The following is a 57,671-nucleotide window of genomic DNA, read 5'->3' on the forward strand; positions in this document are numbered from 1 at the left end:
TGTATTATAGCTATCATCTTTAATTTTAATTAACTGCACCTGTGAATAAAAGCTTAGCAAGCTGGGTTGCTGAGCCAGCGATAACAACACCGATTGCCCATCGTATAAATGTATCCTTTTCGATGTAACGCCCTGCATAGAGAATGGCTAGGCATAAAAGTATAACAGCAGCAGCAACAGGAATAATATTAGTAGTAAGATCTGTTTGTAGAGCTGTTAAAGCTTTGTTTGCATGTTCTATTGCTGCACATGCAGGATTTCTCATAAAAAATATAGTTACAGCAGCAGAAATTGCTGCAACTTTGTTATTACTTTTTGGCTGGAGGTTAATTAATTTTCGCATATTTCTCTCATTAAGATTTTAAATAACATTTTGTATTATAGCTGTCATCTTTAATTTTAACTAACTACACCTTTGAATAACAGTTGAGCAAGCTGGGTTGCTGAGCCAGCGACAACAACGCCGATTGCCCATCGTATAAATGTATCTTTTCCGATGTAGCGTCCAGCATAGAGAATGGCTAGGCATAAAAGTATAACAGCAGCAGCAACAGGAATAATATTTTTAACAAGATCATCTTGCAAAGTGTCTAGAGCTTGTTTTGCATTTTTTAATTGCACTGCATATGCAGGATTGCTAATAAAAAGTACAGTTAAAGCTGCAGAAATTATTATAATTTCATTATTATTTTTCTGGAAATTAGTTAATTTTCTCATATTTAGCTTCATTGATTTATCATAAATATTTTTTCTACGAAATAAGAAACAATTTCATTGATGCATAATGAAAGCATTGAAATCCAAAGTTTCTTTTACAAAAAATATTTCTTATTCCAAAAGATTTATCAGTTAGGTTTAAATAATAAACCGGCAAGTTCAGCTGCTGAGCCCGCGATAACGACACCAATTGCCCACCGTACGAATGTGTCTTTTCCGATGTAGCGTCCTGCATAACCAATTGCTAAGCATAATAGTATAACAGCAGCAGCGAGAGGGATAAGCAACTTTAAGTCATCACGGAGTTTTTCTAAAGCACCTTTTGCAGTTGTTAATTGTTGAGCATACACAGGATTGGACATAAAAAATACAGTTAAAGCTGCAGAGGTTTTAGTAGCTTTATTCCGAATTATTGTTTGAAGAACTTTTGATTTTTTCATATTGTTTATCTCAATTTAGATTTCGCTTTAGGATAAAAAGATATTTTATACAGCATGACTTTTTTATTACGCGCTTTTGAATAACATATTTGCAAGTTCAGCTGCTGAACCAGCGATAACGACACCAATTGCCCACCGTACGAATGTATCTTTTCCGATGTAGCGCCCTGCATAACCAATTGCTAAGCACAAAAGTATCACGGCAGCAGCAATGGGGATAATCGTTTTTAAGTCTGTTTGGAGTGCAGTTAAAGCTTTGTTTGCAGGCTCTAAAACTACTGCTTGGGCTAACACAGGATTAGCGATAAAAAATACAGCTGAAACTGCAAAGTTTTTAATAGTTTTATTATGAATTATTCTTTGAAGGATATTTAATTGTTTCATATTTTTATCTCAATTTATATCACATTGGTATGAGTAATCTCTTTTCTTCAATATGTTTTTTATTGAATACAATGAAAATACTGAAATCTAAATTTTCTTTCATGAAAATTTATGCAGTTTTAAATAATAAACCGGCAAGTTCAGCTGCTGAACCAGCGATAACGACACCAATTGCCCACCGTACGAATGTATCTTTTTCGATGTAGCGCCCTGCATAACCAATTGCTAAGCACAAAAGTATCACGGCAGCAGCAATGGGGATAATCGTTTTTAAGTCTGTTTGGAGTCCCTCTAAAGCAGTTTTTGCATTTGTTAATTTTGCTTGAGCATACGCAGAATTGCTCATAAAAAATACAGTTAAAGCTGCAGAGGCTTTAGTAGCTTTATTCCAAATTATTGTTTGAAGAATTTTTGATTGTTTCATATTGTTCAACCTTATCAAATTGTATTTGGCGCAAGTAGTTTTTCCATGAAATAGGGATAATTTCATTGAATTGATGTGGAATAAAAGTATTAAAGTCTAAAATTCTTTTTTCATGAAAGAAATACTTCGTGTTTAATAGGATTTATCAGGTGTTTTTAAATAACAAATTAGCAAGCTCAGCTGCTGAACCAGCGATAACGACACCGATTGCCCACCGTACAAATGTATCTTTTCCGATATAGCGCCCTGCATAACCAATTGCTAAGCACAAAAGTATAACGGCAGCAGCAATGGGGATAATGTCTTTCAAGTCTTTTTGGAGCGCTTTTAAAGCGTTGTCTGCAGGAGTTAAAACTACTGCTTGGGCTAACACAGGATTGGCCATATAAAATACAGTTAAAGCTGCAGAGGCTTTAGTAGTTTTATTCCAAATTATTGTTTGAAGAGTTTTTAATTGTTTCATATTGCTTATTCCAATTTAGATTACAGTTAGTATAAATAAACTCTTTTTTCGATATAGTTTTTATTGTGCTAAATAAAAATACAGAAATCTAAGTTTCTTATTTCATGAAAGAAACATTTTATGTTTAAATAGATTTATCAGTTGGATTTAAATAATAAATTGGCAAGTTCAGCTGCTGAACCAGCGATAACAACACCGATTGCCCACCGTACAAATGTGTCTTTTCCGATGTAGCGCCCTGCATAACCAATTGCTAAGCACAAAAGTATCACGGCAGCAGCAATAGGGATAATCGTTTTTAAATCTGTTTGGAGTCCCTCTAAAGCTTTTTTTGCAGGAGCTAAACCCGCTGTTTGGGCGGATACAGGATTGGTCATAAAAAATACAGTTAAAGCTGCAGAAAACGCAGCAATTTTATTACGAGCTGTTGTGTGAAGAATATTTAATTGTTTCATGTTCTTTATCCTGATTAAGATTAAAACTCCCACAAATGACCCCTCTTTCATGAAGAAACTTAAAGAGATATTTTGGATCAGCCCAAGTTCTTAGTTTTCCTCTTTGTGTAAGTAATGTATATTTATTTGGCTTTCCGGTAATTGGATCATCAGAAATAAATGTGAAATACCATTCTCTTTCTGAAAGCATCACGACTGTAATCTCACGTGCTGCTTTTTGACTAAATGCCATATCAACGCTGTTTTGTTCTATCATTTTCATTATCTTTGCCCTCAATTAGAAGAGATTTTGTTCAATCTTACTAATTAGAGCTTTAACATTTTCTTATCTACCTTTCATTATAATATCCTATCAAAATTCTAGGTTTTCGTGAAAATATCAGTCATCACTCAGTGATCTTCTCGATGAAGAAAAATCTTCAGCTGAAAAAGCATCTCTGGCGCTACTTTCTTTATGTGTAAATGCATCTTCTTCTCCTTTTGAAGAGAGAGAAAGAGAATCTACTTTAGTTGTCTGTTCTGGTTCTTCTTTTTTAAGCTTTACAGGCTCCTGCAAGTCTTCATTTCCTCGTACAGCAGCTTTTACTCCAATATATGAAGTAACTTTTTGCATACGGGTGTGGCTTGAGTTTTCTGTATTGTAAAAATTCAGCACAGACTGCAAAGTCGCTTTTTCAAAGACGCACTTTGATGTTGTTTGTTCATAGCAGTAAGTTAAAGCGCTTTGTGCAGCTGTAAGATTTCTGCAAAAATCAAATGCATCAAAAAGAGAAAACAATTTCACATTTCCAACACCAATTTGCCCTAAAATTATGTTAAAATTATGTTCACTCTGTTCAGCTGTTGCGATTGTTTCCTTAAGCTGAGATGATTGATAGAAGAAGTTATCTTTATCATCTGTTACATAGACATTGTCCCGCGCTTCTTGTTTGGCGATAACTGAAAATGCTATGGGGGGCGTATTGGATATGTATGCAGCAGCAAAAAATGTGAAATCTGGAACAATCATTAGCAATACACCTTATTACGAAGAATTTTATTAATACAAATGCTAATTCTGTGTTGTGCTTTTTCTCGTTGTCTTTTGATTTTATAAATTTGCAGAATGAGATTGTTTAGCTTAGAATATTCCTTGTGATTATTGCTTTGTTTTCTTCTAAGAATATTTCTAATATATGCGAATATCCAACCAACAAGATAAAAGTGTGGAATAAAATAGAGCACATTACGCCAACCAATATTATTCGAATCACGAAGAAAGGCGCTGCTTTTAAAAAATAATAATCTTTGATACTGTATTGAAGCTGCTTGTTTTATATAATCCTCTAGTTGCAAAAATCTTTTCAAAAAAAATTTATACGAAGTAAAAAGCCGTTGTGTATGAGGGGAGGTTTTCTTGTCATAATGAACTACACTATCATTATACAGAGAGGGCTTGTTCTTTGTTGCATATTGCCATAACTTATAGAGTGACGATTTATATTTACTTTTGACTACTGATTCATAAGATTCAGAGAGGTGTGATGGCGCTTGAGCACTGCATTTAGTAGTTTCAGCAATTGAACTGAAAAAAGATGCAGTGGTGGTAACTGATATACCAATAAACAGCTCTTTGTGGTCCAAAGCACATCTCCGTCAAAGTGATATATGTATCGTAATTTTAATTTCGATAATAAATAGACAAAAATTGTCTATAATTGTGTTTAAAATATGGCAAGAAAAGATTCTTTTTTGCAAGGGGAGTAATTAAGGTGAATGATCTCAAAAATATGAATTTTGATGAGCTACAAGAGATGCGTACACAAATCGATGTGGAATTAAAAAAACGGCAAGCAAAGGAAAAGCAAAATGCGCGACGAAAAATTCTTGAAATTGCTAATGCCCATGGAATTGATATCGCTGATCTTGTGAGCAAAGAGCGCCATTATAGAAATCCCAATAACCAATGGGAATTATGGAATGGGCGTGGACGTAGACCTAAGTGGATTAAAGAGTGGTTGGAGAATGGGTATACACTTGATGAACTCGAAGTAACGTAACACGTGTGCGATCTTTACAAGATAAGGGAATACCAAGGAATGTAAATGCAAGAAGTATGCTCTTTTGGGTAATTTAATTGTATAAATATACTGAACGAATATATTAAAGTATTGAGTTACCAAATACAATGATAGGGAGCGTGAACAATTTATTTAAATGCAAAAGGTCTTGTTGTCATAATCTGGCAAGCATAATGATGATGCCAGATTGGAATATTGTAATTGCTTTTGGCATGTGAGAGAGGGGGGATATTTTACTTCTTTTTATCGTTTCATTAACGTTGCTCTTTTTAGTCTATGTAAATAAATAGTTTTATTGATTATTTACAAAAATGGTCGAAATGAGAATAATTTATTGCATAGGGATTTTAACTCAATATGTAAAATGATAATTTTATCAATTAATATGTTAATAAATTAGCATACTTATATTTTTGAAATACTGTTCTGTAGAACAAGCCTGATGTTATAGATTTTGTTTGGTCTTTTTTCTGTAAGATTATATATGAGGCATTTACTTTATTTATCGTTCGTTTAGTTGAGATGAGTGAGTGTGTAGAAAAATGGAAAATTTCTATGGCTGTTATGGGTTTTATAGAATTTATGACATATTTCTGAGCGTTTGTGATTAAAATTCATTTATGAGCGTTTATGAATAATGAATAAAGAGTGTATTTGAAAATAAAAGGATTGGATCATTTCTATTGCGGTTTATCTTCTTTTATGGTGTGAAATAGGGGGTATGCAGGTTTACAATTGTGTGTGATGGTATAGAGTGCGGAACACTTTGTTATATATCGGAATATTTTTTCTAAAATTGTGTGGTATTCCACAATAAGTTAAAGAGTTTGTCTGAGAAGCAGAATGCCCCAAACGGAATACATTTATGTTTCCAATTTACGCGCTTTTTTAAAAGAAAATTTTTCAATGCAACTAAGCTTATTTTATGGCGCTTCTCATGAATAGTATAACGTAAAAGCCCCTATGATCATATAAAATTCATTGTACACCACCATTTTTACTTCAATAAAAAGTATAAGCCGGCGTCCTTATACACTTTACTCGCCTCCAATATTGCTAAAGTCCTTAGTTCTTGAGAGAGGGAGGCTTTTGTCGCTTTGTTTAATTGTTTTATTTATACGACACTTTCGCTTGTGATGTGCAAGCGAATGATTTTGATTGCTTCAACATGAGAGAGATTTGAAATAAGGGTATTTTATGATCTTTAGATTTCTCACTCAATATGAGAACAATGAACTTATTATTATAAATAAAAGTGTTGTGTGCTAAAAAGTCTTGTTTATTTTATTATGCCGTGAAATGGCTTCTTTTAAGGTGTGGTGATATAAAGCAACAACCTCTTTGAGATATTAAACGTTTTTTTCAGTGCGTAGTGAATACTCTCATAATGTAGCTTGCTTGTCGAGTTTTATGTTAAGTGAAATATGGGAGGAGGAAGTCAAGAAAAAATTACTCGACAGGAATCCGGTTTGTAAACAGATTGGATGAGATAGGAATTTTTTGTTCTTTGAAGGAGGAAGGCAAAGGTTGTAAAAAAGTGAAATAATATGAATTTTTGCTTAAAGTGGGAAGCCGCGTAGAAGACGTGGGGCATTTGGAGAGAGTCCGGCAGCTTCTTGAATGAAGTATTTTTTTATTTTTGGTGCTTGATTAATGATTCCAAGGCCGGTATCGCGGAGCATCCGTAAAAGAAGGCTATCATTAGAAAAGAGTTTATTAAGCCAATCATTGCTTAAAGCCATACGGACAATTTCAAAACGTCTCCAGCTTTGATAGCGCTCTAAAGCCGTGAGGGAGCCAATGTCAAGACCTAGTCGTGCTGTTTCAATAATCACTTCAGCCAGCGCAGCGCTATCGCGTAATCCTAAATTGAGTCCTTGTCCTGCAATGGGGTGGATGGTATGGGCGGCATCGCCAACGAGAGCAAAACGTGGTTTAACGCATTGACGTGTTAAAGAAAGACTCAAAGGAAAAGCTTGACGTTCGCCATCCCAAGAGAGTTTGCCTAATCGATGGCCAATGCGTCTTTCGAGTTCTGTTTCAAAAATAAGTGCATCAGCTTTGAGATAATATTGCGCAGTTTTATGATCTTCATTCCACACAATGGCGGATCGGTTGCCTTTAAGAGGGAGAAGAGCAAAAGGACCGGCAGGTAAAAAATGTTGAATTGCTTGACCATTATGGGTTTTTTCATGTTCAACTGTGCAGATGATTGCTGTTTGTTTATAGGGATGAGAAAAGTTTTTAAGATCTGCTTTTTGGCGTAATTTCGAATGGGCTCCGTCAGCTGCAATAAGCAATTTTGTTTGCCAAACCTCTTCATTATTTAAAGTGACGGTTGTATGTTGGTCTTCTTGATGAAAATCAATGACACGGGTGTTTGTAATAACAGGGATATTGAGATCTTTGACACGTTTTTTTAAAGTGTTGATGAGTTCTCTATGCTCTACCATAGCAGCAAAGGGCTCGCCGGGATTAATGTCGCCTTCAAAGGTTAAAAGAGTGGGTTTGACAGGATCATTTGTGCTTGTATCTGTGATGATCATTGAATGAATGGGTTGCGCATAGGGTTTTATAGATTCCCAACATTGTAATTGTTTTAACATACGAATAGAAGCAGCAGCAAGGGCAATGGTTCGTATGTTAGAAGCAGGGGTATCTCCTTGTGGAGCAGCATCAACGATTTTTATTTTCAGATTAGGGGCTGTTTGCTTGAGTGCTATCGCTAGGGTTAAACCGACAGCCGCTCCTCCTGCAATGAGCAGATCACATTGTTTAGTTTTATGAGATTTAATTTTTTTATTGGGTTGTACGTTTTTATTGCGATTAGAACACACAATACTTCTTCCATTGTTTATAGTTTGCTTTCTTTTAAAAAGAATATCTTTTTACATTGCTAAAATATCTTAACCTTTACTTTTCTCTCTGCTTTACAAAAACGAGGTTTCTTTTTAGCGCCAATCTGATGACAGATTGGTTTTTCAGAGTTTTTCTGCTTAATCATTTATGTGATTCATCTTACAGATTTATCGGATAAGCTTTTTTAAATATCTTCTTCAATTCTTTTTACACTTGGTTGATAAAAAAGAAAACTAAAAATAAACAAAGATGGTTGTGTATTTTTTTAGTTGTGTGAGTTGCTTCAGTATGCTTGTCCTGAAAGGGGCCATTTCGTTAGTATGATAGATAAAAATAGATAAAAAATTGTGGTCATTCGTGATGGTTAAAACAGTATTCATATTTCGCCGTTATCATGATGTAGCGTAAAAAATATTATTTGTTTAAGAAGGTGCCTATAGCACCCATGTAACACTTTACACATAAGGTGTTTTTTGGTTGATCGTGTGATAAATATTCAGGGAGAGCTTTTTGTGCGCCTTATGAAGGATTATCTCTTAGGGTGGTGGTATATGAATGATATGAAGTGGTTAGAAGGTAGAACGCGCTAGATAAGAAGTCGGATTGTTTACAGGCTATTTGTTTACAAATTGGTACAGAGTTTAAGCTTCATCCTTTTTTAAGAGAGAGAGGGAGTTATAACTCTTTAAAATATAAAATTTTTGTATTTGGAATTGATAGATGCACCGAAGTTCTTCTCCTTATGATTCATTAGAAGTGCGAAATTCTCAAGGTTCGCGTCTTATTGAGATGTTTTTACGTCAGATAGGAGTATTTATTGGGCTCGGGCTTTTGGGCTTTATTATTTTTTGTGTGTTTGCTTTGGCGACGTGGAATGTTGCGGACCCATCTTTAACTCATGCAAGTACAAATGAGGTTACAAACCTTATGGGGTGGATGGGGGCAATTTTTTCAGATTTTATTATGCAGTTTTTTGGCTTGGCAAGTCTTTCTGTTTTGTTGCCACCGTTATTTTGGTCTTTTCTCTTGTTGGCGCAAAAGAATATCTACAATTTGACTTTACGCTTTTTTTATGGGTGCTATCAACGATTTGTTTTTTAATTGCTTTTGCTCTTATGTCACCTATTGCTTCTTTTACTTATTGGCCATTGCCAATGGGATTGGGAGGGGTTTTAGGAGATAAAGTTTTAAGTGTTGCTTCTTCAGTCTTTCCTCTTTTTCTTTCTCCTCCTTACACGGTGTTTTTCAGTGTTGTTTTTATTCTTTTAGGTTTTTTCACCGCTGCTTTTGCTGGTAATGTGATATGGCGGCGTCGAACAAAGAAAAGAAAAGAAAAAAGCATTCCAAAAGACGAAATCGTTAATCCAGTCTTTGAGTTGGAAGAAGATGCGGAATATGCCGCAGAGGAGGATCGTGAAAATCATGGTTTTTTTGCGACAACTTGTGGCGCTCTTTTGCATCTTTTTTATTTTTTACAAGCGCGTTTTTTTCGTTTATTCTGTTTCAAAAGGCGTTTTCAGAGTAAAGGGCAAGGAAAGCCATTTGATCGGATTGAGCCAACTTTTTTAGGTGAAAAAGTAAAGTGTGAGGAAAATCAAAATAAAGCCTATGTTTCTCCTGTTAAAAATCGAAAGTCTTTAACAGCTTCTTCAAAGGGTGGTTTTGTTCTTCCTCTTGTAGATTATCTTTCGGTTCCACCACCGTCTGTTAAGGATGCAAAACTTTCTCCTGCTGTTTTAAGAGCAAATTCTCAGGAGCTTGAAGGGGTTTTGTTAGATTTTGGAGTCAAAGGAAAAATTATAGATGCTTGTCCTGGACCGGTGGTAACTTTGTACGAATTTGAACCGGCTGCAGGCATTAAGTCTTCCCGTATCATTGGTTTGGCAGATGATATTGCACGCTCGATGCGTGCGATTTCGGCGCGTGTTGCGGTGGTTCCAGGACGTAATGTTATTGGAATAGAATTGCCTAATGCAAAGCGTGAGATGGTTTATTTACGAGAAATGTTGCAGGCGCAAGAATTTATTGACAGCAAAGCCAAGCTAGGACTTGCTTTGGGTAAGACAATCGGGGGGGAAGCTGTTGTTGCAGATTTAGCAAAAATGCCCCATCTTTTGGTTGCTGGTACAACAGGATCGGGAAAGTCTGTTGCTATCAATACAATGATTTTATCATTGCTTTATCGTATGACACCTGAACAATGTCGTCTCATTATGGTGGACCCGAAAATGCTTGAGCTTTCGGTTTATGATGGCATTCCCCATTTATTAACACCCGTGGTGACAGATCCTAAAAAAGCCGTGATTGCTTTAAAGTGGGCTGTTCGTGAAATGGAAGAACGCTATAGTAAAATGTCAAAACTAGGCGTTCGTAATATTGATGGGTTTAATGCACGTCTTAGGGAAGCTGCAAGTCAGGGAGAGACAATGGTGCGGACAATTCAAGTTGGATTTGATCGTGAGACTGGTGAGCCTCTTTATGAAACGGAAACACTTGATTTTAGTCCTATGCCCTATATTGTTGTCATTATTGATGAAATGGCTGATTTGATGATGGTTGCTGGTAAAGATATTGAAGGAGCGGTTCAACGTTTAGCACAAATGGCACGTGCTGCCGGTATCCATGTAATTATGGCGACACAGCGTCCTTCTGTCGATGTTATTACTGGGACGATCAAAGCCAATTTTCCTACACGTATTTCTTTTTCTGTGAGTTCAAAAATTGATAGCCGAACAATTTTAGGCGAACAGGGGGCCGAGCAATTATTGGGACAAGGAGATATGCTCTTTATGATGGGAGGAGGACGTATTCAGCGTGTGCATGGGCCTTTTGTTGCGGATGATGAAGTGGAGCAGGTTGTTGCGCATCTCAAAGCGCAAGCACGACCGGATTATTTAGAAACAATTACGCAAGAAGTTGAAGAGGATGGTGCTGATGTTTCTTTGTCTTCTCCTTCAGAAGATGATCCCTATAGTCAAGCTGTTGCTATTGTGCTTCGTGATCGTAAGGCTTCGACCTCTTATATTCAACGCCGTTTAGGCATTGGTTATAACCGCGCTGCGACATTGATTGAGAGGATGGAAGAAGAAGGTATTATTAGTCCAGCAAATCACGCAGGGAAACGAGAAATTTTAGTGCCTGCTGAAGAAGAGCGCTTTTGAAAAATCTTTATAGTTGTTTTTTATAATACCTTATAAAATAAGTGTTTATCCTATTGTATCGTAGAAAGTCTGCATTTTCATATACCAGCTCTCAATTTGCGATAGCTCCTTGGTACTTGAGACTCCTTATAAGGGGATTCTTTATCTTATATAACTTTTATCCATACACCAACCTTGTTTGTAACGTGCAAGCAAATGATTTGAATTGATTCAATATGAGAGAGTATGTGATGAGAGAATCTTATTGTCTTTGGCGTTATGATTTAAGTTAAAAAGATAAATTATTATAAATCAATATCTTGGTATAAAATAATGTTATTGCGAGTATAGGGGTGTAAAAGCATGTAAGACTTGATATTTTAGTGTCTTTTTAAGTGCGTTCTAAATATTTAGGGCAAGGCTGATCTGTCGAGTCTTAATATAAAAGAATTATATGGAGTGGGAAGCTAAGTGAAATTTGCTAAACTCCAAACTGTTTACAGAGTGGTTCGGATGAAGATTTTTATTCTTTTGGGTGGGAAGGAAGTCAAAAAAGCATTTTTGACACTTAAAAGAGCTTTCAGGTTCGCGAGTAATATGTTTAGTCCTTAATCCATTATGTATTGACTATAATTTATGTTGCTTCATAGATTAGGGGTGGGAAAGAATATATTATGCGTTTAGAAAATCAGCAGAAAATCAGGAAAATTTGATGATTTCGGAAACATAAACGCAGACTGGTTATTTGGAAACGATACCGCAAGAAATAAAAAAGGATGTTTCTTTAGCTTTTTCTTTAGTAGATGATTCCTATTGTCAAGCTGTTGCTATTATGCTTCGTGATCGTAAGGCTTCAACTCCTTATATTCAATGTTGTTTAGGCATTGGTTATAATCGTGCCGCCACATTGATCGAAAGGATGGAAGAAGAAGGCACCATTAGTCCAGCTAATGATATGGGTAAGCGAAAAGTTTTGGAGACTGTCGAAGAAGAATACTTTTAAAAATCTTTTGATATTTTTTTCAAACAATATCTTTATCTTATAAAGAAGGGTATTTATTCGTCGTTGATCACTTAAGTTATGAATTATAAAGTCAATTAAGTATTGCTTGGGAGCATTTTTTATGAAAACGTCTTTTTTACTGCAAAGAAGAGTCTTTGGGTTGGTGGGAATTATTATCTTTTGGTGTTTAACTGTTCCTGTTTTTTCGCAAGCATCTAATAAAGTGATAAAGGCGCAAAATGTTGTGAATCACTTTGCGGCAATCAAAACAATGACAGGTGATTTTATTCAGTTTAGTCCAAAGGGAAAAATGTCTCAGGGGACATTTTATTTAGAGCGCCCAGGGAAAATTCGTTTCATTTACAAAAAAATGCCTTTACAGATTATTTCAGATGGCCAATTTGTGGGTATTAACAATCGGGCTTTGAATACTTGGAACTTTTCACAACTTTCGCAAACGCCAATGAAATTTTTGTTGGATGATAAAATTGATGTATCTTCTGGGCGCTTGTTCGCATTTCGCGAAGATCCAGGGGCTGTAACGATTGTTCTGCGTGATAAAACGATTGGGGCAGGGCAAATAAGGATGGTTTTTGATTCTAAAGGCTCTGCTTTGCGGCAGTGGACAATTGTTGACCAACAAAATTTGGAAACTACTGTGCAGGTTATGAATGTGCGGACAGACGTCCGGTTCGCTAATGGGATGTTTGCACTTCCTTCGAATAAATGAAGAAAGAGTGTTACGTCATTGGGATTAAAACAAATGTTCTTTCGTATTGCGACTTGGAATATTAATTCTATTCGTTTGCGTCTTGCACAGGTTTTTCAGTATTTGGAACTCTTTTCCACAGATGTTTTGTGTCTACAGGAAACAAAATGTCCAGATGCTTTATTTCCAGTGGAGGCTTTTGAAGCAGCGGGTTATAAGCATATCGCATTGAGTGGACAAAAATCTTATAACGGGGTGGCTATTGTTTCTCGTTTGCCTTTTAAAAAGGTAGAAAAGCGTTTTTTTTGCCAAAACCAAGATTGCCGTTATATCTCAGTTATTGTGGAAGCCCATGGGAGAAGCTTGCGGATTCATAATTTTTATGTTCCTGCTGGGGGAGATATCCCTGATGCTGATGTGAATGAAAAGTTTCGTCATAAGCTTGATTTTTTAGAAGAAATGTCCTCCATTCGTGCGGATCAAGGCGATGGTCTTTCTTCTCTTTTGGTGGGAGATTTAAATATTGCTCCTTTGGCAGAGGATGTTTGGTCTCATCAGCAATTGTTGAAGGTTGTAAGCCATACTCCCATTGAAACCGAGCGTTTACAGGATTTGTGTTGTCAAGGTGGATGGGTTGATCTGATGCGGTTGCATATTCCTGTTCCTACCAAGCTTTACACATGGTGGAGTTATCGTGCTCGCGATTGGGCATTTACTGATTATGGGCGGCGGCTTGACCATGTTTGGTCTTCTCAAGATTTAGCCCCTTTTGTTGTAGATCTTTCGATTTTTCGTGATGCGCGCGGATGGGAACGTCCTTCAGATCATATTCCTGTGCAAACTGTATTTGATTTTTCACGTCAAGTTTGAAATAAGAGGTAAATAAAGTATTAATATTAAATAATGATTCTGAAAGAATGCGGGAGACTGGATGTATATCAGAAATCTCAAATGGGGCGCTTCTCGTGGATTATTTTTTAGTGTCTTGTTGTGTTTGCTTTTGTCAGGATGTATGGTTGGTCCTAATTACCAGAAAACATCTTTTCGTGTTCCAGCAGTTTGGGGAGAAAAATCTGCACAGACTGCACGGCAGCCCGTTGCGCTTGCCGGATGGTGGCGGCATTTGAATGATCCTGTTCTAGATGCGTTAATGGATTACGCGATTTCTGGAAATAATAATGTTGCTGTTGCCAAAGCTCGGGTACGTGAGGCGCGTGCGGGTTTAGGACAGGTTGTGGGAACTCTTTTGCCAAATGTGTCCAATTCAATTTCAGGAACCCGTAGTCGTTCTGGACAGTCTGATGCATTGTTAAACCAGTATAGTAGTGGTTTTGATGCAAGCTGGGAGCTTGATTTTTTTGGTGGGCATAAACGTGCGGTTGAAGCAGCGCGTTATGGCCTTGATGCGGCTGTGGAAGATATGCGCGCTACCATGGTGACATTACTAGGAGATGTGGCAACAAATTATGTGCAAATGCGTGGCTGGCAACAAAAGTTGTTTATTGTGCGGCAAATTGCTGTATCACAACGTAAAACTTATGAACTGATGCGCGCTAGATTAACAGCTGGTGATGTTTCTGAGCTTGATGTTTCAAATGCGCAAGCACAAATGGCAAATACAGAAGCAGATATATCACAGATGGAAGCGAATTTAGCAATGAGCGTTCATCGCCTTTCTGTCTTAACTGGTCGTGTGCCTACGGCATTGAAGGATCTTTTACAAAAAAATGCTAAGCATGCAAAGATTCCACAACCACGCTGGCCGATACCAGCAGGAATTCCAGCCGATATTTTGTTAACACGTCCAGATTTGCGACGGGCAGAGCGTCAATATGCGCAAGCGACAGCACGGATTGGTCAACGTGAAGCAGATCGTTATCCATCACTTACTTTAACAGGTAATATTTCGACAGCAGCAACGGCAATTGATCAATTATGGAAAAATTCAACGATTGGCTGGTCTTTTGGACCTGGTCTTCGTTTTCCTCTTTTTAATGGAGGTCAGGTCGAGGCTTCTATTGCGGTAGCGCGCGCGCAGCGTGATCAAGCTTTTATTACTTATCGAGCTGCTGTGTTGGAAGCTTTAGAAGATGTAGAAAATGCGCTTGTAAGATTAACGAAGGAACATCAACGCTTAGAAAAGCTAATCGTTGCGAATAAAGCTTCTCTTCATTCCTTAAAACTTTCACGGAACCTTTTTGAGAATGGAAATACTAGTTTTCTTGAATTGTTAAATGCTGATCGCTCTTATTATTCTGCACAAATGGCGCTTAAAGATAGCCGTGTTTCTTTGGTTACGCAATATATCACGTTGATGAAAGCATTGGGGAGGGGCTGGGATGGCGTTGTTGATGTATCGCGTCCAGAAGTCGTTGATAATGCACCTCGTTCGCGTGCAAAGGTAGGGAAATGAAAAAAAACTTACTCAAAAATTTCATTACAAAACACAAAAAACTTTCCTTCTTTTTAACTGCTATATTTCTCATTCTCTTGTTGTTATGGTTACGTTCTGTTTTTTTTTGGAACATCTACTCCAACTTATATAACAGCGGTGGTGAAACGTGGGGATATTGAGGAAAGTGTTTTAGCTTCTGGTCTTGTACGTCCTTACCGGTTGGTGGCTGTTGGTGCGCGAGCAACAGGGCGTGTGGTGTCAATGCATGTTTCCCCTGGGAGTGTTGTGAAAGAAGGCGATCTCTTGGCAGAAATTGATCCTACAGATCAGGAAAATGATTTAAAAAGAAAAAAAGCAGCATTATCGCATTATTATGCGAGTTTGATAGAACAAGAAGCCTATCTTTCTCTTGCACAGAAAAATTTAGAGCGTCAGAAAAAAATGATTGAAACACGTGCGGTTTCACGTGCGAACCTCGATGAGGCTACGACACAGGTGAAAATACGCGAGGCGCAAATTGAACAACTTCGTCAGCAGATTGTGCAAGCACAAATTGATGTGGAGAGTGCAGAGGTTAATTTAGGTTATACACGCATCACTGCCCCTTCAGCGGGAACGGTTTTGGCAACAGTTGTGGAAGAAGGGCAGAATGTGAATGCGGTTCAGTCGGCGCCAACGATTGTTATTTTGGGTGATTTATCAAAGATGACGATCAAGGCGCAAATCTCAGAAGCAGATGTTCTTAAAGTCCGAGCTGGACAACCACTTTATTTTACAGTTCTAGGTAATTCACAGCGTCGTTATGAAGGCGTTTTAGAAAAAGTAGAGCCGGCTCCTGAAGCAATTCGTGCTGATGTGAGTATTAATCCTGGTATGGTGAGTGGTTCTAGTGCTTTAATATCATCGGCTATCTATTACAATGGAATTCTACATGTTGATAATGCGGACAATTTTTTGCGAACCTATATGACTGCTCAAGTTCATATTATCTTAGGGCGCGCGCAGAATGTCTTGTTGGTTCCAAGTGATGCTTTACGCGATGAGACAAGAGAGCGTAAAGCATGGGTTTCTGTTTTGGTGGGGGAAAATAAGGTGGTTACTAAACAGGTGAGCGTTGGGTTGAATAATAAGGTTATGGCAGAGATTGTTTCAGGACTTAACGAGGGTGATGTCGTCGTCACTAGTTCGTCTGATGGAGTGATGCCAGAGTCTTCTCACATGCACAGCGAAGACGAGAGTTAAAGCATGAGCACAAATCAAGCAGATGCTGTCTTCGTCTTGGAAAATATTGTGCGCAAATTTCCTGCGGGCGAAGCGTTTGTTACCGTTTTGAAAAACATCAATCTTACCATTAAACGTGGTGAAATGGTGGCAATTGTAGGTGCTTCCGGTTCAGGTAAATCGACCTTGATGAATATTTTAGGCTGTCTTGATCGTCCAACTTCTGGTCGTTATTGGATCTCTGGTAAAGAAACAGCTTCCCTTTCTGCGGATGAATTGTCGGCTTTGCGACGTAATCATTTTGGTTTTATTTTTCAGCGTTACCATTTGTTGAATGAATTGACAGCTCTTGGTAATGTTGAAATTCCGGCTATTTATGCGGGATGTGCCGTGGAAGCAAGGAAACAGCGGGCACAGGATCTTTTAACGCGTTTGGGCATGGGTGATCGGATAAATCATCGTCCAAATCAGCTTTCTGGTGGTCAGCAACAACGTGTTTCTATTGCTCGGGCGCTCATGAATAATGCGGAGGTCATTCTTGCAGATGAACCAACTGGTGCATTGGACAAAAAGAGTGGGCAAGAAGTATTGCATATTTTGGATGAACTTCATCAAGAGGGGCGTACCATTATCATTGTAACCCATGATATGCAGGTGGCTGAAAGAGCAGAGCGTATTATCGAAATCAGTGATGGGGAAATTATTGCTGATAAGCAGTCAAGGGTTGCAAAAACAAAAGTTGGTGGAAAATCTCTTCAGGAACAACAAAATCTAAAAGGCCAACAAAAACTGGGCTTTTTTCGTTCTTTTGTTGAGCGATTCCGTGAGGCGTTTGTGATGGCTCTGTTGGCAATGAATGCACATCGCATGCGGACTTTTCTAACAATGCTTGGGGTGATTATCGGTATTGGGGCGATTATTGCTATGGTGGCTTTAGGGAATGGTACACGAGAGAAAATTCTGGAAAATTTTAAAAGTTTGGGTACTAATACATTAACCATTTTTCCTGGTAAAAGTTTTTCTGATCCACAAGCAGAAAAAATAACCAGTTTGGTTGAAGCTGATGCAGAAGCCTTGTCTGGATTACCTTATGTTTCTGGTGTGACACCACAGATTTCAGCAAGCTCGAAAGTGCGTTTTGGTGCAGTTGAAGTCAATGCCATTATTGCGGGGGTGGGAGAACAATTTTTTCAGACACAGGGGCTCAAAGTTTTCAAAGGACAGTTTTTTGATCAAAAAAGTGTCCATGATCGGGCGGTTGATCTCGTGATCGAGAAAGAAGCATTGTCTGTTCTTTTCCCCCATAGCCATGAAAGCCCCCTTGGAAAGGTGGTGAATGTGGGTAATGTTCCTGCGCGTATTATTGGTGTTGTTGATTCGCAAAATAATGCAAGTGGAGATACATCAAATACTTTACAGCTTTATTTACCCTATACAACAGTGCAGACGCGTTTTCTTGGTACAACAGAAGTTCGTGCAATTATTGTTAGGATTGCTGATGATATTGATTCATATTTAGCGGAGACCATGATAAAACGTTTTCTCATTATGCGGCATGGCGGGGAGGATTTTTTCATTAGAAATTCTGAATTTTTCCGTGAACGTGTTATGGAGAGTACAAATATTTTAACACTTTTAATTTCTTCAATTGCAGCTATTTCCCTGGTTGTGGGGGGTATAGGGGTGATGAATATTATGTTGGTCACTGTTTCTGAGCGGATCAATGAAATCGGCGTGCGTATGGCAGTTGGTGCACGGCAAAGTGATATTTTACAGCAATTTCTCATTGAAGCGATTTTGGTTTGTGTGATTGGTGGTGGTTTGGGAATCTTGCTTGGACTTTCTATCGGTGGCTTGTTTCTTCTGTTTAAGGCACCTATTCATTTGGTTTATACTATTGAATCGATCATTATGTCTCTTACTTTTTCAACCCTCATAGGAATATGTTTTGGCTTTTCTCCAGCGCGGCAAGCTTCACGGCTTGACCCTGTTGTCGCCCTTTCACGCGATTAAGCTTTATCAATTGGGGCATGTTTGTTCGTGATGCTTTCCACTTGGATGAAGCATTTATGAAGCGAAACATGAATGGAAAAAGTTTAGCATTATTTGCTGCTCTATTTTAGAAAACGCTTTGTTCATTAAGTGGAGCGTACCACTAGAGGTGAACGTTTTATAGGGCACCCCATCATGTGAGATATGGTAGGCATATAAGCCTTCTTGAGGCATTAAATGTTTTGAGAATGCATGATGAATATTTTAAATCTTTCTTGTCGAGTCTTATGGAAGTAAATCCTATTAAGGAGAAATTAAATAGAACCCGTTAGAATGAGATTGCTTGCAGACTGAATTTTGTTAAAAATTCTCGTCTTCTGAGATGTGAAGAGGAGGACAAATAAAATATACTGCGCGACGATTTTTAAGATTTAACCTAAAAAGAGGCGGGGGAAGTGAATAGTATATCTGCTAACAAACAAAAGAACAAAAAAGAAGGTTGATGCCAAAAACAGCTTAAACCTCCGTTCTTCCAAAAAAATGAACTGGTATCGAGATAGCTGAGCAGTTTAAGAGGTTTCGTTTAGTATTTTTAAGATTTTCGGAAAAGAGGTTATGAGGATTTCTCACTTTTAGTTTTGCAGAGGGTGGTGCAAATTATAGGTGTTTAGGTTTATGCAAATAAATTATGATCGTGCTTAAGTTTTAAAATGTGACCTAAGACACAGCCATTTTCTGTTCCTTTATACGAGTAGCTTAGCTTCTTTAGAATATTTTGTTTAAGGCATCGCTTTTTTCTGCCTTATCTCATGATTTTGGAGCTGAAGGATAAACAAGCCATTTGAGTTTCTAGGGTAAGGATGCCGTCAGATACTCGGTAGGGGGCGTGATCTTAAGAACTAATACCGTGAGATGCGGGTTTGATTTCATGAGTTTGGTGAGGACGACAAAAAGTTTGAGAGGCGGATGGCTTCTTATGTTGAATGATGTATGAATGAAAGGGGCTTTCATTTATTGAAAAAGAATAAGCTCATATTCAGCAGATGTGAGATGAAGTAAGAGCATCGTAATACCAAGCTGCAGTTATGCTGCTAAAGAACATAATGGCGCTAGTGATGAGCAATGGTATGTCTAGTTGGTATGGTATTCTTCCTCCTGCTACCAGTTCGATACAGAGCGCCATTGTGTTGCACATTAACACTCTTGTTTTAAAGAAACATTTCTCAAGGTATCCAAGCCTATTTTGCGACGCTGTTCATGGTAAATCTATTGAGCACCTCCATCTTTACGCTTATGAAGTAATAAGCCGGCACCATCATTATATTTGCCAGCTCGTGGGTGTTGCGATAGACCTTGCATTAAGGCGGCGGTTCATAAGAGCCATTTTTAGTCATTTCTTGTACAGTTTTTCTCCACACACTCATCCCGCTTGTGATGTGCAAGCAGGTGGTTTTGATTGATTCAAGATAAACAGATTTGAAATGAGAAAATCTTACGTTATTCAGAGTTCTAATTTAATATGAATGACGCTATATTATCATTATAAATCAATATATTGTACATATAAAAAAGAATTCTAAAACCACCCGCTATAAAGTATAAGAAGCGAATAATTAGTCTACGAAAGAACAAAAGAAAAAGAAATATTTCAAAAATCAATATTTTGAATATCACGACTAATATTTTGCGTATTATAGTGAAATTATATGCATGATCGTTCGTAAAATGCGCTGTTTTGTGTGTGGAGTTTCTTCCTTGGTGTCTTGTGTGTTCGCAGGTGTCCTATCCATTTCCTCCTCTCATTCTTAAGCTAAATCCTAAAATTATTGCGCACTTTATTGTGTATTCTTAACAAAAGGCAAAAAATATTTTCAAAATCATCACGCCTTACCGTTTATTTCCATAGGGATATAGACATCAATAAATGCATCATATGATTTGGGGGATACTCAAAAAGATCAAAAGATTCTCTCTTGTTGATTTAATTAAGCATAGAAGAAATATCTTAAAATCAAGCAATTTTAAGCTTTTTTTAAGTTTTTTGGGTAGAACAAGAGGCATTAATGAATAGGTCTAGATTCGATAATTGAAGATGTTTTTAATAGAGAGAAAAGCATGACGACGCTGCAATCGCTTTTACAGAGCTATCGTGATGAAGCGCGTACCGAACGAGATAAAGGTACATATTTTGAGCGTTTTGCTCTTGCTTATCTGACACATGATCCTCTTCAGTCTGGGTGTTATGAGAAGGTTCAAACCTTTAAAGATTGGGCTCATGAAAATGATTGGGATGGTCGTGATACTGGTATCGATCTTGTGGCAAAGCTTCGTGATGGAGGGGGTTTTGCGGCAATCCAATGTAAATTTTATGATGCAGCCTATCGAATTAAAAAAGCAGATATTGATAGTTTTATTTCGGCATCAGGGAAAGCTCCATTCAAGCGGCGTGTTATTATAGATAGTACTGAAAGTACTTGGAGTGATAACGCTGAAACAATGATACGGGGGCAGGATATTCCTGTTATACGGATTAATCTTTCCGATATACAACAAAGTCCGATCCGTTGGGAAACTTTTGCAGCCCAGGGCAAAGTTGTTTTGGAGGATAAAAAGAAAATCCGTCCACATCAATTGGAAGCATTGCGTGATGTGCGTGCTGGGCTTGCTCAAGCAGATCGGGGGAAGCTTATTATGGCTTGTGGTACTGGTAAGACATTTACCAGTCTTAAAATTGCTGAGGATTTGGCGGGTGAAGGCAAGTTTGTTTTGTTTCTTGTTCCTTCCTTGGCACTGATGTCACAGACGGTTCGTGAATGGACAACGGATGCAGGAATCGGATTGAGATCTTTTGCTGTTTGTTCCGATACACAAGTGGGAAAGCGTCGTAAAAATAGTGATGATGTTGCTGAAATTGATGTGTTTGATCTTGCTTTTCCGGCGACAACCGATGCTGCTAAACTTGCAGATCAGGTGGGGAAGAGTGTTGCAGATAAGATGACCGTTGTGTTTGCAACCTATCAATCCATTCAGGTGATTGCTGATGCTCAGAAAAACTATGGTTTGCCAACATTTGATCTTATCATTTGTGATGAAGCGCACCGTACAACAGGGGCAACGCTGGTGGGAGAGGATGAATCCAATTTTGTTAAGGTGCATTCCAATGATGTTATTCGCGCCAAGAAGCGCCTTTATATGACAGCGACACCACGTATTTTTGGTGATAACGCAAAAAGTCGCGCGAATGAAGTTAATGCTGTTCTTGCTTCGATGGATGATGAAAAGCTTTTTGGTAAAACACTTTTTTATCGGGGTTTTTCATGGGCAGTACAAAATGATCTTTTAACAGATTATAAGGTTATTGTCTTAGCAATGGACGAAAAATTGGTCAGTTCCGCTGTTCAGAAGCGCCTTAGTGATAGCGATTCTGAGCTTATTCTTGATGATGCAACGAAGATTATTGGCTGTTATAAGGCTTTGACAAAACAAAATATGAAGGCTGATGTTGGTACGGATTCATATCCTATGCATCGTGCTTTAGCGTTTTGTAAAACTATTCAAAGTTCTAAACTCGTTCGTGATGAGTTTTCTGCGGTTGTTAGAGAATATCTTGATTATACGAAAGAGGATACAGAAAATGAACATTTTCTGAAGTGTGAAATTGAGCATGTTGATGGCACTTTCAATGCAAAGGATCGTGGTGCATTACTTGATTGGCTGAAAGCTGATAGTGGGGATGATATTTGTCGTATTTTAACCAATGCAAGGTGTTTGTCTGAGGGGGTGGATGTTCCGGCTCTTGATGCGATCATGTTTTTAAATCCACGCAAGAGCCAGATTGATGTTGTGCAAGCGGTTGGGCGGGTGATGCGTCGCTCTGAGGGTAAAAAGATGGGATATGTCATTTTGCCAATTGGTATTCCTCTTGATACTCCAGCGGAACAGGCTTTGAACAACAATGATAAATATCGGGTTATCTGGCAAATTTTAAATGCTTTGCGTGCACATGATGATCGTTTTGATGCAACGATTAATAAGGCATCCCTCGGGCAAGATATTAGCAATGTGATTGAGATTATTGGTGTCACACAGAGCACTGAATTAAAGGCTATTACGGCTATTGTAGACAATCTTCCACTACGCGCACAACCAGCACGATTGGGTATTGGTACAGCGGAGCGTGATGTCCTTTTTACAGATGAACAAGGGGAGCTTGCTTTCCCTGTGGATGAGATTTCGCGTGCCATCATGGCAAAGATTGTCAAAAAGTGTGGGACACGAGATTATTGGGAGGATTGGGCGAGCAATATTGCGGAAATTGCTAAGAATCATATTGCACGCTTAACAGGCATTCTGGCAGAGCCAAATACTGAGGCGCGTCAAGCCTTTGACAGGTTTGTGGCAGAACTGCGTGATGACTTAAATGATGCTGTTACAGAAGCTGATGCGATTGAGATGTTGGCACAGCATATTATCACGCGTCCTGTCTTTCAGGTGTTGTTTGAAGGCTATCAGTTCACACGTGAGAATCCTGTCTCGCGTGCTATGCAGCGTATGCTTGATGTGCTTGATGAGGCAAATCTTGATAAGGAATCCAAAGATCTGGAAAAATTTTACGCAAGTGTAAAATTACGAGCCAGTGGCATTACGGATCCAAAAGCAAAACAGAGGTTGATTGTAGAGCTTTATGATAAGTTTTTTCGTTATGCTTTTCCACGCACTGTAGAAAAATTAGGCATTGTTTATACCCCCGTCGAGGTTGTGGATTTTATTTTGCACTCTGTCAATGATGTATTAGAGCAAGAATTTGGGCAAACGCTTGGCTCATCGGGTGTGCACATCATGGATCCCTTTACTGGAACGGGGACTTTTATCACACGGCTTTTACAATCGGGTTTGATAAAACCAGAGGAGATGAAACACAAATTTTGTCGTGAAATTCATGCCAATGAAATCGTGCTTTTAGCCTATTATATTGCAGCCATTAATATTGAGACGACCTATCATGGTCTGATGGGGGGCGATTATGTTCCGTTTGAGGGAATTTGTTTGACCGATACATTCCAGCTTTATGAGCAAGAAAAAGACCTGATCAGTGATTTGCTGGTGGATAACAGTACACGTCGGGCGCACCAGAAGGAACTGGATATTCGTGTTATTGTTGGCAACCCCCCTTATTCTTCTGGACAAAAAAGTGAAAACGACAATGCGCAGAATATTGGCTATCCTAAATTGGATCGTCGCATTCGTGAAACTTATGCTGCTCAATCCAAAGCAAGCAATGTTAATGGACTTTATGACAGTTATATTCGTGCCATTCGTTGGGCAAGTGATCGCATAAAAGACTGTGGTGTTATTGGTTTTGTGACAAATTCAGGTTTTATCAATGGATATTCTACGAGTGGATTACGAAAAGAATTGAATGAAGAATTTTCGAGCATTTATGTTTTCAATTTGCGTGGTGATATTCGCAAAAATATGATGAGCAAAGGAGCTGCTCGAGAAGGGCAAAATGTTTTCGGAAGTGGAAGTATGGCAGGAATCGCTGTGACACTATTTATTAAAAATCCAAATGTCACGGAGCATTGCAAAATTCACTATTACAATATTGGTGATAATCTCACGACAAAGGAGAAATTATCTCAACTTCAGCGGTTGGGTAGTGTTGGCGGTATCAAGCGTAAACACGGCTGGCAGATGATTACGCCAGATGAATATGGCGATTGGCTGAATCAGCGCAACAGTGATTTTAAAAAATTTCTGGCCTTAGGTGATAAGAAAGGCAGTGATAAAAAGCTCTTTGAAACGTTTTCTCGTGGGATTATAACTACTCGCGATGCCTGGGCATATAATTCAAGCCGTGAAAATCTAGCGAAGAATATGCGTAACACGATAACTTTCTATAACAATGAAGTGGAACGTTTTAATAATGTTTATGCGCATTCTGACCGCAAAGCACGTGCAAATGCTGTGAACGATTTTGTTGATACAGATACCCAAAAAATCAGTTGGAGCAGTAGTCTTAAAGAGGAATTGGTAAGAGGAAAGTTTTCTGAATTTGAAAGTAATTGCTTAGTTCAAAGTCTTTATCGTCCTTTTACACAACAATGGCTTTATTATAACCGTACTTTTAACGAAAGAGTATATCAAATGCCGCGTATATTCCCTATGAAGCAAGCGGTTGAAAACAGAGTAATACAAGTTACGGGAGTTGGAGCAAGCAGTGGATTTTCTGTTCTGATGACTAAGAATTTATCTAATCTTCATGCAATGGATACTGGTCAATGTTTTCCACGGTATGTTTATGAAGATGCTGTGTCCTTGAAAAATAAGGAGGGGGATCAGGTTCATTTGTTTGCAAATTTTGCAGAGGAAAGCAAAGAAACTGGTTTAGAGCGGCGTGATGCTCTTACGGATGAAGGGTTGGCTTATTTTAAGGCAGCTTATCCTGGCGAAATGATAACAAAGGATGATTTGTTTTATTATGTTTACGGGATTTTGCATTCTGAAGATTATCGTGCTCGTTATGCGCATAATTTATCTAAACAATTGCCGCGTATTCCAACAGTTAAAAAGGTAGAGGATTTTTGGGCTTTTGTTACAGCGGGGCGCAAGCTTGGTGATTTGCATATGAATTATGAAGAGATTGAACCCTATCCCGTTACCTATAAACAGGGAGATCCAAGAACTTGGGTGATTTCTGATGAGAAGAGTTTTTATCGTGTTGAGGCGATGAAATTTGCTGGTAAGCGTGGTGCTATTGATAAAAGCACAGTGATTTATAATGCGCATATCACGATGCAGAATATTCCTCTTGAAGCTTATGAGTATGTGATCAATGGCAGGCCTGCTCTTGAATGGGTTATGGAGCGGCAGGTTGTCAAAACGGATAAAGCGAGTGGGATTGTGAATGATGCCAATCGCTATGCTGTTGAAACGGTGGGTAATCCAGCTTATCCATTGGAATTGTTTCAGCGGGTTATTACTGTAAGCTTGGAAACAATGAAAATTGTGCGCAACCTGCCAAAATTGGAAGTGAGAGAAACTGAAAAGGTTAAATTATCCATTGTGCGGTAAAAAAGTGTTGAGTCGTAACAAACTGGCACTATCATACACCTTGCCAGCTCGTGGGTATTGCGACAGCCCTTGGCACTTGAGACAAGTCCATAAGAGGCATGTCTTTCTTGTACAGTTTTACGCTGCGCAGGCTCTCTTCCTTTGTGATGTGCAAGTCCTATGTGATGTGCAAGAAAATGGTTTTGATTGATTCAATAGAGAACAGATTTGAAATGAGAGAATCTGGTGATATTGAGAGCTCTCATTCAAGTTGTAGCGTAATAAATTTTCATTATAAATCAATATATTGTATGTGATAAAGCACCTTAGGCAGTGAGGTCGCTAAAATTATGACGCATGAGCTTTAGCGGCAGTGATGAATATTCTCAGGCAGGGTTTTCTTATCGAGCTTTATGTGAGTAAACCATATAAATGGAGAAGCTGAGTGGAACCTGTCCAGAGAAAGTGGATTGTTTACAAATCGTTGCTAATAAGAATCGTCGCCTTTTGAGATGTTGAGAGGAAATGACAATTCTCATGAAATCTGTCTTTTGAGGTGTTCTGATATTGAAGTGAGCAGGTGGAACGCGTTAGACAAGAAGCTGAGTTATTATTGTTTACAGATCAATAGAGTTTAAAAGTTTTCGTTCTTTTTGGGAGAGGAAACCAGACAAAAGGTGATCTTAGAGAGCGAAATGATTTCAAAAAAGATTGCGATAAAAAACGTAGGGTATTTGTCGCGGTGTGCGTTTTGAGCTTATTCCTATCTGTGATCTAAAATGCTCTTATGAAGATGCTTTTTAGAATAAGAGATTGTTACTAATATATTGACTTATAATGATAGTTTAATGTTCTCTCTGTTAAATGAGAAATCTAAGTATTATAAATTTTCTTATTTTAAATCTATTAAAATTACTTCTTTGCATGTCATATGAGGTTGGTATGTTCGTGTTTAAGAAAGGCGTAATGCATGCCTCTTACCAATCATCCCAAGAGGTTTAAGAGCTATCGTAATACTTGGGGGGTGGCAAAATATAGGGTGGGGCGGTTTGCATTTTTTATGAAGGGTAAGACAGTGGTGTAAATAGATTTTTATGACAAGTCTGGAGATCTTATGGCTGTCTGGGGGCTCTATTTACAAGAGCTTATATATTGGGATGGTATGTACAGATCCGCGCTGTGAGATATGTTTGGGATGTAAGAGATGTTTTGGGTGAACGTGCAAATACAGTGACACGTGCATTGGGATGTTCTGCGTTGTATGAGGATAAGCTCTGTCGAGCTTTTATAGAGGCAACTCGTGTGGAAGGGTATGAAAGAAAGGTATGAAGAGGTTCGTGGGTGGCAAGGTTTTTAAAAAGTCAGAAGGATAAAGATTAGAATGCGGTTCTGATATAGACTTGGAGCGTTTTAATATATTGGAATATAAGAATGCGGATTTGATTGATCTGTTGTATTGCGCTTTCAGCATTGTTCTTTTTAACAGGATAGGCAATGAAATGGATATCAGGCATTAAATATTTAAGTTCTCGCATTGAGCGCCACACATGGTAATCATGGGTGACGATATAAAGGGTTTTATAGTGGTGTTTTTTGATCCAATCGGCGCTTTCTTTAGCATTTCCTCTGGTGTTAATCGCTTGATGCCCGATGTCAATACAACAGGAGATAAGCCGTGGGGTAATATGCATGTTGTGCATGAGACTTTTCAGATTGGTTGTGGTGTTTACGCCACTGATGAGGAGACGTGAACCAAGCCCCCTTTGTAAGAGATTAAGTCCTGTCTCTATTCGGTTTTCTCCGCCTGTAAGCACGATAATGGCATCCGCTTTGGGGAGAGGTGTTGGGGGAGAGAGTCGTTCAGTTTTTTCAGAAAAAATAATAAAACCGCCCCAGAAAATTAAAACAATGATTGAAAGAGTAAGGGTTGTCGGTGGAAAATAGCGAAATAAAAAGCAGGGAGACCAATTATTATAGTGGGTCCGTTTTGGAAGAGGACGTTCTAAATTGTTTTGCGTCAATGAGTTGAAAGTATTGTAAGTCATAAAATTAAAATAAACCGTTTTCACATTGATCAATTTTTTTCAGTTGCGCTAAAATAGTCATGCGGTTTGTAAGGGTGGTGAGAAAAGAAACGAAAATAATAAGAAAAATGATTTTTCCGTAGGGGATGGAACTTATGGAAAGATGTCCAAACAAAGCTGTTACTTGGCTAGCTTCTACTCTTCCCAAGTTATAATTCGTCCAGAGACAAAAGGCTGAAAATAGAAATATGCTTGTGAGACCACCATATAAAGCACCACGCAGCGCAGTTTTAAAAAAATGCCAGTCAAATTGGCGAGCAATGAAAAGAGTTTCAGTACCAAGGAAATATAAGACATTGATAATATGTGTATTTTCTGCCAATGCATTGCGGGTGGCAAAAATGATGGTGAGGATAAGAGAGCCTAAAACCAATGCTAAAATTGAAAAACCAATGAAAACAGTGGTGTGTGCCATGGTCGCAAAACGATGAACCCAAACACGGTGATCATCAAATTGACCTCCTGGAATTTGGGTTTTAATGGCGTGATTAATGGCTGCAAAATTGATTTTTTCATCTCTCTTCAGGGTCACAATGATGAGGCGGGGAAGGGGTAGTTCATTGACATTGAAGCCTGTTCCAAGCCATGGCTCCAGTAACTTTTCTGTAGCTTTTTGGTCAACAATTTTTGCATCTTGTACACCAGAAAATGTTTTAACCAATTGTACGGCATCACGGAGTGCTTTGTTGATATCAACATTGTCAATGGGGCGTATTTGTATTGTTGCTTCATAGCTAATCTGATTACTCCAATTTTGGGCGGCACGTTGGACCAAATCAACACCGATTAAGGTGAGGCTTGAAAGAAATGTCATAATAGCAATCACGGCAACTAATGCTTTTCCAGAAATATTACCACTGGGAATAATCGCTGTTGTATTTTTTTTATTGCTTGTAAAAATGGGGAAAGACTTATTCATGAATCGTCATCCGTCCGTTATGGAGAAGCATACGCCGTGCTGCAACTTGTTCCATTAAGGCAATATCATGGGTGGCAATGATAACAGCCGTTCCAAAACGGTTTAATTCAATAAACAAACGGAGGAGGCGTTTTGCCAAGGGCGGATCGACATTTCCGGTGGGTTCATCGGCAAGTAGAATTTCAGGTTGATCAATGAGTGCGCGTGCAATGGCTACCCTTTGTTTTTCCCCACCGGAAAGAACCGGTGGTAAAACATGAATATGATCTCCAAGACCTACCCAACAGAGAAGATCTTCCACTTCACTGCGATAGGTTGCTTCTTCTTGTCCTTTAATGCGTAAAGGTAAGGAGACATTTTCATAAGTGGTCATGTGGTCGAGTAAACGAAAATCTTGAAAAACCACCCCGATACGTTGTCGCAGCGCAGGGAGCTCTTGTCGTTTGAGTAATGCTGTGTCTGTTCCAAAGAGATCAATATGACCGCGGGTGGGTTTGAGTGCTAAAAACATAAGACGCATCAGCGACGTTTTCCCTGCTCCAGAGGCACCTGTGAGAAATTGAAATGATCCAGGAGGAATATGAAAGCTAATATCACGAAGGACCTCAGGGCCCATTCCATAGCGTAGGCCGACATTTTCAAAATGAATCACTTTTTATTATTACTCCTGATTTTATATTGCATCATTTATTCTAAAAACTCTTACTTTCATTGCTTTAGATTTTTGTTGTAAGCTTGTTTATTTTAGATTTCATGGTTTTCAATATTTTTTATACACCCTCGTTATAGATAAATATTTTTGCTCAAGAATATTATCACTTATACTTTCTTTTTTTAGCCTTATTTATGATTTTAGCAGGAATTTCAAAGGGATTCTAGCATAAACATCAGAACTATTTTTCCTTCTTACTCAGAGGCTTTTTTTGCATTGAGTGGACATTAGGTGATTTTAAAAAGCTATGTTGCTCTTTTTATCTTACTTTCTTATTCTTGTTCGCATCCCAATCCTGAGGTTTTTGCTTAAATTATTTCTTACCTGTTATGAAAAAAAGCGTTTGTTGTTAGAATGATTGAGCTTCTCGTGAATTGTTTTATTTTTTATTCTCCTCGGTGGTTTTCGTAATAATGCTGAGATAATTTTAGCAAAAAAAACAAAAACCACCGTATGTTGTATTGCGTCGTGTTTTTTAGTTTTGTCGGTTGGCAATCAGATCTTCAACAACTTGTGGTTCGGCAAGGGTTGAAATATCTCCGAGAGTATCAAAATCGTTTTCAGCGATTTTTCGTAAAATACGTCTCATAATTTTCCCTGATCGCGTTTTGGGAAGCTGCGGAGCAAACTGAATTTTATCCAATATGGCAATAGAGCCTATTTCTTGTCTCACATGCTTGATAAGGTCTTTTTGCAATTCTTCACTTGGCGCTGTTCCTTCCATGAGGGTCACAAAACTATAAATTCCTTGTCCTTTAATGGGATGCGGGTAACCCACAATAGCTGCTTCTGATACAGAGGGATGAGAAACAAGAGCTGATTCAATTTCAGCGGTTCCTAATCTGTGCCCCGAGACATTGAGAATGTCATCAACTCGTCCTGTGATCCAATAATAACCGTCGCTATCGCGCCTACAGCTATCGCCTGAAAAATATTTTCCTTTATAGGAGGAAAAATAAGTTTGAATAAAGCGTTCATGATCCTTATAAAGTGTGCGCATTTGTCCGGGCCATGAATCACTGATACAAAGAGTGCCTTCTGCTTCACCTTCTAAAACATTGCCTTGGGCATCAACAATTTGGGGTTGAACACCAAAGAAAGGACGTGTGGCCGATCCTGCTTTGAGGGGGGTTGCACCAGGCAAGGGTGTGATCATATGCCCTCCTGTTTCCGTTTGCCACCATGTATCGAGAATCGGACAACGGTCATTTCCAATTATATGATAAAACCATTCCCATGCTTCTGGGTTAATAGGTTCTCCTACTGTGCCTAAAAGACGCAACGACGTCCTGTCTGAGTGTTCAACAAACGAATTTCCTGCTCCCATTAAGGCGCGGATAGCTGTTGGTGCGGTGTAGAGTGTATTGACTTGATGCTTGTCGACAATTTCCCAGAATCTGCCTTTGTCAGGAAAGGTTGGTGTGCCTTCAAACATTAAAGTGGTCGCACCATTACATAAAGGTCCATAAACCAAGTAAGAATGGCCGGTTATCCAACCAATATCAGCCGTACACCAGTAAACTTCATCGGGGTGGTAATCAAAAACATATTGGTGAGTCATCGAGGCAAAAACAAGATAGCCTGCTGTGGTATGCAAAACACCTTTAGGTTTGCCGGTGGAGCCTGAAGTATAAAGAATAAAAAGCGGATCTTCAGCGTTCATTGGTTCTGGTGGACAAGCTGTTTTGGCATGAGCTATCTCTTCGTGGTACCAAAAATCACGTCCCTCTATCCATTGAATGGGTCCACAAGTCCGCCGTATAACCATGACTTGGTCCACATGCACGTTTTGGCGCGCTGCTATCTCAATAGCATGGTCAACGTTGTCTTTTAAGTTAATCCGTTTGCCGCCACGCAAGCCGTGATCAGCGGTAATCATAAAGGTTGATTCACAGTCAACAAGGCGTCCTGCTATTGCTTCAGCAGAAAAGCCTGCAAAAATAACCGAATGAATGGCTCCAATGCGAGCACAAGCAAGCATAGCATAGGCTGCTTCGGGAATCATAGGAAGATAAATGGTTACTTTATCGCCTTTCTTAATGCCACGACTTTTCAAAAGATTAGCAAAACGACAAACATGTTCATAAAGCTCGTTATAGGTTATTTTTTTATCATGATAAGGATTATCTCCTTCCCAAATGAGCGCGATTTTGTCTCCATGGGTTTTCAGGTGGCGATCAATGCAATTATAGGCAACATTTGTTATCCCATCTTCGTACCATTGAATTGATACATCATCATTAAAAGAAGTGTTTTTTACTTTTGTAAAAGGTTTAAACCATTCAATGCGTTGACCATGTTTGGCCCAGAAGCTTTCTGGATCATTGATGCTTTCTCGATACCATTGTTGATAAGTTTCCTCATCGAGTAAAGTATTTTTTTTGCTCTCTTCTGATATTGGATAAATTTTTTCAGTCATGTTTCCCTCTTTTTATTGTTTGGAAAAATCTGCCTCTGTATTTTTGTATGGTTATATTTGTGGCAGAGTTTTCCCAAAAGCTTTTCATTATGAGGTTAGACTAAATGACAAAGATTAGAATAGTCAATTTTTAAATCTGATACGTTTTTCTTAAAAAGGTATTTTATGCTTTTAAGATATTCAAATATGGCAAAGACTATTGCGGTATAGAGCTTTTTATAAACGCACAAAGATATTAAAAAAATATCCTATAAAGGAGAGGGAATGAGAATGCTTTTTAAAAGAATAAATTTACTAAATATTAATATAAACCAAAATATCTACATAAACTATCAAAAATAATGAACATAATTACTGTATATAATGTTGTTTTTATAGCTACTTTCCAACTGTAACCACCAATTTTTTTAAAACCAATAGCATATATAGGGATGAATACAAAGAGAATGCAAAACAGCCTTATTATTTCATAACGAATATTCATTATAAAAAATCCTAAATTATAATAGGTGATCCGTAATAGATATCTCTGAAAAATATTTTGTCCATAGATATTTGGTATATTCTTTCCAATATTTACAAAAATACTAATTTCAGAGATATCTTTGTCGCTATTCTCTATAAATTAGAACCAACATTCACGACCTTTTTCTATAAAGCCCAAAGATCATCTGCTAAGAATCCACCTGCGGCGCCTAAGAGTCTACCTGTAAATGCACCCGCTGGTCTTCCAGTTATACCACCTAGAATTGCTCTGCCTATTCCTCCATCAAAAGCTCCATGCCAACCCTCTTGCGCCTATGTGAGACATAAAATCATTAGTACTACATGTATTTCCATAAATGATAGGTGTTGAATCATGTATCGTATAAGTTAAACCTGAACCAAAATGTTTCAGTTTAATACTCCTAATATTATCTACATTAAAAATATTAATCATAATTATACATTTCAAATGTCTATCACGTATTTTTAGAGAAATTACAAATATAAACTTTAAAAATGGTGATAAAAATACTGTAATAAATAATAACTATATTGTATTAATACTTTTTTATGTGTGAAATCTTCTTCTTAAGAAGATAATAATATTACTTATAAATTTTTAAAATATAAGTAATGACACCATGTTTTTCTTAATTAAAGTTTAAATTTAGAAAAATTGCGTGTATGAAAAGTTGAAGTTTTTCTCTTTGTTTAAGAGAACGACAAAGGAATAACGGCGAAGGAATATCGTTATTGAAATCGGTTTCATTACCATTGTTTTGCCTGCATGTATTATGCGCATATGCTTGGGATTAGTTCTTTTATTTTTCAGGCGGATATTGACTGTATTTACGCTTTGTAGAGCATAGAAAGCCTCTATGCTATCGTTGATCTTATAGATTGCTAGCATGTTGTTTAGCGCGGCTCTTGGTGCTCTATTGGGTATTTGAGATGTTTATTTTGCTCAAGTGACTTACATGAAAGAGTTTTGTTATTGTATTATGCAGCCATAAGCCTCTTTTGCCTGCTTTACGCCATTGGCATGCGGGGAAATTGTTTACGCATGTTGGAGAAGTTAAGAGAATGCGTGATTTTCAATGAAAATCATTGCGATAATCGTATTCAATATTCTTTTGCTATTAGTGATTTTGCGACAGTTTTTTCATTCATGCTCAACGCCCCTCTTATCATTTTGCTTTTATATAAGGATTTATTTTTTATGTTGCTTTTGCTGGAGAGGCGTTCAGAGGGGAGTAAAGTAGAGCCAATATGCGAGAATATGAGAGCCAAATTGCAATGCTATCTTGAAGCTATTGTATGTGCCGGTGAGAAATTTGAGAAGACCAGCTTTTTTGCTTATTTTGCTAACAGGATGAAAGAGGGGCTAGAATCTTTTTTGCTAGAATTGCTCTTTTATTGATATTGAAGGAAATATTTTTTCTCATTTCTGCTGTTTTTGGCTTGTTCGTAGAATTTTCAATGGGAATTTATATGAGGGAAAATTGCTTTACACAGGGCGTTTTCCAAATAAAGCAGAGCCAATGCGAAGGACATTAGAGCCAAACTGTAGAGCGGTTTTGAAGTCACTGGACATGCCCATGGAAAGCTTTGGAAGACCTGCTTGTTTTGCTAATTTTGCCAAGAGCGCGAAATAGGGGCCGGGGTTTTCGTCGACAGGGGGAATGCCCATAAGTCCGATGATATCAAGTCCATAATTGTTTTTGCATTGGTTGACAAAAGATGTCGCTTCTTGCGGTGAGATACCACTTTTTTGCGGTTCTAAGCCAATGTTAACCTGAACATAGCAAGGAAGATGCCTTTTTTGCTTTTGCATTTCTTCCATCAAAACTTTGGCTATTTTTTCACGATCAACCGTTTGGATGACATCAAAAAGTTTGACAGCTTCAGCGGCTTTATTCGATTGTAGGGGACCGATGAGATGGAGTTTAATATTTTCAAATTGTTGACGTAAAGCAGGCCATTTTTGTGCTGCTTCTTGTACGCGGTTTTCTGCAAACAAAGATTGGCCTGCTTGCAAAAGGGGTCGTATATCAATAGCAGAAACAGTTTTTGAAACAGCGATAAGTTCAATTTCTTCTACAGGGCGTTGTAACTCTTGACATGTTTCAGCAATGTCTTTTTGAAGGTTTTGCCATGCTTCAACGGAAGGGGCATCAAGGGGTGTTTGTGTATTCATATTTTTGTGCTTTACCTTTTTTGTTCAAGAGTTGGTCGTTTTTTTTTAAAGTTTTATAAAATACTTAGGGAAATATTTCACGAAAATGTTGACGATGAGGTTAATCCATGGTCAAGCATAATAAAACAAGTTTTTGGTTCAGTTTTATTAAAAGAGTATAATGGGAATGACGATTGAGCATTATAAGATAGGCGAACGCTATAATCCACGGGCGAGAGAAAAAAAATGGCAAGAAATTTGGGATGAAAAGAAAATTTTTCAGACTGTCCAAGAAGATGCTCGTGAAAAATATTATGTTTTAGAGATGTTTCCTTATCCTTCTGGCCGTATTCACATGGGGCATGTGCGCAATTATGCCATGGGGGATGTGGTTGCACGCTATAAACGCGCCAAGGGGTTTAATGTGCTTCATCCCATGGGGTGGGATGCTTTTGGGATGCCGGCTGAAAATGCCGCTATGCAAAATAAAGTGCACCCTAAAACTTGGACCTATCAAAATATTGCGGTGATGCGTGGGCAATTAAAACAATTAGGGCTCTCGATAGATTGGACTCGGGAATTTGCGACTTGTGATGAGGAATATTACCACCGACAACAAATGTTGTTCCTTGATTTCTATCAAAAGGGGTTGGTAGCACGTAAAGTGGCTAAGGTGAATTGGGATCCTGTTGATCATACTGTTTTGGCCAATGAACAGGTTGTTGATGGGCGGGGATGGCGTTCTGGTGCGTTGGTTGAACAACGTGAGTTGACGCAGTGGTTTTTCAAAATTAGCGACTTTAGTGAAGATCTCTTGGCAGGGCTTGAAGAGCTGAACCAATGGCCGGAAAAAGTTCGCACCATGCAAAAAAACTGGATTGGAAAATCACAAGGTTTGCTGATTCGTTGGGCTTTAAAGTCGGCGGGTGATGCTGATGATGTTTGTGAGAAATTTGATGAGGTTGTTTGTTATTCAACGCGTCCTGATACACTGTTTGGCGCTTCCTTTTTGGCTCTGTCTGTTGATCATCCTATTGCACAAGCTTTGGCAAAAAAAGACAAAGCGTTGAGTGCTTTTATTGAAAATTGTCGGTGTGGGGGAACGACAACGGCAGCACTTGAAACAGCTGAAAAACAAGGGTTTCTCACGCCCCTTTTGGCTGTTCATCCTTTCGATTCAACAGTACATATTCCCGTTTATATCGCGAATTTTGTGCTTATGGACTATGGAACAGGGGTTGTTTTTGGTTGTCCAGCTCATGATCAGAGAGATTTCGATTTTGCGCGTAAATATGATCTTCCAATAAAACCCGTGGTTTTGCCAAAAGGAGAGCAAGCAGAAGATTTTGTCACACCTGAAACACCTTATACGGGTGATGGGGTGATGATCAATTCTAGTTTTTTGGATGGTTTGACACCCCGACAAGCTTTTGAAGAAGCTGCTAAAAAGCTTGAAAAACAAATGCTCAATGGGCAACCGCAAGGGAAGAAAACAGTGCAATTTCGTTTGCGTGATTGGGGGATTTCACGTCAACGTTATTGGGGGTGTCCCATTCCGATGATCCATTGTACAACTTGTGGGGTTGTTCCTGTTCCACGTGCCAATTTACCGGTTGTGTTGCCTGATGATGTTACTTTTGATCAACCAGGAAATCCTCTTGCACGACATGAAACATGGCAGAATGTTACTTGTCCTTCCTGTGGTCAACCTGCCAAACGCGAAACCGATACCATGGATACATTTGTTGACTCTTCTTGGTATTATGCACGCTTTACGGCTCCTTTTGCGCAGGAACCTGTCGACAAACAAGCAATCTCTGAATGGTTGCCTGTGCAACAATATATTGGTGGAATTGAGCATGCCATTTTGCATCTTCTTTATGCGCGCTTTTTTATGCGTGCCATGAAATTGGTCGGTCATGTGACGGTAGATGAGCCTTTTAAGGGGCTTTTTACCCAAGGGATGGTGGTGCATGAAACCTATCGAGATGATCAAGGGTGGGTTTCTCCAGCAGAAATTTCGATTGTTGAAAAAGATGGAAAGCGGTGTGCTTATAAATTAACCGATCAAAGTGAAGTGACGATTGGTTTGATTGAGAAAATGTCAAAATCAAAAAAGAATGTCGTTGATCCTGATGATATTATTGCATCTTATGGCGCTGATACTGTGCGTTGGTTTGTGTTGTCAGATTCTCCTCCCGAGCGGGATGTCATTTGGACAGAATCTGGTGTTGAAGGTGCACATCGCTTTGTACAGCGTGTTTGGCGCCATGTGGCTGTGAGTGCTTCTATTTTAAAGGATGTGGCGCCTTGTGCAGGGCATCAGGGAGCGGCTTTGGAACTCTCAAAGGTCGCACATCGCACGCTTTGCGCTGTAGAAGATGATTTGGAAAAATTCGCTTTTAATCGGGCTATTGCACGCCTTTATGAATTCTTGAATATTATGGCGCCGTTGTTAAATAGGATAGAAAGTGTTGACGATGAAATGAAAGCTTCTTTACGTCAAGCTATGGATTTTTTTCTTGCTATGATTGCACCCATGATGCCCCATTTAGCAGAAGAATGTCATGCTGCTTTAGGGGGAAAAAATTTAATATCTGCGCTTGCTTGGCCTATTTATGATCCCACGTTAACCGTTGCGGAATGCTATACTTTGCCAGTACAAATTAATGGTAAAAAACGTGGTGAGGTGAGCGTTGCAGCAACTGCTGATGAGGTGATGATTAAAGAAGCGGTTTTGGCGTTGGATTTTGTAAAGGCGCAGCTAATTGAAAAGCCTGTGAAAAAAATCATTGTTGTTCCACAAAGGATTGTGAATGTCGTTTTTTAGAAGTTCTATTCTTGTCATTTTAGCTGGTGTATTCACACTGTTGTGTGGATGCAAAGTTGAACCGCTTTACCGTCAAGAGTTGCAGAGTGCAATGACAATGGATTCTGCTTCTTATGGGAATCCTGCTTCTGGATACCCTTCTGGACAAGCTTCTTTGGGATTAGCGCAAAAGCTTGCTTCTATTGTTGTGGAAGAACCTTCGGATCGTTTTGGACAAATGGTGCGCAATCATCTGCTTTTTCTTTTGTATGGAAATGGTGGTAAACCTTCTCTACCTGCTTATCAATTGGCATTACAGATATCCGTCTTTACAAGAGAATCTATGCAGATAGAGGTTGATTTCGAGAAAAAGAGAAAGGGACGACCTTCTGTTGGAACTGTTATGAGCAGAGCTTCTTACACTTTGCAGGATATGAAAAATACTCTTGTTGCAAAAGGAACAGCAATGATGAATGCATCTTTTGAGCGACTTCGTCAAGAATATGCAACGCTGCAAGCAGAAGAAGATGCAAAAAAACGTGTTGCGGAAGAGTTGGCTGAACAGATCTTTTTGTTACTTTCAAAAGATCTTTCCAATAAAAATTCTAGATATTAAGCAATATTTTGTCCTGTTTTTTTCCAGTCGTCGAGGAATATTTGCAACCCTTTGTCGGTGAGAGGGTGTTTGACCAGTGCTTTTAAGATTGCTGGTGGAACTGTTGCAATGTCAGCACCACTGAGTGCTGCTTCTTTGACATGATTAACGGTGCGGATTGAAGCGGCCAAGATTTGTGTTTCAAAGTTATAGTTATCATAAATTGTGCGAATTTCATGAAGCAGTTCACTTCCATCATTTCCACAATCATCAAGTCTACCAATAAAAGGTGAAACGAATGTTGCGCCTGCTTTGGCGGCTAATAAGGCTTGATTGGCAGAAAAACAAAGTGTGAGATTTGTTTTTAGTCCTGCTGCTGTGAGGGCTTTACAGGCTTTTAATCCATCGAGTGTTAAAGGAAGCTTGATACAAATATTGTCGGCAACCTTTGCTAAAACAGCTGCTTCTTTCATCATGTTTTCAAATTCTGTTGCTGCAACTTCAGCAGAAACAGGTCCGCTAACGAGAGCACAAATTTCTTTTGTAACATCAAGAATATTGCGTCCTGATTTTAGGATAAGAGAGGGATTGGTTGTGACACCATCAACAAGGCTTAAATTCTGTAACTCTTGAATTTCTTCAATATTGGCGCTATCCACAAAAAATTTCATCTCTAACCTCTTCTTTTTAGCTTTATCCTATTTTTTGTTATGCGCTATTGTTGACTGCAAAAGCAAGAGAAAGAATTAATATCTGTGTAAAGAACAAGAATGCTATGGTGTTAATCATGTACCCGTTTTCGGTAAAGAAATATGATTTATCGTTTCCACACCTATTTCATAGTGTTGCTCGTGATAAGGCATAGAATTCATTGCGTACCAACATTTTTGCGTATTGGCATCTTTGCGTAGCGGTATTTTTATACTTATGAAAATAAGCTAGCATTATCACACACTTTGCTCATTTCCTATTTGCGATTGCTCTTGATATTTGAGAGTGTTCATAAGATGTCTTTCTTTTTCACGTGGTTTACGTTTAATTTTCTTTCACGTGTAAGCGAATGGATTCATTGTGTCGTAATAAAACACCATTGAAGAAGGCATGTAAAATTTTACGCATGAAGTATTTTATATGGTCAACATATTGATTTATAATGATAAATAATTGTTTAACTTGAATTATAACGCCAAAGACAGAAAGATTTTCTCATCACGTATTTTGCTTTATATTGAATCAATTAAAATCACTTGTTTGCACGTCATAAGAGGGGCAGGAATGTGGGGAATAAGTATTTCAGAAAGTACTCAAGATGCTTCTTATGAATCGTTTCAAGTGCCAAGGGGTTTGTTGCAACATCCATGAGCTGGCAAGGTGTGTGATGGTGCTGGTTTACTCTTTTGTGAGGTGTAAAGATGGTGGTGATCAGTGGATTTATCATTATACTATTCATGGTTTGCGTTGCGAAAAGGGCGTGGATTTGTATGAGAGTTTGATAAATATTTAGAGAAAGGAGCTGTATCTTATAAATTAGCTTACTTTAGGAGGGAGATATGAACCACATAAAGAGGTTGTAAGTCCGTTTAGGAAGCAGGATTATTTACAAAACATTATGTACAGGACATTATTTATAGATCGGCGGGGTTAAGAATCTTCATTTTTGAAATGTGGCGAGGACCCTGACTTATGATCATTGGAAGTTCCATAAGATGATGAGAAAAATGGGCTAAAATAGCGTTTAATGTCTTAGAAATTTCATTGGAAAGATCTTTTGACAATAAAAATCTGTATAAACAATTTTTTAACCCTATACTTTTGTACTGCATTGCATTGACTTATAAAGATAATTCACTTTTTGTATGTTGAATGAGAACCCCGAATATCGTAGATTTTCTCATTCTAAACCTGTTTGATGTTGAATCAATAAAAATCATTTTCTTGCAGGTGACAAACGGGAAGAGCCGTGGAGAGTGAAACTGTCCAAGAAAGAAGAGAAAATACCTTTTATGAATCATTTTAAGTGCCAAGGGGCTTGTTGCAACATCCACGAGCTGGCAAGGTGTGTGTTGGTACCGGATTATTGCTTGTATTGTTGCTTGATTCTCAATCAAACTGAAAGATGTACGCACGTGTTTTCACGCTTTGGCATGAAGCCAAGGTAAATATTGTAACGGCTCCATTTGCAATATTATTCTCCTTATAATTAAAATCATGGGATACTCTTTCATCACTAAGGATTTACAAATGTTCCTCGATGGGTTTGAAATGAGAAAAATTCATCGTATTGAGTTTTTTTTATTACAATAGGTAATAATGATGATTATATCTTTATAAATCAGTCTGTTGAAGATAAATTGAGATATGAGGCAGTAAAAAATAAAAGTGTGCGTTGGAAAAAAGTCATACTATGGGATCGCTTTGTTGAAGGACGCACTTACGATCTCGTGTTGAATGCTTAATAATGATGCGCTTTATTTGCACAGAAGAATGGTGCTGTTTTTTTGCTATAGAGTTTTTTGTTATAGACGATGATATTGGTCCTTTTATTGGTACTTTGGTGATGGAATGCGTGTTAAAAAGAATTTTTGTTAAAAAAGTGTTGTGATAGGGGGGAAAGATTGAATCCTGCAATGAATTTTATAAGAGTGTTTAAAGATAAGGTGTAGACTTGTTGGTGCTCAATAGGTCGTAGATTGGTTAAAAAGATGAATTCAAACATGATAGAGGAAAAGATTGTATCCGTATTGGTTCCTCTTCCTGTTGCTCACGCTTATAGTTATAAAGTTCCATCTTCTATGGAGGTGAACGTTGGTTCTTTTGTTCGGGTTCCGGTGATGGGACGCGAAGTTTGCGGTTTTGTTGTGGACGTTGAAGAAAAGAGAGCCGATGGGCAAGGGGCTGCACCTGTGGCGCGTGAAAAATTACGCTTTCTTCTTCATGTTTTTGATTGCCCCCCATTAAAGACAGAAATGATCACATTTTTGCGTTTTGTTAGTCGCTATACAATGGCACCTTTTGGTCTTGTTGCACGATTGGTTTTGTCTGTACCGGCTGCTTTAGAGCCGGAAGCGCAGATGCTGGGTTTGCGATATTGTGGTGGCAATGTAGAACGTCTCACACCAGCGCGATCACGGGTTTTGGAATTGGTGCGTAATGAGAAGATATGGACACGTTCTGGTCTGGCACATGCGGCTGGAACTTCGGTTTCTGTTGTTGCAGGTTTAAAAGCGCTAGGAATTTTTGAAGATGTTAAGGTTCCTGCTCCTGATCTTGTGGCAATGCCTGATCCTGATTTTTGTCCCCCTCAGTTGCAGGGAGCGCAAAATGAAGCAGCAACATTATTGCGGGAAGGTGTTTTATCTTCTCAGTTTCAAGTTTTTTTGCTTGATGGTGTGACTGGATCTGGAAAGACAGAAGTTTATTTTGAAGCGGTTGCTCAAGCCTTCAAAGGGGGTAAGCAGGTTTTAATTTTATTGCCGGAAATTGCTTTAACACAGCAGTTTTTAGATCGTTTTTATGCACGCTTTGGCGCTGCGGCAGCAGAATGGCATTCTGATTTGACGCCACGTCGTAGAGAACGCGTCTGGCGGCAAGTTGCAGAAGGGCGGGTGCGTGTCGTTGCGGGGGCTCGTTCGGCACTTTTTCTTCCCTTTCATGAGCTTGGCTTGATTGTTGTCGATGAAGAGCATGATAGCGCTTATAAACAAGAAGAGCGCATTTTTTATCATGCGCGTGATATGGCTGTTGCACGGGGCTCTTTTGAGCATTTTCCTGTTATTTTATCCTCAGCCACACCGTCGATTGAAAGCCAAGCCAATGTTTTAAAAGGGCGTTATCAAAAGGTGCATTTACCATCCCGTTTTAAAGAAGTCGCACTTCCACAGTTGCGGGTGGTTGATATGCGTCAAGGAGGGGTGCAAAAGGGGCGCTTTATTTCCTTTGCTCTTGAAAGAGCTTTAAAACAAACGCTTGATAAGGGTGAACAAGCTCTTCTTTTTCTTAATCGCCGTGGTTATGCACCTTTAACTTTATGCCGAATTTGCGGACATCGTTTTCATTGTAACGATTGTTCAAGTTGGTTGGTAGAACATCGCGCGCAAGGGCAACTGAAATGTCATCATTGTGGATATCATCAACCGCTTCCTGAAGCCTGTCCTGAATGTGGAACTTTAGATCATCTTGTAGCTTGTGGACCGGGTGTGGAAAGAATTGCAGAAGAAACAAAAATGCTTTTTCCACAGGCACGATCATTGATTCTTTCAACAGATCTTAAAGGAGGAATTGGGCAGTTGCGAAGCGAATTGCAAGCCATTGCCAATGGCGATGTGGACATTATTATTGGAACACAGTTGGTCGCTAAAGGACATCATTTTCCCAAGCTCTCTTTGGTTGGCGTTATTGATGCTGACCTTGGTCTTGCCAATGGCGATTTACGCGCAAGTGAACGTACCTATCAGCTGCTTTCTCAAGTTACCGGAAGAGCAGGGCGTGTGGGATTGAAAAGTTTAGGATTATTGCAAACTTATCAACCAGATCATCCGGTCATCAAAGCCTTACTTGCATGCCAGCCAGAAGATTTTTACACACGTGAGATTGCAGCGCGTCAGCATTATCATTTGCCCCCCTATGGGCGGCTTGCCTCTTTGATTGTGTCTGCACAACAGCGCCAAGCAGCAGAATATTATGCGCGCGCATTGCGTCAGGCAGCGCCACGGGAAAAAAATATCTCGGTTATGGGACCAGCAGAAGCGCCTTTGGCTTTGGTTCGGGGGCGTTATCGTTTTCGGCTTTTGCTGCAAGGACAGCGTTCTTTTGATATACAAGGGTTTATACGTGCAATGCTTAGCGGTACACCCAAAATGCCCAGTTCCGTTCGGGTTCAAATTGATATTGATCCGCAAAGTTTTTTCTAAAACCAGTATCGCATAAAGTGAAGGTCTCTTTGCTTAAGGTGCTTTACTTGAACTCTTATATTATTCAGAATAAGCATCCAGGCAGCAAAATATGATACATGTCCATTGCATTAAGTGGAGCCACGGGAAAAAATATCTTTGTTATAGAACCAGCAGAAGGGCCTCTCTTCTTCGAGGGCACTATCATTTCGGCTTTTACTTCTTTTTTGTATGAGGGACAGTATTCTTTTGATAGGCGGATTATAAGGGCTGAAAATGCTTAGTTGTACACCCAAAATACCCAATTCTATTCGCGTTCAAATTGATATTGATCTATGTTTCTTCTAAAATCAGTGCAATATAGTGCCATATAAAGTGAAGCTACGCGGGCTTAATGAAGGGCGTGATTTTGATAAAAAAATTTGAAAAGAGAGAATTTGTCGATATTTGAAGCTTATCCGGTATGAAAAATGATATATTATCATTATAAATCAATGTTTTGTATATTTAAAGAGTGTGCTTACAAGAAAATATTGCTTGGTGAAATTTTTTAAAAGGAGTGGGTATTTGAAGAAAAAAGATCAATGTTTTCTTTAATTTTTAGGAGGATATTCATTGTTTTTTCTTTCTTATCAGTTTGAAATAATAGACTTTTTCAATCGCAGCTGCATCTCATTAAAGGTCTTGTGGTGATAAAGGGAGTGTTTTTTTATGGTGACAAGAGCGTTTGGTGGCAAGGGCATTTGAAGAAAAATCAAAGAGAGTGAAAAAATCGCTCAGAGAATGTCAAAAAGAGGCATAAAAAAACTGTGATGCCATCCTGTATATCTAAAAAAAAATGCTTTTCAAAAATATTTTGAATATTTTATTAAAATTTTTAAAAAGCAGCGATTTGTGGTGTTGCGAGTCGGCTATGTCTATGCTAGAAACCAAGTGATTTTTGTTCTAGGTTTTAAGAAAAAGATTCTTAAGATTGAGAATGTCTGTTTCATTTCATCTGATAACTATCAGAGAGTCGCTCAAGGGAAAGAGGCGGTATTTCGTGTCGGATTCATTTTCTCTCATACCGCTGCCGTTGGTAGATCAACGCTATGCGCAAGCGCTTTTTGATTGCGTTCAAGAAGCCGGAAACGTTGAAAAGGTTGAAAAGGCAGTAGAGGATCTTTTGCTTGTTTTGGAGCATAAGGATTTAAAACGCTTTGTGCTTAGTCCATTCTTTTCAGTTAAAGAGCAAATTAAGGTGATGCAATCTGTTTGTGCAAACATCAAATTTGCTGATAAAAATGCAGGGCAGGTCATTGGTAATTTTTTACGCGTTATTGCCACAAACCGTAGGCTTAGTGCTGTATTTGGTATTTTACGTGCTTTCCAGCATTGTGTTGCACGCGCTCGTAGGCAGGTTACTGCGCAAATTGTTTCTGCGCGCGCCTTAAGTTCTCAACAAAGACAAGAGTTGTGTGAGGCTTTGGAAGGTGTTGTTGGAGGAAAAGTCTTGCTGCACATCGTTGTGGATCCAACAATTCTTGGTGGATTAATCGTTCGTGTGGGGTCGTCTCAAATTGATACGTCTCTTCTCACAAAATTGTCTTCACTTAAGCTTGCATTGAAAAAAGAGGTCAGCTGATGGATATTAGACCATCTGAAATTTCAAAAATTCTAAAAGAGCAAATCAAAAACTTTGACCAAAAGGCTGAGGTTTCAGAAATTGGTTGGGTTCTCTCTGTAGGGGATGGTATTGCTCGCGTTTATGGTTTGGATAATGTCCAAGCAGGGGAAATGGTCGCTTTTCCAAACGGTGTGCGTGGTATGGCACTCAATTTGGAAGTTGATAATGTTGGTGTGGTCATTTTTGGCTCAGATCGTGATATTCGTGAAGGTGATTGTGTAAAGCGGTTAGGTGCTATCGTCGATGTTCCTGTGGGTCCCGCTTTGCTTGGGCGTGTGGTTGATGCGTTGGGAAACCCTATCGATGGTAAGGGGCCCATTAAAGCAACAGAGCGTCGTCGTGTCGATGTTAAGGCTCCTGGAATTATTCCGCGTCAGTCTGTCCATGAACCGATGTCGACTGGATTGAAAGCGATTGACGCACTCATCCCTATTGGACGGGGGCAGCGTGAATTGGTGATTGGTGATCGCCAAACAGGAAAAACAGCAATTTTGCTCGATACATTTTTAAACCAAAAACCTTTTCATGAGACAGGGGCTGGACGAGAGCAAGACAAAGTTTATTGTATTTATGTGGCTATCGGTCAAAAACGTTCGACGGTGGCACAATTCGTTAAAGTTTTAGAAGAACGTGGAGCGCTGGAATATTCTATTATTGTTGCAGCGACCGCTTCTGATCCAGCACCACTGCAATTTATTGCACCTCTTGCTGGGTGTGCTATGGGTGAGTATTTCCGTGATAATGGGCAACATGCTTTGATTGGTTATGATGACTTATCAAAACAGGCGGTGGCGTATCGTCAAATGTCTCTTTTATTGCGTCGTCCTCCAGGTCGTGAAGCTTATCCGGGAGATGTTTTCTATCTGCATTCGCGTCTTTTAGAGCGGGCTGCGAAGTTGAATGCGGAAAATGGATCTGGGTCGTTGACAGCTTTGCCGGTTATTGAAACGCAAGCAAATGATGTTTCTGCCTATATTCCTACAAATGTGATTTCGATTACTGATGGGCAAATTTTTCTAGAGACTAATTTGTTTTATCAAGGAATTCGTCCTGCTGTAAATGTTGGTCTTTCTGTATCGCGTGTTGGTTCTGCTGCACAAATTAAGGCAATGAAGCAAGTTGCTGGCTCGATTAAAGGTGAATTGGCGCAATATCGTGAAATGGCAGCTTTTGCGCAGTTTGGCTCTGATTTGGATGCGTCAACCCAGCGTCTGTTAAATCGGGGTGCGCGTTTGACAGAGCTGTTGAAGCAGCCGCAATTTTCTCCGCTCAAAACAGAAGAACAGGTGGTGGTTATTTTCGCGGGTGTGAATGGCTATCTTGATGCTTTGGCGGTTTCTGATGTTGCGCGGTTTGAGCAGGGACTTTTAGTGCTTTTGCGTAGTGATTATCAAGATCTCTTAAAGGCAATTGCTGAGCAAAAGCAAATAACAGATGAGCTGAAAGATAAGTTGATAACTGTTCTTGATACTTATGCAAAAAATTTCTCGTGATGAATTGATGGAATGCTTGAATGGCTTCACTAAAAGATCTTAGAGACCGTATCGCTTCGGTTAAAGCAACACAAAAGATTACCAAAGCTATGCAAATGGTTGCAGCGGCAAGGTTGCATCGTGCTCAAGAGGCAGCGCAGTCTGCACGCCCTTATGCGAAGAGAATGGCTGATATTTTGACCAGTGTTGCTGCTGATGTAGATGGTGTTGATGCGCCTACTCTTATGCGTGGTACGGGGCGCGATGATGTACATCTTTTGGTGGTGTGTACTGCTGAGCGCGGTTTGTGTGGTGCTTTTAACGTGCAAATTGCTCGTCGTGCACGTGAGCAGATTAAGGCATTGTTGGCGGCTGATAAAATAGTAAAAATTATCACTGTGGGTAAAAAAGGCGCGGATATTTTATCGCGTGATTACAAAGGCTTGATAATTGATCATATCGATTTGCATGCTGTAAAGCGAATTGGTTTTGCAGAAGCAGTGATGATTAGTCAACGGATTGTTGATTTATTCAATGAAGGCGCTTTCGATGTTTGTACGCTGTTTTATTCTGAATTTGTTTCCGTAATTAATCAGCGTCCAACAGCTTTGGATTTGATTCCAATGGTTGCTCCAAAAGCAACTGTTAGGGCAATAGATATTGTGGAGCAAACCGATCATAACAAAGGTTCACAATCGATTGTTTATGAATATGAACCTGATGCTGCGTCTCTTTTAGAGGCCCTTGTACCACGTAATCTTTCGGTGCAAATCTTTCGGGCTTTGCTAGAAAATGTTGCTGGTGAAATGGGCGCCAAGATGACAGCTATGGATAATGCATCGCGCAATGCGGGTGAAATGATTAGTAAATTGACGGTGGCTTATAATCGTCAACGTCAAGCACAGATTACGACAGAATTGATCGAAATTATTGCGGGCGCTGAAGCGCTTTAAATGGAGAAGGTAAGAATTGATGGTAAAAGCAGTAACCTCAAGCAAAGGAACAGAAAAAGGTGAAAAAAAGAAACCAGCTGCTCGTTCCGGCGTGAAAAAAGCCGCTTCGAAATCTCAAGTGGATGTAAAGGCTTCCTCTGTACCTGCGCGTGATGCAGCTAAAGATACACCTGTAAAAAAAGATACATCCGCAAAAAAAGAAGAGCATGCAAAAGGCGCTGTTGGTGAAATCAAGCAGATTATTGGTGCTGTCGTTGATGTGCAATTTGAAGGTGAATTGCCAAATATTCTCAACGCTTTGGAAACAGAGAATTTAGGTAATCGCTTAGTATTAGAAGTTGCGCAGCATTTGGGTGAAAATACTGTGCGTACGATTGCTATGGATACGACTGATGGTTTGATGCGGGGCCAAAAGGTTGTGGATACAGGCACACAAATTAGCGTTCCTGTAGGAGAAGCAACGTTGGGACGTATTATGAATGTGATTGGGGAACCGGTGGATAATGTGGGACCAATCGCTTCAACCAAAACACGTTCTATTCACCAAGAGGCACCTGAATATGTTGAGCAATCGACTGTTTCGGAAATTCTCGTCACCGGTATTAAAGTCGTGGATTTGTTAGCCCCTTATTCTAAAGGGGGTAAAATTGGCTTGTTTGGTGGTGCTGGTGTTGGAAAAACCGTTCTCATTATGGAGCTTATAAACAATATTGCAAAGGCACATGGTGGCTATTCTGTATTTGCTGGTGTGGGAGAACGTACACGTGAAGGAAATGATCTTTATTATGAAATGATCGAAAGTCGCGTGAATGTGAATCCAAAAGAGAATAATGGTTCAACGGAAGGGTCAAAATGTGCTCTTGTTTACGGGCAAATGAATGAACCACCAGGAGCGCGTGCGCGTGTGGCTCTTTCAGGATTGACAATTGCAGAAAGTTTCCGTGATGAAGGACAAGATGTTCTCTTCTTTGTGGATAATATTTTCCGTTTCACGCAAGCAGGAGCTGAGGTGTCTGCTCTTTTAGGGCGTATTCCTTCTGCTGTGGGGTATCAGCCAACTTTGGCAACAGATATGGGGGCGTTGCAAGAACGTATTACTAGTACAAAAACAGGCTCTATTACTTCCGTTCAGGCAATTTATGTTCCGGCAGATGACTTGACGGATCCGGCGCCGGCAGCGTCTTTTGCTCATTTGGATGCAACAACTGTTCTTTCGCGCTCTATTGCGGAAAAGGGGATTTATCCAGCGGTTGATCCGCTTGACTCTTTCTCGCGTATGTTGGATCCATTGATTGTGGGGGAAGAGCATTACACTGTTGCTTGTCAAGTGCAAACCATTTTACAACGTTATAGAGCGCTTCAGGATATTATTGCTATTCTTGGAATGGATGAACTTTCTGAAGATGACAAATTGCTGGTGGGGCGGGCGCGTAAAATTGAACGTTTCCTTTCGCAACCTTTCCATGTTGCGGAAGCCTTTACTGGTTCACCGGGGAAACTCGTTCCTTTGGAAGAGACAATCAAAGGCTTTAAGGGGCTTTGTGCTGGCGATTATGATGATTTGCCAGAAGCTGCTTTTTATATGGTTGGTTCGATTGATGAAGCACTTGAAAAAGGAAAGCGTCTCATGGCAGAGGCTTCTTAGTAAGAAGCTTCTTATTCAAGAGAAAACTGTCATGGGTATTTTTCGTTAAAAAGGACGAGTCGTTGGAGAAAACGGAGAGTCCTTATATCGGGTATTGTGGAGACTTTTGTGGAAAACAATAGAGAAGAGCATTTTTTATTTGAGCTTGTATCGCCTGAAAAAATTGTGTTTTCAGAGCAGGTAGTGTCTGTTGTTCTTCCTTCAGCCTCAGGTTATTTGACAGTTATGGCGCATCATGCGCCATTGGTGGCAAGTATTGTGTTGGGCAGTGTTCGTGTTCGCACCTCTGTGGGTGAAAAATTATTTGTTGTATGCGGGGGCGTTGCAAATATTACCTTTTCAGGCTGCTCTTTATTGGTAGAGCACGTTGTGGCTGTAGAGAATCTTTCTTTTGATGTATTAGAACAGCAGATTTTGCAGATTCAAGCGACGTTAGAAGGAGGGACAAGTGATGAGGACAATCATAAAATAGAGGCTTTTTTCCAGCAGTTGTCAGCTGATGGTGCTGTGTTGATAGAAGCGTAGCAGAGTTACAGGAAAAGATGACATGAGCGGAAAAAAGAGTACGGTTGTGTCTGCTAAAAGGAGTGCAAAACCTTTTCCTCATCCTGGTCGTGTCTTTGCGGGACCTTTGCCAAAGTGCTTTGTTTATATTTTTGCTTCTCTTATTTTGCAATGGGCTTATGGTTTAGGGGCTAATATTGTTCAGTCTAACATTGTCCATCTTACGGGTGATTTTCATGCAACTTTGGCCGAGACGACATGGCTGGTAGCGGCTTATATGGCGCCAAATGTGAGTGTAGCGATTATGTTGATCAAAATCCGCTATCAATTTGGGCTGCGCGCTTTTGCTGAATTATCAATTCTTGGCTTTGTTTTGGTTTGCGTGTTGCAGCTCTTTGTTACGGATTTGCGTTCTGCATTGATTATTCGCTTTTTTGCTGGGATTGCTGCTGCTCCTTTGGCTTCGCTTGCGCTGCTTTATATGATGGAGGCTTTTGCTCCAGCAAAGAAGTTTACTGTTGGTCTTAGTTTGAATTATATGAATGCGGCTTTAGCGGCACCTTTATCACGTTTGATTTCTCCTGATTTGCTGGAAAATGGTGGTTTTTCCAGTCTTTCCGCTCTGGAAATGGGGTTGGTTCTTATCAGCTTGGTCTGTATCTATACTTTGCCTCTTACTCCTGTTGTGCGTAGTAAGGTTATTCAAAAATTAGATTGGATAAGCTATGGTTTGATTGCTCTTGGTCTTGGATTAAATGCTGTGATCATGTCTGTTGGCATATTGTATTGGTGGTATGAAGCACCATGGATTGGTTGGGGGCTCGCACTTGCTATTTTCTCGTTGGCTATTGCTATTATTATTGAGCTTAATAGAGAAAAACCGTTGATTGATCTCCGTTGGATTTTCAGTAAAGAAATGGTCCAATCTGTTTTTATTTTATTTATTTTTCATGTTTTTTTATTGGAGCGGTCAAATTTGCCCGTAGGGTTTTTTAATCTTTTTGGTTTGCTCAATCGTGAGATGGCGCCCATGTATCTTGCGGTGACATTAGGGATTCTGTTAGGGGGGGCTGTTTGTGTCTTTTTTTTACGGGCGGGGCGTGAGGATTATTTTTATTTGTTGTCTTTGGGTTGTTTGGCGTTAGGAGCTTATTTAGATAGTCATGTAAACCATTTAACGCGCCCACAAGATATGATGTTGAGCCAAGGGTTGGTGAGTTTTAGTTATGCACTTTTTTTGCCTCCTGCTCTTTTCAAAGGGTTTGTGATCGCTGGTGAGCGAGGACCGCGTTACGTTTTAAGTTTTATTGCTGTTTTTTTGCTAACGCAAGTGACAGGGGGATTGATGGGGTCGGCTTTTTTTGGCAGCCTTCAGTTTTATTTTGCCCATAAGAACTTTGAGTCCTTAACACAAAATATTATTATTACTGATCCGCTTATTTCTGGTGAGATGAATACTTTATTTTCGCCTTCTTATGGTGTTTCTGTTCCCAATGGCTTGAGAAGTGAGCAGGGTACTTCTATGTTGATAGAGAAATTTAAGTTAACAGCAAATATTTTTGCTTATGATGACGTTTTTCGGCTTTATTTTTATATTTCAATGGTTGTATTCGTTATTTTTCTTGTCACAATGATTGTTAAGTCATGCTCTTTGCGTGCATTAGAAAAGTAGAGTAATGTCATAGAAAGAGGGGTGCAAAAAATGATAAAAAAATTACGGTCAAAAGCTACGATTGTTGCATTCCTATCGGGCATTACGGGTGTTTTGCTGATTTTGTGGGCTTGGAGGCTTCCTCCTTTTGTGAGTAACATTCAAATAACGGATAATGCTTCTATTAAGGGCAATGTTACTCTGGTTAGTTCACAGATCTCTGGGGTGATTGCACGGATTTATGTGCAAGATTATCAACGTGTTGAAAAGGGAATGCTGCTTTTTGAGCTCGATGATTCTCTTTTTCGGCAGCAGCTTGCACGGGCACAGGCTGTTCTCGATTCAAAAAATGCAAAACTGGCAAGTATTGAATTACAAGCACAGCTTTTGCAGGGCGAAATTAATACAGCAGAGGTGGAATTGGCGCGTTCACGAGCATTTTCCAATGTTGTTCCAGATAGTAAAAAGTTAGGTTTTGGTGATGCGGCAAGTTCTGTTTCTCGTCCTCTTTCACAACTCTTGACAGCTCTCGAAACAAAACGCCAATTGCAAAAACAATTGGATCTTGAACGGCAAAGTTTACAGTCAGAAATTGCGGGAGCGAAGGTGAGTGTTGAGTTGGCAAAACTTAATCTCGATCACACAAAGATTTTATCTCCTCGAACAGGCTATATTGGATTAGTTGGAGCGCGGGTAGGGCAATATGTTATGCCGGGGACACAATTGGTCTCTGTTATTTCTGATGATATTTGGATTATTGCTAATTATAAGGAAACGCAACTTTCTCAGATGCGTGTGGGACAACCGGTTGTTTTTTCTGTTGATGCATTGAACAACAAAAAGTTAACAGGGCGTGTGGTTCGTTTTGCACCTGCTACAGGCTCAGAATTTTCATTGTTAAAAACGGATACGACAATTGGTAATTTTATCAAAATTGCGCAACGTATTTCAGTACGGATTGCTTTAGATCCTGGGCAGGAAGGGATTGAAAAACTCATTCCTGGCATGTCCGTAGTTACCTATGTAGATACTTCGCAGCGAGTCGATTCTGGAGGATGAAATTTTGGGTTTTTTCAGTTTAATTTTTGCGTCATTTACTTATAGCAAGTGGTTGTTTACATTGGAAGATTTCGTTTGGTTTGCTATACTACATGTTTTAAAGCTCTTAGGCTTCTTATACTTTTATGTCATGATGTAAAATAATGTTCCTTAGAATATTAAAGCGCATGCATCTTTACTCACTTCCATTTCTTTTGAACTAACTCAGTAGGGGGGGTGGAGTATTGGAAGCTTTGCTTGTGGTTTTGCACAACACTGTCCTTTGAGGTGTGGTGTCACCGCATGTTTGGAAGATGGGGGTAGGGGGAAGCCAGATAAAAAATTGGATTATAGACTGGGTTGGATGGGAAACTTATCCTTTTGGGTGAGGGCGTAAAGTTAGGAGGAAGACGTAAAGTTTATATTTTGTAAACCATAAAAATGCCCGTTTTAAGGCGGGCATTAAAAGGGAAGGTTATTGGTTGTGTTATTAATTTTTACGGATCAGTAAGAAGCTTACTAAAACGACTCCTGCTGCTAATGCGAGGGTTTTTTTAGGATTTTCTTTCGCTTTTTTCTTTAATTCTGTAGCATGTTCGTTGAGGTGATAAAGTGCGTGACGGCCTTTTTGTTTCCATGTGTTAAACAGCTCAGAAATATTTTCAAAGCTATCATTTTGAAAACTCCAATGATTTACGGGGACCAGCTCTCTTTTTAATTGTGCTATACGTTTTTTAATTTTAGCATTTTTTCTATGGGGTGAAAATAGACACATTTATTGACTCCTTCATGTGTTAAATTGTTGTGTGACAGTTGGGATGGTGTTTGGGGTTTTGCTATAACGGCTTGAACATTGAAAGGTTGCATTGATAATGCCGCGCGTGGGTGAGATGAGAATTAAAAGTTTGGGTTTAATGAGGCATTTCTTAATGTACTTGAGTTCATTTCGTGATGGTGTTTGTTAAGGATGTAAGGTAAAAATTTTTACAAAATGGTGTAAGATTCATTCATAAAGATGGTGGGCGATGTCTTCATTTTTTTGTTTGTTTAAAGTGTTGGGATAGCTTTTGGCACTTGAAATAGTTTATAAGGAGTTTTTATCTATCTATTCTCTTGTGGCTGTAGGGAGTGGTATTGATTGATTCAATTAAGAAGATTTAAAATGAGGAAATCTTACGATATTTGGGGTTGCTATTCAAATTTGTAAAAAATAGATTATTATAAATCAATATGTTGGATTAATTTGGTGATGTCTTTCATGCATTTTTAAAAATTGCGCTTTGATAGGCGTTATCTGTTGTGTTGTAAAACATTGTTTTGTGGTGACGTTGATTAAGGTATCGGCATGCAACTTAAAAATACAGTATTGTCTCTGTTTTGTTTCAGTTTCTTTTTGAAGCAACCAAGTGTAGAAGTATAAACTTGAACAGAAGTAGTAGAACTTATCCGGTGCGTCTATAGAATGAATCTACCTATGAATTGTATTGCATCAGTGTTAGTAGGTAGAACCTTTTGAGAGCAATCTGTTAAGATTGGTGGGCGGTGTAATTTTCGTCCTTTGAAGCGCGGAGGAAGTCAATGTAAATAATGATTGATAGCGCAGGTTTTAAAAATTTGAGGACTTGATGAGTACGACCTATTTTTTATCTAAACCACTTGAGCGTCGTCGATCTGTTGGTGTTGTTGTTGGTGATGTGATTATTGGGGGGCAGAGCCCGATAGTTGTACAGTCAATGACTAATACAGATACCGCTGATGTTGATGCAACTGTTTCTCAAGTAGCTGCTCTTTGGCAAGCTGGTTCACAATTGGTTCGAATTACTGTTGATCGCGATGAAGCGGCGGCGGCTGTACCAAAAATACGGGAGCGATTGGAGAGGTTAGGATTTTTTATCCCATTGGTGGGGGATTTTCATTATATTGGTCATAAGCTTTTATCTGAGCATCCTGCGTGTGCTGAGGCGCTTGCAAAATATCGCATCAATCCTGGAAATGTTGGTTTTGGCGCAAAAAAAGATCGTCAATTTGCAGAAATTATTGAGATTGCTTGTCGGTATCATAAACCTATTCGCATTGGCGTGAATTGGGGCTCTCTTGATAATGCGTTGTTAACACGGCTTATGGATGAAAATGCACAGCAAGAAAAACCCTTATCTGTGGCTGAAGTGATGCGGGAAACTGTTGTTCAGTCGGCTTTGCTTTCGGCTGCTTTAGCAGAAGAGTTAGGATTGGGGCGTGATAAAATTATTCTTTCTGCTAAAGTGAGTGATGTCCAAGATCTTATTGCTGTTTATACCACCTTGGCGGCGCGTTGTGATTATGCTCTTCATTTGGGATTAACGGAAGCTGGGATGGGAACAAAGGGCATTGTTGCTTCTTCGGTGGCTTTGGGTATTTTATTACAGCAAGGGATTGGTGATACGATACGAATTTCCTTAACACCAAAACCTGGTGGTGATCGGACACGAGAAGTAAAGGTGGGGCAAGAACTTTTGCAAGTGATGGGGTTTCGCCAATTTTTGCCTGTTGTTGCGGCTTGTCCTGGTTGTGGGCGCACAACTTCTACGGTCTTTCAACAATTGGCGCAAAAAATTGAAGCAGATTTATACAAAAATATGCCTGTTTGGCGTGAAAAATACCCTGGCGTTGAAAGCTTGAAGGTTGCTGTGATGGGATGTATCGTCAATGGACCGGGGGAGTCAAAGCATGCGGATATTGGAATCTCTTTGCCTGGAGTGGGGGAAAGTCCTGCGGCACCTGTTTTTATTGAGGGACAAAAGGTAAAAACTTTGCGGGGTGATCACATTGCTGAAGAATTTGAAGCGCTTTTGAGTGATTATATTCATACACGCTTTGGGCAAGGTTGAGGTAAAAATCGCATAAGGTTGAAGTAAAAAGGGTGTGTCGTTTTTTTTAAAACAAGCTGTCTTCAATGTGAAGAGGGTGCTGTTGTATGCTGCTTTAGCTATGGTCAATACTGTTGTTGGTTGCTTATTATTTTAGGTAAAACCAGATGATATGCCTGTTTTAGAATCAGAAGCTTATGAAGGATATTAATGAGTTTGAGTGTGTTAAGACTATTAAGCAAAACGATATGAATACTTTAAATGGATCCGTAAATGTTGTTGCTGGTTTTTGGCTGCTCTTGAGACAGTAAAATATTTAACGGATTCTTCAAATATCAAATTATAGAAAGAACATTGTTTATTGATTTTTCAGGCATTTTCCCAGCATTTTTTGGGGTATCAAATTGATAGGATTGGAAATCCTTATAGCGATTATAGTCCTATTTGTCGTAAAATGTAAGCTTTTATATGGATATAAAATGATGTATACGGGTGCCTTTGTTGGCGTTATTGGGGGAGTGCATGACAAGTATATTAGCGTTTGGCTTTTTATTTAATGGTATAAGGATTTTAACTGGCGCCTTTATTGTCTTTTATATGCTTGAAAAAGGCTTAACGCTTATTGATATTGGTGTCATTAAGTCGTTTCAGGCTTTTATTATGATGGTTACAGATATTCCTCTGGGATATTTTGCTGATCGAAAAAGTTATAAAATATCGATCGTTTTGGCAGCGGCTTTTGCTGCCACATGGCTCTTTCTCATGGGATTTTCTACAAGCTTTTATGGTTTTCTTTTGGCAGAAACTTTTAATGCCTTATCGCTGACATTGATTGCGGGGGCCTATAATGCTTTACTTGTTCAATATGCAAAAGAAAAATTGACATCTACTAAAAAAGTGCTTGGTTCCAGCTCTCAATATAATTACATCGGCATGTTTATATTCAGTTTAATCGGGGCATATTTTGCTGATTATTCTAGCCAATATATATGGTATATCGCGGCGTTTTTAATGTTGATGACGACACTATTTGGTTTGTTTTTTCTTGATGACTTGAAGGGGGAGAAAAAACCAAATAAAGTGAATTCTCTCATTTGTGAAGCTAAGGAGATGTTGTCTATTTTTATTAAAGTTCCTTATATCTCTTTATGCTTTTATTTTTCATTGATCTTTTTCAATATATTCTCGCAGTATTGGCAGTGGATATTTAAAGATCATAATATTAATGTCACTTATTTTGATCTTGGTGTGACATTTTCACTTATATTGTTCTCTCAGCTCTTGGCTAGTCTTCTCTTTACAAAACTAAGTGAAAGAGTGAATTTTATTTTACTGTTGTTTCTTTCGGCTTCACTGATTTTTACCGTTGCTTTCTTTGAACCAAGAAAAGAAATGGCTGTCATTTTAGTCTGTATGATTTTTTATCTCATTAAGTATACATATCTTCGTGTAGAAGTTGTTTTGCATGATAGTATTAGTGATTATTTCAGGGCTACATATGAATCTTTCTTGTCAACTGTTGGGAGATTTAGCTTATTGGTATTTTTTTACATGAGTGCGTATATGGTCAATATATTTGGCTTTTTCTCACTCGTTTATATTTTTGCTATTTATTTATTGATTTACTTGTTAGCAGTATTTTTTTTAGAAGGAACTCTCAAAAAAGTTCAGTGAGAATATTAACTTATTACGATACGTGTTTTATAGGGTTTCATAGTGGGGCAAGGCTTTGATTTATTAAGGCGCATCGTTGTTTTTGCATGTTGAATGAGAAAGACTGAATAGTGTCAGTTACTCTTATTTCAAATCTATGTATGTTGAAGTAATCAAAGTCATCTGCTTGTACATTATAAGTGGGCTTGGCATAATAATCGTTAAAAAGGAAATAAAAATGCTGCTCATGAATATTGCACAAAGAGTTGCTGATAAGATTGGACGCTGATAAAGAAAATGATTGTGCCAGATTATATGCTTATTAAGGAATGGTGATAGAGCAGTTTTCCCGTTTTTATTGGTTCCTTGCTGGTAACACTTTATCTCATTAGAGCTAATTTAAGCAGTCGGACAATTTATAGCCTGTTCAAATAGGCTTTCCTCATGACTGATTTTATTGTTGATATATTTAACGCGTTTTATTGCTGTTTTCTTTAAAATATCAATTATCTTGTTGAGATAATTTTTTTACGTTGTTCATTCTCGTTTTTGAGTATTTTCTCTTTGATTGTGGCGTTAGCTCTGTATTTTCTGATGTTAGAAAATTTCTGATCCAGATAATAAACTTATCTATGGAAACTTTGAATGATATCTCCCCTCTTTGAGAGGGAATAAAACCAAGTACAGAAATATTGTTGAGTACAATTTGCTACAAATAAGCCACAAGAAAACAGCATATATTGATATATTTGATAGGAATCTGTTAAGCCGTACAAATTATGGTCATTAAAAGGTAAAGCGATGAAATCGTTATCCATAACGCGTGTTGTAACATTGATAACTCTTTTTTTGTATCTGTGTTGTTGGGATGTACGCGCGTGGATAGTCTAGAACAGTACGATAGACTTTACGAAAAATATATCAGTGAAAATTACGGCGCTTTTGAACATTTTCAAAAGCATGAACAAGCAAAAAAATTTGTATACAGCCATGGCTATCAGAATATCGTACCAAAGTTTGACATTATACGGCATCGTCACATACTGATTGTTTTATGTGGACGTTTTGTTAATTTATTGCGTGGTGATTATAATGAATGGATATCAGCAGATATGTTACTCAATGTCATAAGCAGTTTGCGTAATGACTATAACTAGAGAGAAAACGATTTTATTTGGGCCTATAATATGTCTATGAATGCTACCGACCCCATGATTGATTACGCGAAAAAGTTTCTTAATTCTTCAAGTGAAAATGGCATGAGTTTCAAAACACAAATGATTGATCTCGTGTCGAGTATGAGGACCGGTGATGATGAAAATGTTAAACAAATAGCGCGTTTTTGCATAGAGCTAAACACGATATATGACATGATGAAACCAAGAAGAATTTACAAATGACATTGAATGGATAATGAGAAAAATTCTCTCGAAGGATATTCAATGGCTATAATACTCTTGATAATCGCGGCATTTTCTTGGCCATGTTGCATGTTTTTTTATTATGGCTTCAAAAGGTGGACATATTTTCCAGCTTTTACAACAGGCATAGGTTCACTTACAATGATGCTTTTCATCTTAATAAGAAAATTGCATTTAAAGGAGGAAATTTGCACTTGGATTGAAAAAACTACTTATCACAAATTAGATTGCGCTATTATATATAATAATAAGGACTTTTTTTATCTTTCTGTTGCAATGATCATTCTCTGTTTAATCTTATCAATTTTCTTTTTATGTGATGAATTGAATAAACGAGATAAAGAGCGTGATGAATTAAAGTTGTACAGTGATCATGATTATTATTCAATTGAAGTTATTACACACTTTTGTAAATAAA

Annotated in this window: 38 protein-coding genes and 4 pseudogenes; 23 read left to right on the top strand and 19 right to left on the bottom strand. The window is 38.8% G+C overall.

All coding sequences use genetic code 11. From position 1 onward, the window contains the following. Positions 1–25: 25 nt before the first annotated feature. From trwL (ACFIMM_RS02430) to ACFIMM_RS02475, 10 genes are all read right to left on the bottom strand, one after another. The gene (gene trwL, locus ACFIMM_RS02430; protein ID WP_375613862.1) at positions 26–343 is read right to left on the bottom strand and encodes a VirB2 family type IV secretion system major pilin TrwL; all 318 of its coding nucleotides are present in this window, start codon (positions 341–343) and stop codon (positions 26–28) included. 56 nt (positions 344–399) lie between these two features. Continuing rightward, complete coding sequence (gene trwL / locus ACFIMM_RS02435) at positions 400–717, bottom strand: VirB2 family type IV secretion system major pilin TrwL (RefSeq protein WP_375613861.1); 318 nt, start codon at positions 715–717, stop codon at positions 400–402. Between the two features lie 128 nt (positions 718–845). Next, complete coding sequence (trwL, locus tag ACFIMM_RS02440; RefSeq protein WP_375612573.1) at positions 846–1,157, bottom strand: VirB2 family type IV secretion system major pilin TrwL; 312 nt, start codon at positions 1,155–1,157, stop codon at positions 846–848. Positions 1,158–1,223: 66 nt separating this feature from the next. After that, positions 1,224–1,541, bottom strand: a complete 318-nt coding sequence (trwL, locus tag ACFIMM_RS02445; protein WP_375628732.1) for a VirB2 family type IV secretion system major pilin TrwL — start codon at positions 1,539–1,541, stop codon at positions 1,224–1,226. Positions 1,542–1,650: 109 nt separating this feature from the next. After that, complete coding sequence (gene trwL / locus ACFIMM_RS02450; RefSeq protein WP_375613155.1) at positions 1,651–1,965, bottom strand: VirB2 family type IV secretion system major pilin TrwL; 315 nt, start codon at positions 1,963–1,965, stop codon at positions 1,651–1,653. 145 nt (positions 1,966–2,110) lie between these two features. Beyond that, positions 2,111–2,428: a VirB2 family type IV secretion system major pilin TrwL gene (gene trwL / locus ACFIMM_RS02455; RefSeq protein ID WP_375628730.1), complete on the bottom strand. Its 318-nt coding sequence runs from the start codon at positions 2,426–2,428 to the stop codon at positions 2,111–2,113. 137 nt (positions 2,429–2,565) lie between these two features. Then, entirely contained in the window at positions 2,566–2,883 is a 318-nt protein-coding gene (gene trwL, locus ACFIMM_RS02460) for a VirB2 family type IV secretion system major pilin TrwL (RefSeq protein WP_375613157.1), read from the bottom strand. Next, on the bottom strand, positions 2,846–3,145 hold the full coding sequence (korA, locus tag ACFIMM_RS02465; protein ID WP_375613158.1) for a KorA family transcriptional regulator: 300 nt from the start codon (positions 3,143–3,145) through the stop codon (positions 2,846–2,848). Before korA ends, trwL (ACFIMM_RS02460) begins: the two co-directional genes overlap by 38 nt. Before the next feature lie 117 nt (positions 3,146–3,262). After that, positions 3,263–3,892 (bottom strand): TrwN protein, encoded by a 630-nt coding sequence (locus ACFIMM_RS02470; RefSeq protein ID WP_375613159.1) that lies wholly within the window; start codon positions 3,890–3,892, stop codon positions 3,263–3,265. Then, complete coding sequence (locus ACFIMM_RS02475; RefSeq protein ID WP_375638245.1) at positions 3,892–4,506, bottom strand: hypothetical protein; 615 nt, start codon at positions 4,504–4,506, stop codon at positions 3,892–3,894. The genes ACFIMM_RS02470 and ACFIMM_RS02475 overlap by 1 nt, the downstream gene beginning before the upstream one ends. A gap of 128 nt (positions 4,507–4,634) precedes the next feature. Between ACFIMM_RS02475 and ACFIMM_RS02480 the strand changes: the two genes are divergently transcribed. Continuing rightward, positions 4,635–4,922, top strand: coding sequence for an H-NS family nucleoid-associated regulatory protein (locus ACFIMM_RS02480; protein WP_015857007.1), 288 nt, complete (start codon positions 4,635–4,637; stop codon positions 4,920–4,922). A 1,580-nt stretch (positions 4,923–6,502) separates the two neighbouring features. Here ACFIMM_RS02480 and ACFIMM_RS02485 read toward each other — a convergent pair. Beyond that, complete coding sequence (locus ACFIMM_RS02485; RefSeq protein ID WP_375682660.1) at positions 6,503–7,780, bottom strand: ubiquinone biosynthesis hydroxylase; 1,278 nt, start codon at positions 7,778–7,780, stop codon at positions 6,503–6,505. A 742-nt stretch (positions 7,781–8,522) separates the two neighbouring features. Between ACFIMM_RS02485 and ACFIMM_RS02490 the strand changes: the two are divergent. The 7 genes and pseudogenes from ACFIMM_RS02490 (at position 8,523) to ACFIMM_RS02520 (ending at position 18,283) form a co-directional block, all read left to right on the top strand. After that, positions 8,523–10,963, top strand: a pseudogene (locus ACFIMM_RS02490) (DNA translocase FtsK 4TM domain-containing protein). A 721-nt stretch (positions 10,964–11,684) separates the two neighbouring features. Then, positions 11,685–11,945 (top strand): annotated as a pseudogene (locus ACFIMM_RS02495) (DNA translocase FtsK); the annotation flags it as partial. Between the two features lie 121 nt (positions 11,946–12,066). Continuing rightward, positions 12,067–12,675, top strand: a complete 609-nt coding sequence (locus ACFIMM_RS02500) for an outer membrane lipoprotein carrier protein LolA (protein ID WP_375682658.1) — start codon at positions 12,067–12,069, stop codon at positions 12,673–12,675. A gap of 33 nt (positions 12,676–12,708) precedes the next feature. Further along, entirely contained in the window at positions 12,709–13,524 is an 816-nt protein-coding gene (locus tag ACFIMM_RS02505; RefSeq protein ID WP_375682657.1) for an exodeoxyribonuclease III, read from the top strand. Between the two features lie 61 nt (positions 13,525–13,585). Then, positions 13,586–15,067 carry an efflux transporter outer membrane subunit gene (locus tag ACFIMM_RS02510; protein WP_375692595.1) on the top strand — a complete coding sequence of 494 codons (1,482 nt, stop codon included), beginning with the start codon at positions 13,586–13,588 and terminating at the stop codon, positions 15,065–15,067. After that, positions 15,064–16,291: pseudogene (locus ACFIMM_RS02515) on the top strand (efflux RND transporter periplasmic adaptor subunit). Before ACFIMM_RS02510 ends, ACFIMM_RS02515 begins: the two are co-directional and overlap by 4 nt. A gap of 3 nt (positions 16,292–16,294) precedes the next feature. Beyond that, positions 16,295–18,283 carry a MacB family efflux pump subunit gene (locus ACFIMM_RS02520; protein ID WP_375638251.1) on the top strand — a complete coding sequence of 663 codons (1,989 nt, stop codon included), beginning with the start codon at positions 16,295–16,297 and terminating at the stop codon, positions 18,281–18,283. Between the two features lie 1,176 nt (positions 18,284–19,459). Here ACFIMM_RS02520 and ACFIMM_RS02525 read toward each other — a convergent pair. Continuing rightward, positions 19,460–19,646: pseudogene (locus ACFIMM_RS02525) on the bottom strand (integrase); the annotation flags it as partial. Between the two features lie 731 nt (positions 19,647–20,377). Here ACFIMM_RS02525 and ACFIMM_RS02530 point away from each other — a divergent pair. Next, complete coding sequence (locus ACFIMM_RS02530; RefSeq protein ID WP_375682656.1) at positions 20,378–25,336, top strand: DEAD/DEAH box helicase; 4,959 nt, start codon at positions 20,378–20,380, stop codon at positions 25,334–25,336. A gap of 1,355 nt (positions 25,337–26,691) precedes the next feature. Here the strand turns inward: ACFIMM_RS02530 and ACFIMM_RS02535 are convergent. The 4 genes from ACFIMM_RS02535 to acs form a co-directional block, all read right to left on the bottom strand. Next, positions 26,692–27,360, bottom strand: coding sequence for a YdcF family protein (locus ACFIMM_RS02535; RefSeq protein ID WP_375632077.1), 669 nt, complete (start codon positions 27,358–27,360; stop codon positions 26,692–26,694). Positions 27,361–27,364: 4 nt separating this feature from the next. Next, the gene (locus tag ACFIMM_RS02540; protein WP_375611715.1) at positions 27,365–28,318 is read right to left on the bottom strand and encodes a cell division protein FtsX; all 954 of its coding nucleotides are present in this window, start codon (positions 28,316–28,318) and stop codon (positions 27,365–27,367) included. Further along, a complete protein-coding gene (ftsE, locus tag ACFIMM_RS02545) occupies positions 28,311–28,970 on the bottom strand; it encodes a cell division ATP-binding protein FtsE (protein WP_273723097.1) in 660 nt (219 codons plus the stop codon). The genes ACFIMM_RS02540 and ftsE overlap by 8 nt, the downstream gene beginning before the upstream one ends. Before the next feature lie 535 nt (positions 28,971–29,505). Next, positions 29,506–31,449 (bottom strand): acetate--CoA ligase, encoded by a 1,944-nt coding sequence (gene acs, locus ACFIMM_RS02550; protein WP_375692596.1) that lies wholly within the window; start codon positions 31,447–31,449, stop codon positions 29,506–29,508. 1,549 nt (positions 31,450–32,998) lie between these two features. Here acs and ACFIMM_RS02555 point away from each other — a divergent pair. Then, the gene (locus ACFIMM_RS02555) at positions 32,999–33,355 is read left to right on the top strand and encodes a hypothetical protein (protein WP_375682654.1); all 357 of its coding nucleotides are present in this window, start codon (positions 32,999–33,001) and stop codon (positions 33,353–33,355) included. Between the two features lie 87 nt (positions 33,356–33,442). Here the strand turns inward: ACFIMM_RS02555 and ACFIMM_RS02560 are convergent, their stop codons facing one another. After that, positions 33,443–34,132 carry a YggS family pyridoxal phosphate-dependent enzyme gene (locus tag ACFIMM_RS02560; protein WP_375682653.1) on the bottom strand — a complete coding sequence of 230 codons (690 nt, stop codon included), beginning with the start codon at positions 34,130–34,132 and terminating at the stop codon, positions 33,443–33,445. A gap of 166 nt (positions 34,133–34,298) precedes the next feature. Here ACFIMM_RS02560 and leuS point away from each other — a divergent pair, with 166 nt between their 5' ends. After that, complete coding sequence (gene leuS, locus ACFIMM_RS02565) at positions 34,299–36,941, top strand: leucine--tRNA ligase (protein WP_375682652.1); 2,643 nt, start codon at positions 34,299–34,301, stop codon at positions 36,939–36,941. Continuing rightward, the gene (gene lptE, locus ACFIMM_RS02570; protein WP_375682651.1) at positions 36,928–37,536 is read left to right on the top strand and encodes an LPS assembly lipoprotein LptE; all 609 of its coding nucleotides are present in this window, start codon (positions 36,928–36,930) and stop codon (positions 37,534–37,536) included. Before leuS ends, lptE begins: the two co-directional genes overlap by 14 nt. Here the strand turns inward: lptE and fsa are convergent. Beyond that, positions 37,533–38,186 carry a fructose-6-phosphate aldolase gene (gene fsa / locus ACFIMM_RS02575; RefSeq protein ID WP_375621021.1) on the bottom strand — a complete coding sequence of 218 codons (654 nt, stop codon included), beginning with the start codon at positions 38,184–38,186 and terminating at the stop codon, positions 37,533–37,535. The genes lptE and fsa overlap by 4 nt on opposite strands. Before the next feature lie 2,031 nt (positions 38,187–40,217). Here fsa and ACFIMM_RS02580 point away from each other — a divergent pair. The 8 genes from ACFIMM_RS02580 to ACFIMM_RS02615 all read left to right on the top strand — a co-directional run bounded on the left by ACFIMM_RS02580 (position 40,218) and on the right by ACFIMM_RS02615 (position 51,354). Then, entirely contained in the window at positions 40,218–42,425 is a 2,208-nt protein-coding gene (locus ACFIMM_RS02580; RefSeq protein ID WP_375682650.1) for a primosomal protein N', read from the top strand. Between the two features lie 1,021 nt (positions 42,426–43,446). Next, positions 43,447–44,028 carry an ATP synthase F1 subunit delta gene (gene atpH, locus ACFIMM_RS02585; RefSeq protein WP_375682649.1) on the top strand — a complete coding sequence of 194 codons (582 nt, stop codon included), beginning with the start codon at positions 43,447–43,449 and terminating at the stop codon, positions 44,026–44,028. Beyond that, complete coding sequence (gene atpA / locus ACFIMM_RS02590; RefSeq protein ID WP_375611722.1) at positions 44,028–45,563, top strand: F0F1 ATP synthase subunit alpha; 1,536 nt, start codon at positions 44,028–44,030, stop codon at positions 45,561–45,563. Before atpH ends, atpA begins: the two co-directional genes overlap by 1 nt. A gap of 20 nt (positions 45,564–45,583) precedes the next feature. Continuing rightward, positions 45,584–46,495 carry a F0F1 ATP synthase subunit gamma gene (locus tag ACFIMM_RS02595; protein WP_375611723.1) on the top strand — a complete coding sequence of 304 codons (912 nt, stop codon included), beginning with the start codon at positions 45,584–45,586 and terminating at the stop codon, positions 46,493–46,495. Between the two features lie 19 nt (positions 46,496–46,514). Continuing rightward, the gene (gene atpD / locus ACFIMM_RS02600) at positions 46,515–48,140 is read left to right on the top strand and encodes a F0F1 ATP synthase subunit beta (protein ID WP_375638258.1); all 1,626 of its coding nucleotides are present in this window, start codon (positions 46,515–46,517) and stop codon (positions 48,138–48,140) included. A gap of 108 nt (positions 48,141–48,248) precedes the next feature. After that, on the top strand, positions 48,249–48,665 hold the full coding sequence (atpC, locus tag ACFIMM_RS02605) for an ATP synthase F1 subunit epsilon (RefSeq protein WP_375611725.1): 417 nt from the start codon (positions 48,249–48,251) through the stop codon (positions 48,663–48,665). Between the two features lie 22 nt (positions 48,666–48,687). After that, entirely contained in the window at positions 48,688–50,316 is a 1,629-nt protein-coding gene (locus tag ACFIMM_RS02610; RefSeq protein ID WP_375638260.1) for an MFS transporter, read from the top strand. Positions 50,317–50,346: 30 nt separating this feature from the next. Beyond that, positions 50,347–51,354, top strand: a complete 1,008-nt coding sequence (locus tag ACFIMM_RS02615; protein ID WP_375611727.1) for an HlyD family secretion protein — start codon at positions 50,347–50,349, stop codon at positions 51,352–51,354. A gap of 469 nt (positions 51,355–51,823) precedes the next feature. On the opposite strand, the gene ACFIMM_RS02620 is transcribed toward ACFIMM_RS02615, so the two are convergent. Next, the gene (locus ACFIMM_RS02620) at positions 51,824–52,108 is read right to left on the bottom strand and encodes a hypothetical protein (protein ID WP_375611728.1); all 285 of its coding nucleotides are present in this window, start codon (positions 52,106–52,108) and stop codon (positions 51,824–51,826) included. 850 nt (positions 52,109–52,958) lie between these two features. On the opposite strand from ACFIMM_RS02620, the gene ispG reads away from it, so the two are divergent. From ispG to ACFIMM_RS02635, 3 genes are all read left to right on the top strand, one after another. Next, positions 52,959–54,200 carry a flavodoxin-dependent (E)-4-hydroxy-3-methylbut-2-enyl-diphosphate synthase gene (ispG, locus tag ACFIMM_RS02625; RefSeq protein WP_375682648.1) on the top strand — a complete coding sequence of 414 codons (1,242 nt, stop codon included), beginning with the start codon at positions 52,959–52,961 and terminating at the stop codon, positions 54,198–54,200. A 501-nt stretch (positions 54,201–54,701) separates the two neighbouring features. Beyond that, positions 54,702–55,853, top strand: coding sequence for an MFS transporter (locus ACFIMM_RS02630; RefSeq protein WP_375629662.1), 1,152 nt, complete (start codon positions 54,702–54,704; stop codon positions 55,851–55,853). Positions 55,854–56,710: 857 nt separating this feature from the next. Next, a complete protein-coding gene (locus ACFIMM_RS02635) occupies positions 56,711–56,989 on the top strand; it encodes a hypothetical protein (RefSeq protein WP_375682647.1) in 279 nt (92 codons plus the stop codon). Positions 56,990–57,671: the final 682 nt, after the last annotated feature.

The organism is Bartonella sp. AP258QHHD (assembly GCF_042196145.1).
GTDB lineage: Bacteria > Pseudomonadota > Alphaproteobacteria > Rhizobiales > Rhizobiaceae > Bartonella.

Bases quoted from the DNA above. Each gene is read 5' to 3' on its own strand.
- trwL (WP_375613862.1), bottom strand. From the start codon at position 343: ATGCGAAAATTAATTAACCTCCAGCCAAAAAGTAATAACAAAGTTGCA.
- trwL (WP_375613861.1), bottom strand. From the start codon at position 717: ATGAGAAAATTAACTAATTTCCAGAAAAATAATAATGAAATTATAATA.
- trwL (WP_375612573.1), bottom strand. From the start codon at position 1,157: ATGAAAAAATCAAAAGTTCTTCAAACAATAATTCGGAATAAAGCTACT.
- trwL (WP_375628732.1), bottom strand. From the start codon at position 1,541: ATGAAACAATTAAATATCCTTCAAAGAATAATTCATAATAAAACTATT.
- trwL (WP_375613155.1), bottom strand. From the start codon at position 1,965: ATGAAACAATCAAAAATTCTTCAAACAATAATTTGGAATAAAGCTACT.
- trwL (WP_375628730.1), bottom strand. From the start codon at position 2,428: ATGAAACAATTAAAAACTCTTCAAACAATAATTTGGAATAAAACTACT.
- trwL (WP_375613157.1), bottom strand. From the start codon at position 2,883: ATGAAACAATTAAATATTCTTCACACAACAGCTCGTAATAAAATTGCT.
- korA (WP_375613158.1), bottom strand. From the start codon at position 3,145: ATGAAAATGATAGAACAAAACAGCGTTGATATGGCATTTAGTCAAAAA.
- ACFIMM_RS02470 (WP_375613159.1), bottom strand. From the start codon at position 3,892: ATGATTGTTCCAGATTTCACATTTTTTGCTGCTGCATACATATCCAAT.
- ACFIMM_RS02500 (WP_375682658.1), top strand. From the start codon at position 12,067: ATGAAAACGTCTTTTTTACTGCAAAGAAGAGTCTTTGGGTTGGTGGGA.
- ACFIMM_RS02505 (WP_375682657.1), top strand. From the start codon at position 12,709: ATGTTCTTTCGTATTGCGACTTGGAATATTAATTCTATTCGTTTGCGT.
- ACFIMM_RS02510 (WP_375692595.1), top strand. From the start codon at position 13,586: ATGTATATCAGAAATCTCAAATGGGGCGCTTCTCGTGGATTATTTTTT.
- ACFIMM_RS02520 (WP_375638251.1), top strand. From the start codon at position 16,295: ATGAGCACAAATCAAGCAGATGCTGTCTTCGTCTTGGAAAATATTGTG.
- ACFIMM_RS02530 (WP_375682656.1), top strand. From the start codon at position 20,378: ATGACGACGCTGCAATCGCTTTTACAGAGCTATCGTGATGAAGCGCGT.
- ACFIMM_RS02535 (WP_375632077.1), bottom strand. From the start codon at position 27,360: ATGACTTACAATACTTTCAACTCATTGACGCAAAACAATTTAGAACGT.
- ACFIMM_RS02540 (WP_375611715.1), bottom strand. From the start codon at position 28,318: ATGAATAAGTCTTTCCCCATTTTTACAAGCAATAAAAAAAATACAACA.
- acs (WP_375692596.1), bottom strand. From the start codon at position 31,449: ATGACTGAAAAAATTTATCCAATATCAGAAGAGAGCAAAAAAAATACT.
- ACFIMM_RS02555 (WP_375682654.1), top strand. From the start codon at position 32,999: ATGTTGGAGAAGTTAAGAGAATGCGTGATTTTCAATGAAAATCATTGC.
- ACFIMM_RS02560 (WP_375682653.1), bottom strand. From the start codon at position 34,132: ATGAATACACAAACACCCCTTGATGCCCCTTCCGTTGAAGCATGGCAA.
- leuS (WP_375682652.1), top strand. From the start codon at position 34,299: ATGACGATTGAGCATTATAAGATAGGCGAACGCTATAATCCACGGGCG.
- lptE (WP_375682651.1), top strand. From the start codon at position 36,928: ATGTCGTTTTTTAGAAGTTCTATTCTTGTCATTTTAGCTGGTGTATTC.
- fsa (WP_375621021.1), bottom strand. From the start codon at position 38,186: ATGAAATTTTTTGTGGATAGCGCCAATATTGAAGAAATTCAAGAGTTA.
- ACFIMM_RS02580 (WP_375682650.1), top strand. From the start codon at position 40,218: ATGAATTCAAACATGATAGAGGAAAAGATTGTATCCGTATTGGTTCCT.
- atpA (WP_375611722.1), top strand. From the start codon at position 44,028: ATGGATATTAGACCATCTGAAATTTCAAAAATTCTAAAAGAGCAAATC.
- ACFIMM_RS02595 (WP_375611723.1), top strand. From the start codon at position 45,584: ATGGCTTCACTAAAAGATCTTAGAGACCGTATCGCTTCGGTTAAAGCA.
- atpD (WP_375638258.1), top strand. From the start codon at position 46,515: ATGGTAAAAGCAGTAACCTCAAGCAAAGGAACAGAAAAAGGTGAAAAA.
- ACFIMM_RS02610 (WP_375638260.1), top strand. From the start codon at position 48,688: ATGAGCGGAAAAAAGAGTACGGTTGTGTCTGCTAAAAGGAGTGCAAAA.
- ACFIMM_RS02615 (WP_375611727.1), top strand. From the start codon at position 50,347: ATGATAAAAAAATTACGGTCAAAAGCTACGATTGTTGCATTCCTATCG.
- ACFIMM_RS02620 (WP_375611728.1), bottom strand. From the start codon at position 52,108: ATGTGTCTATTTTCACCCCATAGAAAAAATGCTAAAATTAAAAAACGT.
- ispG (WP_375682648.1), top strand. From the start codon at position 52,959: ATGAGTACGACCTATTTTTTATCTAAACCACTTGAGCGTCGTCGATCT.
- ACFIMM_RS02630 (WP_375629662.1), top strand. From the start codon at position 54,702: ATGACAAGTATATTAGCGTTTGGCTTTTTATTTAATGGTATAAGGATT.